A 56,226-nucleotide genomic window follows, 5' to 3' on the forward strand; every position below is an offset into this window, starting at 1 on the left:
CCTTCTCTTTGGTGACTTTCTCTTGGCGGCCCAAGAGAAAGTTACTGCGCCGCCGGGCGCACATCCCGGCTCCCGCCTTCAATCCAGGCACGCCGTAGCCATAAAGCCCCGCCCGTAGCAAGCACCGTACAAACACAGGCCAATACCATGCTCACCGTCCAAAACATCAACCAGTACTACGGCGGCTCCCACATCCTGCGCGACGTGAGCCTCACCGCCGAACCCGGCAAGGTCACCGTCCTCCTCGGCCGCAACGGCGTAGGCAAGACCACCCTGCTCAAAAGCCTCATGGGCCTGGTCCCCATCAAGAGCGGCTCCATCCAGTTCGATGGCAAGGCCATCGACAAGACCGCCCCCTACGACCGCGCCCGCGCCGGCATAGGCTTCGTGCCCCAGGGCCGCGAGATCTTCGGCCGCCTCACGGTGGAAGAGAACCTGCGCATGGGCCTGGCCTACAAGAGCGGTGCCACCCCCGTGCCGCCGCACCTGTACGAGCTGTTCCCCGTGCTCAAGCAGATGCTGCGCCGCCGCGGGGGCGACCTCTCGGGCGGGCAGCAGCAGCAGCTGGCCATTGCGCGGGCGCTCGCGCCCGGACCGCGGCTGTTGATCCTGGACGAGCCCACCGAGGGCATACAGCCCAGCATCATCAAGGACATCGGCCGCGTCATCCGCATGCTGGCCGACAAGGGCGAGATGGCCATCCTGCTGTGCGAGCAGTACTACGACTTCGCGCAGGAACTGGCCGACCAGTACCTCGTCATGGAGCGTGGCGAAGTCATTGCGCGGGGGCCTGGCAGCGAGATGGAAGCCAAAGGAATCCGCAACCTGGTCGCGATCTGATCGGGCGCCGGTTCAACCCGCCTTGGCGGGCCGCTCGCCTGCAAGCTCGGGCAGCACCATCGCCTCCACCAGCAACTGCGTGAACGTGTCGTGCAGGGGCGAGGCCGGCGCATGGCTCAGCGTGGCGATGGCCAGTTGGTAGGCGATGTGCGGCTTGAATGGTCGCGAGGTGATGCCGTCCATCGGGCAATGCCGCGCCAGCAGCGCGTTGACGATGGACACGCCCAGGCCCCGGGCCACATGGGCACAGGCCTCGCTCACCGAGTGCACCTCCAGCGCCACGCGCGGCTGCACGCGTTTCTGGCGGAAGGCCATGTCGATCTCGTGGCGTATCTGGCGCTGGCGGCCCAGCAGCACCAGGCTGCAGTCGATCAGGTCGTCGGGGCTCACCTCGGCCAGTTGCTCCAGCGCATGGCCCTTGGGCATGATGCACACGGCCTCGGATTCCAGCGTGGCGCGGGTGCTCAGCCCCTGCATCTCCATGGGCAGGCGCACCAGGCCGATATCGGCTTCGCGGCCCAGCAGGGCCTGCTCCGCATCGCTGTACGAGCCCGAGAGCACCTCCACCACCACGTCCGGGTGCGCCTGCATGAAGCGCTGGGCCAGCGTGGGCATCAGCGTGGTGGCCAGCGTGTTGGGCACCGCCACCTTGAGCAGCCGGCGCCGGAACCCGCCCAGGCGCAGTTGCTCGGCATGCCGGCGAAAGCACTGGGCCGAGTCCATCAGCCCCTGGGCGTCGTTGCGCAGCGCCTGGGCTTCGGCCGTCGGCGTCAGGCGCCCCTTCTCGCGCACGAACAGGCGCAGCGCCAGGCTATCCTCCAACTGGGCCAGCAGCCGGCTGACGGCGGGCTGCGACAGGCCCAGGCGCTCGGCCGCCGCGGTGGTCGAGCCACTGAGCATGATGGCGTGAAAGGCCTCGAGCTGCTTGAAATTCATGGAGGGCGAATGAGCCGTGTGGATTGCCGAGTGCGTGCATCTTTGCATCGCCACTGCGCAGGTGCAAACGCGCAGCAATCCGCATAGGGTAATACGGCTTTGTCATAGCGTTGTGAGGACCTGCCTCGCTCCACAGAATTCGTGGCGTCTGAACCCACACCCTGCTTTAGGAGCGAGATTCATGAGGCCTATTTCCCCCGCCGCGCTGGCTGCCAGCGGCCTGGCATTCCTGTCTGCCGGCACCCCCGCCGCAGCGCAAACGCAAGACCTGCAGGTCTACGGCCAGGTGCGGCTCACCGTCAACAACGCCAAGACCGGCAACGCCGGCTCCGTGATGGAGATGCGCGACAACGCCTCCCGCCTCGGCTTTCGCGGCAAGGAGGACCTGGGCGACGGCATGGCCGCGCTGTTCGGCCTGGAGATGGGGCTCGAAGCCGACTCGGGCGCAGCCACCACGCCCGCATTCCGCAACAGCTATGTGGCGCTGCGCGGCGGCATGGGCACGCTGGCGCTGGGGCGGCTCGATTCGGCCAACCCCACGGGCTCGCCGCTGTACTCGCAGGTCACGCGCATCACCTCGTTCGCGGCCAACGACGCCGGGGCCACGGCCATCGGCACCTCCATCCTCAATGCGCGCAACCGCACCTCCAACTCCCTGGGCTACCAAAGCCCGACCTGGGGCGGCGTGAACCTGCGTGCGCGCTACTACCTGCGCGGCGACGCCAAGACGCCCGAGCAGGAGAACGGCGCCAGGTCGCTCGACCTGGGCTTGAACTACGTGGACGGCCCATGGTCCGCCGGCATCGGCTACGGCAAGGACACACGCCCCGGCGGCCTGCTGGCCAACGAGTTCGCGAGCAAATGGCAGGTCGGCATGCGCTACGACTTCGGCGCCATCGAGCCCTATGTGCTGCTGGGCCGCGACCGGTATGCGGCGGCCTCCGCCGCCGTGCGTGCCAACGTGGACTACTGGCTGGTGGGCAGCCGTTTCTCCACGGGCCCGCACGCCCTGGTGGTCAACCTGATGCAGCGCGACGTGCAGGCCTCGCGCCTGGGGCTGCGCAGGCGCCAGCAGGTCGCGTACACCTATGCCTTGTCCAAGCGCACCGAGCTGCAGGCCTTCCTCGACCGCGATGGCATCGATTCCAGCCGCAGCAACGTGGCCGTGCGCGTGGTGGGCGCGGGAGTGCGCCATGATTTCTGAACCCCGGCAACCCCAGCCCCATTCCTCTTTGCCATCGACCCCGAGTTCCCCCATGTCCCGAATCCAGAAAGCCCTCGCGCTGATAAGCGTCTCATTCGCCCTGTGCCACCCCCTGGCCGTGGCGGCGGCCGATTTTCCTGAAAAGCCCGTGCGCATCGTGGTCCCGTTCCCGGCAGGGGCAGCTGCCGATGCGGCCATGCGTGTGGTGGCGCGCAAGATGTCGGAGCAATGGCGGCAGCCCGTCGTCATCGACAACCGGCCCGGTGCGCACGGCTTCCAGGCGGTCACTTCCTCGGCGGCCGATGGCTACACCCTGCTGATGGGCGCGGGCTCGGGCATGGTCACGGCACCGCTGCTGTCGAGCAAGCTCTCCTACAACCCCTCGCGCGACTTCGTGCCCGTGGGGCGGGTGGTGATCAACGTGCCCATCCTCACCACGCACCCCAGCCTGCAGACCCGCACCGTGCGCGAGCTGGTCGACCTGGCGCGCAAGAGCCCGGGCACGCTGAACTACAGCACCAGCGGCAATGGCAGCCCAGGCCACCTGTCGATGGAGATGTTCCAGGCGACCACGGGCACCAAGATGGTCCAGATCCCCTACAAGGGCGGCGGCCCGGCCGTGAACGAGCTGGTAGGCGGCCATGTGCAGCTGGGCATGAACGCCGTGCCCAGCGTGTTCGCGCACATCAAGGCCGGCCGGCTGGTGCCCCTGGCGGTGGCCAGCGCCAAGCGCTCGCGCGCCTTCCCCCAGGTGCCCACCATGGCAGAAGCCGGCGTGAAGGGCTTCGAGTACGACATCTGGTATGCCCTGTTTGCCCCCACGGGCACGCCGGCCGAGGCGGTCACCAAGGTCAGCAAGGCGCTCAACACCGCACTCGCCGATGCGCAGGTGAGCGAGCTGCTCGTGGCCCAGGGCGCAGAGCCGGCGCCCACCACGCCGCAGGAACTGGCGCGTTTCATCCAGGACGACACGGCGCGCTGGGCCCGGCTGGTCAAGGAACGCAACCTCAAGCTCGACTGACCGGGGCCATTGCAAGATGACAACGAATCCCATGGTGGTTGCCGATGGCAATGTGACCCGGCGCACCCACCGCGTTCCCATGCGCGATGGCGTACACCTCGCCACCGATTTGTACCTGCCTGCCGACATGGCGGGACCATTGCCCGTGCTGCTGGAGCGCACGCCTTATGGCAAGGACGCCGAGACCCGGCGCGAGCGCACCGCCGCCAACCCGTCGCCCATGCGCCGCGGCGAAGTGGCCGCGCGTTTTGCCCAGGCCGGCTACGCCGTGGTGGTGCAGGACTGCCGCGGCCGCTTCGACTCCGAAGGCCAGTTCACCAAGTACCTGGGCGAGGCGCACGACGGTGCCGACACCCTGCAGTGGATCACGACCCAGCCCTGGTGCAACGGCGCCGTGGGCACCTACGGCCTGTCGTACGCGGCCCATACCCAGACGGCGCTGGCCAGCCAGCGGCCCGCGGGGCTCAAGGCCATGTTCCTCGAATGCGGGGGCTTTGCCAATGCCTACCGCGGCGGCATACGCCACGGCGGTGCGTTCGAGCTCAAGCAGGCCGTCTGGGCGCTGCGCAACGCCTGCAGCGGCAGCACCCAGCTCGGTGAAGCCGCGCGCCAGGCACTGGCGCAAGCCGACATCGGCGAGTGGTTCCTGCGCCTGCCCTGGTCGCGCGGCGACTCGCCGCTGCAGTGGGCGCCTGAGTACGAGGACTATCTCTTCAGCCAGTGGGAACGCGGCACCTTCGACGACTACTGGCGCCAGCCCGAGCTGTATGCCGCAGGCCACTACGGCGCGCTGGACGGCGTGGCCGTGATGCTCATGTGTGGCTGGTGGGACCCCTACGCGCAGACCACCACCGACAACTACCTGGGCCTGGCCGGGCGCGGCAACACGGATGTGCGCATGGTGCTTGGCCCCTGGACGCATGGCGAGCGCAGCGTGCCGTATGCGGGCGACGTGGACTTCGGTCCGGCCGCCGTGCTCGATGGCTCGCTGGCCCCCGACTACGTGGCCATGCGACTGGCGTGGTTCGACCACTGGCTCAAGGGGGCGCCCCTGCCGCCGGGCATGGACGAGGGGGTGCGCTACTTCCGCATGGGCGGCGGCTCGGGGCGGCGCACCCCCGAGGGCCGGCTGGACCATGGTGGATCCTGGCGCAGCGCCAGCCACTGGCCCGTGCCCGGCACCGATTTCGTTCCCTGGTACCTGGGGGCCGATGGCGCGCTGTCGTCCCAAGCGCCGGGGCGTGACGAAGCGCTGGCTTTTGACTTCAACCCCGCATGCCCGGTGCCCACGCTGGGCGGTTCCATCACCTCGGGCGAACCCCTGATGGTGGCCGGCGCCTACGACCAGCGCACCAGCGCGCAGACCTTTGGCGCCCAGGCGCCTTACGGCCCGCTGGCGCAGCGGCCCGACGTGCTGGTCTTTCAGACACCGGTGCTGCAGGAAGATGTGGAGGTCTCCGGGCCCATCACCATTGAACTCTGGGTGTCTTCCACCGCGCCCGACACGGATTTCACCGCCAAGCTGATCGACCTGTACCCGCCCAGCGCCGACTACCCCGAGGGCTATGCCATGAACCTCACCGACGGCATCCTGCGCTGCCGCTACCGGCGTTCGTGGGAGTCGCCCGCCATGATGCAGCCCGGCGAGGTGGTGCAGATCACCATCGAGCCCATGCCCACCTCCAACCTGTTCCGCAGGGGGCACCGCATCCGGCTGGACATCTCCAGCAGCAATTTCCCCCGCTTCGATGTGAACCCCAATACCGGCGCGCCGGAGGGGAGTGCCGGGCCGCGCGTGGTGGCGCGCAACAGTGTGCACATGGGGGTGAGCCGGCCTTCCCGGGTGGTGCTGCCGGTCCCGCGCTGACCCCGGCGGGCCGCCATGCTCAGCCGCGCACGGGCGCAGCGGCTGGCAGCGCGCGGCGCCAGCGCGCCACGCTCTCGATCACCAGCACCGTGCAGACCATCCAGGTACCGCCCAGCAGCCAGCCCGCGAGCACGTCGCTGGCGTAGTGCACCTGCAGCACCATGCGGCTCCAGCCGGTGGTGAAGACCAGCATGCCCGCCAGCACCGCGCAGGGTATGTGCCAGCGCGGCGGCAGCAGGCGCGTGGCCAGGTAGGCCAGCAGGGTGTAGGCCACCATCGAGGCACTGCTGTGCCCGCTGGGAAAGCTGTAGCCATCGGCCTGGGCCACGCCGTGGTGCAGGTGCTCGGGTCGGGCGCGCTCGAAAATGGCCTTGAGGATGCGCGTCAGTACCCCGTTGCCCGCCATCGCCGCCAGCCAGCCCGTGGCCAGCAGCCGGTGGCCATGCCACCAAAGCGCTGCACCCACCGCGGCGGTCAAGGCGGTGAGAACGGCGGTGTCGCCCAGGTGGGTCAGGGTGGCAAAAAAGCGCAGCACCTCGGCGGGCGCCTGCAGGCGCAGGCCGGCTGCGATGGCGTCGTCCAGCGCGCCCCAGTCGTCGGCGCCGCGTTCGCTGCCGCTCTCGGCCAGTTCGGCAATCACGCTTCCGGCCAGCACCATGGCGCAGGCCGCTGCCGCCATGCCGGCCAGCAGCACCCAGCGTGCATCGGTGGGCGTCCAGGAGGGCAGGGCCCGGTGCAACCAGGGGCCGCCGTGCCGGCGCAGCGTGCGCAGGCCCCACAGCGATGCAGGCCCCACCAGGCTGGCCAGCGCCAGCCCCAGCAGCCACCAGCCCAGCGGGTGGGCTGCAACCAGGGTGCCGATGGCATGGGCATCCGCCATCATCATCGCCATCGTGGAATCGGCGCTTTCGCCGTGTACGGTGTCAAGGGCATGGTGAACAAGACAGGAACAGACAAGGATGCCGTTTTTACCCCAGTGCCCAACAGCCCTTCGCGGCCGGTGTGAATGTAGGACGAGGCGCCGACAAGCGCACAGCGCCGTGGCTGACAGGCTCCGGACCGCAGTCCGGGCACCATTGCCGGTAGCGGCGCAGGCATCCTTCCTGTACTGTCACTCCCAGCCCGTCCGCCCCCATCCATGACCATCGCCGAACGCCCCCCTGCCGTCCACCCCCACGGGCGCATCCACCTCGTGGTGCCCAAGCGCCCCGGCGCCGACTTCGATCTGGTGCGCGCCAAGCTCGAGGGCGCTTTCGCGGCGCACGCACACGACGTGGTGTGGCACGTGCCGGACCAGCGTGGCGACATCGTCGACCTGGCGGTCACCGCAGTGCGTGCCGCCCAGGCCGATGCCGGGCTGGTCGTGGCTGCAGGCGGCGACGGCACCATCAACGCCGTGGCCGCTGCTGCGCTCCAGGCCGGCGTGCCCATGGGCGTGATTCCGATGGGCACCTTCAACTACTTCAGCCGCGAGCACGGCCTGGCGCTCGACCCCGAGGTCGCCGTGCAGGACATGCTGCGCGCCATGGAGCTGGGCGACATGCGGCCCGTGCAGGTCGGCTTCGTCAACGAGCGCATGTTCGTGGTGAACGCTGCCGTGGGCCTGTACCCGCGCCTGCTGGCCGAGCGCGAAAAGGCCTCCAAACGATTTGGGCGCTCGCGCATGGTGGCCATCCTGTCGGCCGTGTGGAGCATGTTCCGGCCCGCGGGCGGACGCCGCTGGCGCGTGATCCTGCGCACGCACGAGGGCGCCCAGGCCCGGCAGGAAGAGCATCTGGTCACCACGCTGTTCGTGGGCAACAACCCGCTGCAGCTGGATCGCATGGGGCTTGCGCAGGCCCAATCGGTCGCCGATGGCGGGCAACTGGGGCTCGTCCTGCTGCAGCCCCAGGACCGCTGGGCCGTGGCGCGCACCGTGTGGAACGCGGCCACCGGCCAGTTGGCGCGCGATCCCGCCGTGGTCAGCATGGCCTGCGCTGAAATGAGCGTGGCGCCCGCGAGCTGGCGCCCTGCGCAGGTGAAAGTGGCTTTCGACGGCGAGCGCGAATGGATGGCGCCGCCGCTGCGCTTTCGCGTGCACGACAAGCCGCTGTGGCTGGTCACGCGCACCACGCTTGATCGCGACCCCACGTCCGCACCAGCGGCTGGCGACGTGGCTGCAAGCCCCCTTGCGCAAGAGGTGCCGGCGCCCGAGCCCACGGCCCCACCGGCCATCAGCCCCTTGCCAGCGCTGGGCTGACTGTTTTTCGCTTCTCTTTCACACTCGGCTCCACGTCCCACCGCAGCGCCACCCATGTCCGTACTGATGCACCTGTCCGACCTGCACTTCGGCGCCCACGAACCCGTGGTCTGCCGGGCGGTGCAGGCACTGGCGCGCCAGCTCGGGGTGTCGGTGGTGGTGGTCTCGGGCGACGTCACGCAGCGCGCCACGCCGGAGCAATTTGCGCAGGGCGCCAGCTTTATCCGCGGGCTCGACGCTGGCGCCACCGTCGTGCTGCCCGGCAACCACGACCTGCCCCTGTTCGCCTGGTGGCTGCGCTGGGGCCGGGCCTACCAGCGCTTCCAGCACGAGTTCGGGCAGGACCTGGAGCCCGTGCGCCAGCTCGGCCGCTTCTTCATCGTGGGCGTCAACACCACCCGCCCCTGGACGCACGAGCGCGGCAGCCTCTCCAGTGCGCAGATCGCCCGTGTCGAAAAGCAGCTGGCGCAAGCCTACGAGGAGCCCTGGCGCATCGTCGTCGCCCACCACCCGCTCACGGCCCGCAACGCGCACGACAAGGAGCACCGCCCTGCCCGCGCCGAAGAAGCCCTGCTGCGCTGGCGCGACGCCGGCGCGCAGATGCTGCTCTCGGGCCACGCCCATGCCGCCGGCCTGCTGCAGCCGCTGCCCGGCCTGTGGGTCAGCCAGGCCGGCACGGCCGTGTCGCACCGGCTGCGCCACGGCTACCCCAACAGCCTCGTCATCCTGAGCCACGAAGTCGACCCCCAGGACCCCGACAAGGCGCAGCGCTGGGCCTCGCGCTGGGACTACGACCCCGAGCGTGCGGCCTTCCACTGTGTGCAGCGCCAGTGGGTGGATGACCCCAAGGGCGCCCTGGCCATCTGATCCTCAGAAGCGGTGCCGCACGCCCAGCGCGAAGCTGGTGCCCTGCGCGTCCAGCGCACGCGGCGGCGCTGGCAGGGTCTGCGTGCGTGTGCTGTCGCGCATGGCCACCAGGTACAGGTCGGTGCGTTCGACAGGAAGTGGACTGGAGCCTGCGCAGCTTCGGCCCGCGCGAAGCGAAAAGCGGCTTCGGCTTTCTGCAGGCCAAGCCCCTCCACGGCCTTTGCGCCCATTGCCGTCACGCCCGACGAACTGGGCCCTGCCTGGCGCGACGGCCGGGTGCACCTGCAGATGCAGGGGCACCGCAACGACGCCTGGTGCGGCCACCCGCATGGCGGGGCCATGCATTTTCACTTTGGCGAACTCATCGCCCATGCGGCGCGCACGCGCCGGTTGTCGGCCGGCACCCTCATCGGCTCGGGCACGGTCTCCAATGCCGACGCGGCCATGGGCTCGTGCTGCATCGCCGAGCGGCGCATGATCGAAACCCTGGCCCAGGGGGCGTCGCGCACGCCCTTTCTGCGCTTTGGCGAGCGGGTGCGCATGGTCGCGCTGGACGGGCAGGGCCGCCCGGGGCCTTTCGGAATGATCGACCAAGTGGTGCTTCAGGCCGCAGCCCAGGCTGGTTGAAAGGGGGTTGGGGCAGGCTGCCATGGATGGGGGCACGCCCTAGCTTGACCGCCCCCGGGGGCGCGCCTATTCTGGCCGGACCGGGTTGCCGTGCCCTTTGCGCGGCCAGGGGTGCGCACCGCCACCGCCTGTGGAATCCGTTAGCCTGCTGCCCATGCACAAAGAATTCAACCAAGACGTCCTGCGCCGCCTGCAGGCATTGATCGCCCGCGAGACCGGTGCCCCTCTGGGCGAGTCCGCCGCCGCCGAGATGGCCGCCATCCTGCGCGGTGCCGATGGCCCTGAGGGTGCGCCGCAGAACGACGACGTGATCGCCGCGCCGCGCGAGGTCACCATCTTGCTGGCCGACCTGCGCGGCTTCACTGCGCTGTCGGGCGCGCACCCGGCCAGCGTGGTCATCACCGCGCTCAACCGCTGCCTGTCCAAGCTCAGCGAGGTCGTCTTCAAGCACGGCGGCACCATCGACAAGTTCATGGGCGACTCCATCATGGTGCTCTTCGGCGCCCCCGTGGCGCGCGAAGACGACGTGGACCGCGCGCTCATGTGCGCCATCGAGATGCAGATGGTCATGCGCGACCTGAACCTGGCCCATATCCGCGAGCGCCTGCCCGAGGTCTTCCTGGGCGTCGGCGTGAACACCGGCACCGTGATGGCCGGGCGCTTCGGCTCCAATGTGTACTCCGAATACACCGTCATCGGCGAAGAGGTGAACCTCGCCTCGCGCATCGAGGCCTTCAGCCTGCGCGGGCAGGTGCTCATCAGCGAAGGCACCTACCAGCGCTGCTGGGGGCTGGTGTCGGCATCCGCCCCCATGCAGGTCTACGTCAAGGGCCGCCAGCAGCCTGTGGCCCTGCGCGAGCTGGTGGCCATTCCCTCGCGCAAGCTCAAGGTGCCACGCCAGGAGTTCCGCCGCAGCCACCGCGTGGACACGCGCCTGCCCTGCCTGTGCCAGCGCATCCAGGACAAGATCATCGTGCCGCAGATCGTGCACACCGCCGTGCGCGACATCGGCTACCACGGACTGCTGCTCGAAGTGGCCGAGAAGATCGAGCTGCACAGCGAGGTCAAGCTCGAATTCGACCTGAGCCTGGTCGAGTACCGCGCCACCGAGGTCTACGCCCGCGTCGTCACCCTCAAGTCCGAGGGTGGCCAGTGGCTGGCCGGCGTGGAGTTCACCTCCATCAGTGCCGAATGCCTGGAAAAGGTGCGCATGTTCGTGCAGCTGTTGGTGGCTGCGCGGTAAACCCGCATTAGGAAGCCGCGGGTGAGGCCCGCATCGGACCGGCTGGACAGAATGTCCAGCGGCCGCGTGGGGAGGCTGTCTATCATGGGCCACGGGACACAGTTGGCCTGTCGGGCGGTTGGTTGCCGCCTCACTGGGGCGCGGCCTGGTGTTCCTTGTCGTACCTCGCCCATCCCCTCCATGGCTTACTGAATGTCTTCGAACACCCTGACCTTTACCTGCATTGGCACCGACACGCCGGCCCTGACCCATCTGCACCAGCTGCTGCAGGCTTGCATCGGTGTGAAGTCCGAACAATGGCCAAAGCTCCTTCAGGAGTGCTTTGAAGACTGGGAGTCGCCCTATGTCATGAGCGCCTCCCTGCGCGGGCAGACGCTGCGCTTCGTCGTCGACAGCTCGGCGGGCGACGAGCTGGAGAAGTCGCACATCCTGGCCCTGCATGCCGCAGGGGCCGAGCACATCCGCCTGCGCACCTGGTATGGCCAGGTGGGCGAGACGCGCACCCTGTACCTGCACAGCGGCAAGCGCGTGTCGGCCAAGTCTTTCCCCGCGCCCACGCTGTCCGAGGAGGAGCGGATGTACGAGCTGGTGCTGGAGGGCAAGGACGCGGCGCTGGCCAAGGAGGTCAAGGCCGGTGCACCGCCCGATGCCGTGGTGGACGGCAAACCGCTCTTCGTGCACGTGGCCCGCGCGGACATGGGCAAGTCGATGGAGGCGCTGTTCGACGCCAAGGCCGACCTGGGCCGCTGCCTGCCGTGGGCGCCCGAGGTGGTGCGCGCCGTGGCCTACCGCGACAGCAAGAAGACCGAGCCCATGCTGCGCGCACTGCTGGGCGCGCCGAAGCAGGGAACCAATGCACCGGCCGGTGCGCCCGTTGCCGACGCCGCCGCGCTGTGGAACGCGACGGTGCTGCGCGGCCTGGGCAAGGTGCCTGCGCTGCTGGCGTGGCTCGTGGCGCAAGAGGGGGTGGACGTGAACGCCATGCTGCTGTTCGCCCAAGAGGACGGGCAGCCGCTGCAGGAGATCGGCAGTCTGCTGTTCAACAGCGTGGAGTTCTTCAAGGACGACCCGGGGGTGCTGGCCGCGCTGGCGGCCCGGGGCGCACGCTCCGTTGCACCGCCCGGCATGTCCGACGCGCGCCGCATCCAGCGCATGTACTGGGGTTACCGCGATGCCGAGACCATTCCCCAACTGGCCGCCGCGGGCGTGAACCTGGACACGCCGCCCATGGATGGGGATTCGCGCTCCCTGCTGCGCCTGCTGCTGCGCACGCCCTGCATCGGCAACCGCGACCTGACCCTGGCCACGGCCCTGCTGGACGCCGGCGCCACCGCCCGCTGCTGGATGGACCCGGTCGATTTCCAGGCCGGGGTGCTGGCGCCGGTGTTCTGTGCGCGGGACCGGGTGATGCTGGGCCCCATCGTCGCGCCGGGGGAGGACGAACGCTTCGACATCGAGCGCGACGGCAGGCTCATCGTGCACCTGTTGCGTGGGCTGCTCGCGCAGGGGCTGGACGCCAATGTGCAGGTTTCACTGTGCCTGATGGCGCTGGGCCGGGACTACGGACAGGATGTCCGCTACCCGCGCCTGCGCTACCGCGGCCCGCTGCTGGGCGCCATTGCGTGCCTGCTGTGCGGCCCCGGCAGCGACATGCGATCGCTGTGCCTGCCCCTGGTCACGCTGCTGCTGCAGCACGGCGCATCGCCCCATGCCGAAGCCGTGGTGGTGGCAGATCTTCCGCGGGACGAGCACTTCAGCGACCTCTACATCCACGGCGACTGGCCACGCAACACCCGGGACTTTACACCCACAGGGTCTGTGCTGGAGCGTGTGCGCCAGCGGCATGCAGCGCACGCGGACGACACCGATGCTGCAGTCCTCAAGGCGCTGGAGCAGCCGAGGGGGTAACTGCGGTCGCGGTGTCCAGGTTGTTGCGGAGCGTTGCCTTCAAGCTGCTGCAGGCCTGGTTCCAATCGCCTCAACACGGCACCGGCAGAAGCTGCGCCGGGCCCAACCCGGCACTTGCACTTCCAAAGTGGGGTCTGCCAGCCTTTCCATTCAACACCCCAGCTGCGTCGCCAGGTCCGTCAGCCGCGTGCTGTGCAGGTCGTTCCCGGCCTGCGCCGATATGTCCTTGGGGTGCGCTGCACCAAACTCCAGCGGCCGCTCCACATAGATGGTGCGCAGCCCGCAGCCGCGTGCCGCCGCCAGGTCGTCGTGGTGGGCCGCTACCAGCGCCACCTGGGCGGGCTCCAGGTCGAAAGTGCGTGCCACGCCCAGGTAGGTGTCTGGGTGGGGCTTGTAGGCCTTGAAGACCTCGGCGCTCAGGATGCAATCCCAGGGCAGGCCGGCGCGCTTGGCCATGTTGGTGAGCAGGCCGATGTTGCCGTTGGACAGCGTGGTGATGGTGAACCGGGTCTTCAGCCGCGTGAGCCCGGCCACGCTGTCGGGCCAGGGGTCCAGCCGGTGCCACACGCGGTTCAGGTGCCAGCGCTCGGCCTCGGTGAGGTGGGCCAGGCCGAAGCGCGGCAGGATCTCGTCGAGGATGCTGCGGTGCAGCTCGTCGATGCGCGTCCAGCCCAGCTCGCCGCGCATCACCCGCGCCATGGCCGGCTGGTAGCCGGCGCGCCAGGCCAGGGCGAAGGCATCGGCATCCACGGCCGGGTACAGCGCCTGCACCTCGCGCACGATGCTGCCGTGCCAGTCCACCACGGTGCCAAAGATGTCGAAGGCCAGCACCTGCACGGTGCTGGCAAGCTCGTCTGCAATGCTCGGTGGGGTCATGCGCTGGCCTTGCTAGGGTGAAGAAGACACCCCAGCGTAGCAGGCCCGGCCGGCAAGCCGCCGCCAGCACGTTTTGCCGGGCCGTGCTATGGTTACAGGATTCGGGTTTACCCCCGTAACTCCGTTTCTTCTCCAGCCCCTGTTCCCTCTGCGCTGCACCATCGCGTGCGGCGCAGTGCTGTCTTTTTCTGCCATCATGACCGCGCCCCTGTCGCCTTCCACGTCGCCCATCGCCCACACCCCCACCGACGACCGCACCCTGGTGCGTGCCGTGCTGGCCCTCGGGGTGGGCGGCTTTTCCATTGGCACGGGCGAATTCGTCATCATGGGCCTGCTGCCCGAGGTGGCGCGCGACATCAACGTCAGCATTCCGCAGGCCGGCCACGTCATCAGCGCCTATGCGCTGGGCGTGGTGGTGGGCGCGCCGGTGCTGGCCGTGCTGTGCGCCAACTGGGGGCGGCGCGCGCTGCTCATGGTGCTGATGGTGGTGTATGCGCTGGGCAATTTCGCATCGGCGGTGGCGCCGGGCTACCTGTCGCTCAGCGCCATGCGGTTGTTCACCGGCTTGCCGCACGGCACTTACTTCGGCGTGGCCGCCCTCGTGGCCGCAGCCCTGGCGCCGCCCGGGCGCCGCGCGCGTGCCGTGGGCTGGGTCATGCTGGGGCTGACCACGGCCACGCTGGTGGGCGTGCCGATTGCCGCCGCCCTGGGCGAGTACTTCGGCTGGCGCGCGGCCTTCGTCTTCGTGGGCCTCATCGCCGTGGCCGCCGTGGTCATGGTGCGCCTGTGGGTGCCCGACATGCCGGCATCGCACGGCGCCAGCCCGCTGCGCGAACTGGGCGCCCTGGCGCGCAAGCAGGTGTGGTTCACCCTGGGCATCGGCGCCATCGGCTTTGGCGGCATGTTCGCGGTGTTCAGCTACATCAAGCCCACGCTGCTGGAGGTGGCCGGCATGCCCCCCGCGCTCATGCCCTTCGTGCTCTCGCTCTTCGGCCTGGGCATGGTGGCGGGCAACATCGTCGGTTCGCGCATGGCCGACAAGGCCCTCATGCCCACCATCGGCAAGGTGCTGCTGTGGTCCATCGTAGTGCTCGCGCTCTTCATGCCCGCCGCGCACCACCCCGTCAGCGCGGCCCTGGCCACCTTCTTCCTGGGCACGCTGGTCGCCATCGGCCCCGCGCTGCAGATCCGCCTGATGGACGTGGCGGGCGACGCCCAGACCCTGGCCGCCGCGCTCAACCACTCGGCCTTCAACGCCGCCAATGCGCTGGGTGCCTGGCTCGGCGGCGTCTCCATCGCGGCCGGCCTGGGCTGGACGTCCACCGGCTGGGTCGGCGTGGTGCTGGGCATCTGCGGCGTGGGCATCTTTGCGTGGTCCCTGTCCAGCGAACGGAACACCCGGCACGCCACAGCGTGAACGTGGCGGCGGTGCGACACCGCTGCAAGGCAGGCAATAGCCACCGCGTTCTGCGTTACAGTGAACACGGGCCAACCCCATTGTTGGCCACGTCGCTCGGACGGTTCCGGGCGCTTACGTGAAAGTTCACCAGCATGTCTGCTTCTCCAGGCAAGCGCCGCTTTGCGCGCATTGATCGCCTTCCCCCCTACGTCTTCAACATCACGGCCGAGCTCAAGCTGGCTGCCCGCCGCCGTGGCGAGGACATCATCGACATGAGCATGGGCAACCCCGATGGCGCGACCCCGCCGCACATCGTGGCCAAGCTCACCGAGGTGGCCCAGCGGCCCGACACCCACGGCTACTCCGCCAGCAAAGGCATCCCGCGCCTGCGCCGCGCCATCAGCCACTGGTACAAGGACCGCTATGCGGTGGACATCGACCCCGACACCGAGGCCATCGTCACCATCGGCTCCAAGGAAGGGCTGGCCCACCTGATGCTGGCCACATTGGACCGGGGCGACACCGTGCTCGTGCCTGACCCGAGCTACCCCATCCACATCTACGGCGCCGTCATCGCCGGGGCCGATATCCGCAGTGTGCCCGTGGCGCCCGATGTCGACTTTTTTGCCGAGCTCGAAAAGGCCATCCGCGGCAGCTACCCCAAGCCCAAGATGATGATCTTCGGCTTCCCCAGCAACCCCACGGCGCAGTGCGTGGAGCTGTCTTTCTTCGAGCGCGTGATCGCCCTTGCCAAGAAGCACGACATCCTGGTGGTGCACGACCTGGCCTACGCCGACATCGTCTACGACGGCTACCGCGCCCCCAGCATCATGGAAGTGCCCGGCGCCAAGGACGTGGCGGTGGAGTTCTTCACCCTGTCCAAAAGCTACAACATGGCCGGCTGGCGCGTGGGCTTCATGGTCGGCAACCCCGACCTGGTGGCCGCGCTCGCGCGCATCAAGAGCTATCACGACTACGGCACCTTCACCCCCCTGCAGGTCGCGGCCATCGCCGCGCTCGAGGGCGACCAGCAGTGCGTGAAGGACATCGCCGCCCAGTACCAGCGCCGCCGCGACGTGCTCTACAAGGGCCTCACAGAAGCCGGTTGGGCCGTGGACTGCCCCCGGGCCAGCATGTACATCTGGGCCCGCATCCCCGAGCCCTACCGCGCCCTGGGCTCGCTCGAATTTGCACGCCAACTGCTCGACAAGGCCAAGGTCTGTGTCTCGCCCGGCATCGGCTTCGGCGACCAGGGCGACGAGTACGTGCGCTTCGCCCTCATCGAGAACGAAGCACGCATTCGCCAGGCCGTGCGCGGCATCCGCGCCATGTTCAAGGCCGATGGGTTGTTGAAGGTGCCTGGGGCGGTGGCGACAACGGCGTGATGCCGCAGTGATGACGGCCTGCCCGGTATGGGCAGGCTCGCGGACGAGGAGCGGTGGGCGGGCAACCAAGCCGCTTTCTCCCGGTGCGCAGGGCCATCATCGGGCCGCGTGTGATTCGATACGCAACAGACGTTCGCTTACGAAAGTCTGCCCAGTCGCAGTTTAGACTGATGGGTATGCACATGTTCGACTACCACCCCGACGACCTGGACGTCACCATTTCCGAAATGCTGGTCGCCACCAGCGACTCTGCCGACCACGAACTTCCCGAGGTGGTGCCGGCGGTGTTGAAGCTGCTGCGCAAGCGTCTGGGCATGGACGTGGCTTTCGTCTCCCAGATCGCAGATGGCCGCCGCACCTTCAAGGCGGTGGACAGCTCGCCAGACTTTGCGCCCGTCGTGGAGGGCATGTCCGACCCCGCCGAAGAAAGCTGGTGCCAGTACGTGGTCGAAGGCCGCCTGCCAGAAAAGATCGACAACGCGGTGCCCCTCGTCAAGGCAGGCCAGGCGCCCGACCCTGGGTTCGACATCGGCACCCATCTGAGCACCCCTGTGCGCTTGGCAGATGGCCAGGTCTACGGCACGCTGTGCTGCTTCAGCCGGGGCGTGCAGAAGGATGCAGATATTGATCGGCTGCGGTATACGGCGAATTTGCTGGGCGAGAAGCTGTCGGAGGGGGCAGGAGAGACTTCTCGCTGAACTCGCGGTGATGGGGTGGCGACCACGGCGCGCTTGTTGTGGCCCCGCAGCCCCTCAGGCCTTGCGCAGCCCCTGCAACGTCTGCAACAACACCACCCGCGTCTGCCCCAGCACCATGCCTTTCCATTCCTCGTTGTCGCAGTAGAACGCGTCGCGCAACTGGGTGCGTATCTCGCGCTGCTGCGACGCCGGTGCCTCGGGGTGGCGGCGCAGCCAGGTGTCCGCGCGCAGGCGGTACAGCATGTCCGGCTCGGGCACCGTGCCGAACTCCAGGCCCATGGGCGCGATGCGGGCGTTGGGGCATTCGTCGAACGCGGTCGATACCACCGGGCCCGACACATCGGCCGAGGCCGAGTCGCCGGAGAACGGCGAGAACACGTCGGCGCCCCACCAGGATTGGGCCAGCGCCAGGTCCTCGGGCGTATTGCGGCCGGGGTAGATCTTCTCGCCGTGGCCGTAGGGGCCCAGGCCGGTGTGCACGTCGATCCAGCCCAGGTGCGTGGCCGCTGCCGCGTACTTGCGCAGGATGGCGCGGATGGTCTGGTTGCTCCACGACGGGGCGGTGCCGCCGTAGAACAAACCGTCGGGCGAGGTGTACTGGCCCTTGAACACGGCATTGCGAAAGGCGGCCATGCCGTGCTGGGCAATGTAGGCGGCCACGGCCGCGTCGTCGGCGGGCGTCGGCGGCCACGTGGCGGGCAGCACCAGCGGCTCCACTTCGGCGTAGGCCGTGTTCACCGGCAGCGGCGCGCTGAAGTCGATGTGGTTGCGGTTCAGGTCGATGTTGTCTTCGTTCGTGCGGTGCAGGTGCGAGAACCCGTGCGGGTTGACCGCATGCACCAGCAGCAGCGCCACGCCGGCCTGTTCGAGGCGCGCGAGCAGATCGGCATCGTGCAGCGCGGCGACCTGCGTGCCCGATCCGCTGAAGCCTTCGGGCCCGTGCGTGCCCGAAGTGACGAGCAGGATCTTCTTCGCACCGATGGCGCCGACCAGCGCCACGTCGGTCGCCAGCTCTTCACCCAGCGCGCCGCGGTGCTGCGGGAGCACAAAGGATTCGATGGAGGCACCGCTGTGCGCTGCCGCGTCGAGGAACTTGGCGCGGGCTTCGGCGTAGGTGCCCGAGAAGTAGCGCGTGGCGGCGCTGCGGTGTGGGGTTTGCATGGCGAAGGTCTCCTGTAGGGGTGCGTTGGGTTTGACTACATCGCCCAGATCCGCGGCGCCTCGCCTTGGAGCGCCCACATCTGCTCACGCCACGCCACGCGCACGGCCTTGAGCAGCTTCATCGCGGGTTCCACCTGCGGGGCCAGCACGCGCAGCACCACCATGCGGTCATTGGGGCTGGTGACGCCGGCGGTGGCGGCCACGGCGGGGTGCGCGTCCACCACAGCGCGGGCCACGTCCAGCGCGGTATCGCGGCGGTTGCGCTCCAGCGCGCTGCCGGCGGCAAAGAACATGCTGGCCATGCAGCGCTGGCCGGCCAGGCCCAGGGGGCTTTGCAGCAAACGTTCGTCGGCCGCGTCGATCACGCCGCGCTCCAGCCACAGACCGGGCACGGTGAGGTGCTGCACGAAGCGGCCCTGCACAAAGGGCTGCTCGGCATGGGGCAGGCCCAGGGCGGTCACGTCCCAGCCCATGCATTCGGCGCCAGGCGCCAGGTTCAGGGTGAGGTGGTTCTCGGCATTGCAGGCGCTGTAGCACAGCGCCTCCAGCGGCAGCCATTCCAGGCGCGCGCCTTCGGCCAGCGTGAGGTGGCTGCGCTGCAGCGCCAGCGGGCCGGTGGATCGGTAAAAGCGCGTGGCGCCCGGTGTGGTGACCAGGCCGTGCGCGCCCGGGCCCACGGTGGCGGCGATGTCCAGCGTGTCGCCGCCCACCAGGCCACCGGGCGGGTGCACCAGCACGTTGTGGCAGATGGCGTCGCCCTCGGGGTACAGGCTTTGCAGGATGCGCAGCGGGCCGTTGTGCTCGTACCGCGCCACGGTGCGGGTGGCGTTGGGGGTGGGGCCTTCAACGGTGTAGTCGAGCTGCAGGCGCGCGTGCCAGGACATGGATGGAAGCTGCTATTAAATGAATAGCTGATTATGCCCTCGCACCTGCCTGCGGCCGGTGCAGCGGGTGCTACGCAGCCTTGGCCACCGGCGGCACCCAGCTGCGCAGCTTGCCGGGGTTGAGCAGGCCCTGCGGGTCAAAGCGCTGCTTGATGCCCACTACCGCAGGGTCAAGGTTGTTCTGCTTGCCGTCTTCCACGATGTACACGTGCGGGTTATTGATCTGCACGCCATGGTCGCGGTAGATCTGCATGATCTGGTTCAGGCGCTCTTCGGTGCTGTAGCGGATCAGCTGCAGCCCGCTGCAGTTGAAGGCGCCTTCCTTGGTGCGCAGGAACTCCAGGTGCATCATCACCTCGCCACCCAGCGCCTTTTCCAGTGCCTTGACCTGCTCGATGCGCGTGGCGGGGGTGAAGCCGCTTTGGATGTAGGTAAGCGATTTGTCCACCTTCAGCGCGTGCAGGGTGGTGTGGTTCCAGGTGTATTCGAGCAGGGTCTTGTGGCTCTTTTCCACCTCGTCGGCGGTCTTGCGGTAGCTCACGCTGCCGCCATATTTCGCGGCCATGTCGCGCATGCCGTCTTCGGAGTGCGGGGCCACCAGCAGCATCACCGCGTGGCAACCCTTGGGCAGGTGCTCGGCCAGGCTGGTGAAGTAGTCGGGGATGGGGGCGGCCAGAAAGCACACCTCTTTTTTCTCCAGCCCGGGTGCGGCGCCAAAGCGGTCGGCAAACTCCAGCGCAGCGTCGAACTCGGTGAAGGTGACGATGCATTCCGTCCACGCCACGGTGGGGGTCAGCGCTACCTCCAGCTCCAGCACGATGCCGTTGGTGCCGTAGGTGTGGTGCAGCAACATGGCCTCGGGGCCGCGCAGCTCGATGACCTGGGGCTGGGGCTCCACCGTCATGGCGCGCACGGCCAGCACATTGCCAGGGGCCGCCAGCGGCCCGTGGTTGATCGACCCGGCCCCGCCAAAGCCGCCGCCGAACAAACCGCCCAGCGTGGCGCTGCGGTAGGTGGAGGGCAGCCAGCGCAGCTCCTGCCCCTGGGGCTTGGCCTGCGCGTCGAAGTCCGACAGGCGGATGCCCGCCTGCGCCCGGCCCACGCCGCCCCGCACCCAGCCAAAACCGTTGTAGCCCGACAGGTCCAGGATCACCCCACCATGCAGCGGCGTGCTCTGTCCGTAGTTGCCGGTGCCGCTGCCGCGCACGGTCAGGGGGATCTGCGCGCTGGCACAGGCGGCCACCACCTGGCGGATCTCGTCCTCGGTGCGCGGGCGCACGGCCACGTCGCCGCGCTTGCCGGCCAGGTCGCGCTTGAGCACGGGGCTGAACCAGGCAAAGTCCTGCGACAGGCGGCCCACGCGCAGCGGGTCGGCAATCCAGTCCAGGCCAGGCAGTTGTTCGGGCAGTTGGTGGGCGGTTAGGGTGGTCATGTCTGTCTCTCCTGTCGGTGCGGCGGGTGGTGTGTGGCAGGCACAGCGCGGCCCCCACCACGCGTGCGCGGTGTCGAAAATGAGTGTGGTGCTAATTGCGGATCAGTCGTGCGAGTTTTCGCTGGCGTGCCAGCTGCCCAGGGCCAGGCGGGTGCCCCAGGCCATCAGCGCGAACAGCGCCACGCCGGTCAGCGATATCAGCAGCAGCGCAGCGAACATGCGCGGTATGTTGAGCTGAAAGCCCGCCTGCAAAATCTGGTACGCCAGGCCCGCGCCCTGGCCGCCCGTACCGGCCACGAACTCGGCCACCACGGCGCCGATCAGCGCCAGCCCGCTCGATATGCGCAGCCCGCCAAAGAAGTAGGGCAGCGCGCTCGGTATGCGCAGGCGCAGCAGGGTCTGCATGCGCGTGGCGCGGTTGAGCTTGAAGTAGCTCTGCAGGTCCGGCTCCACGCTGCGCAGGCCCAGCGTAGTGTTGCTGATGATGGGGAACAGCGCCACCAGCGCGGCGCAGATCACCATCGACGCGGTCGGGTCCTTCACCCAGATGATGATCAGCGGCGCCACTGCCACGATGGGCGTGACCTGAAGCAGCACGGCGTACGGGAACAGCGCCGTCTCGATGCGCTTGCTCTGCACGAACAGAAACGAGATCAGCACCCCCGCCACTGTGGCCACGGCAAAGGCCAGCACGGTGATCTTGACGGTGACCCAGAGCGAGCCGCCCAGGGCCGCCCAGTCGGTGAACAGCGTCTTGAGCATCAGCAGGGGCGAGGGCACCAGGTAGGGCGGCAGCTCCATGGCGGTGACCAGGCCCTGCCACAGCGCAATGAGCACCAGACCCACCAGAACGGGATAGACCACGCGCTGCACGCGCGGCTGGGCCATCAGCGGCACGCGCGCTGCTGCAGGCTTGGCGTGGGCGCGGGCGGGCGTGCTGCGCTCGGCAGGCGCTGCAGCGGATGCGGCTGGAAACGGGGTGCTCATGCTGTGGTCTCCTCGGTGTCGGCGCTGGCGCGCAGCAGGCTGTCCTGCAGCTGCTTGGCATAGCGGCTGAATTCGGGCGAGACCATGAAGTCCGCCGTGCGCGGGTAGGGTGCGTCGATGCGGAACTCCTCCACCACGCGGCCGGGGCGCGCGGCCATCATCACCACGCGGCTCGACAGGAACACCGCCTCGTGGATCGAGTGCGTCACGAAGATCACGGTGAGCTTTTTCTTGCGCCACAGGTCCAGCAGGTCCGCGTCAAGCTTGTGGCGCGTGATCTCGTCGAGCGCGCCAAAGGGCTCGTCCATCAGCAACAGGTCAGGCTGGGTCACCAGGCCGCGCGCAATGGACACGCGCATCTGCATGCCGCCCGACAGGGCGCGCGGCAGCGCGTTGGCAAACTTCGACAGGCCCACCAGGGCCAGGGCCTCGGCCACCCGGCCATCGGCCTCCTGGCGCGGCACGCCGGCCAGGTCCAGCGGCAGGCGCACATTGGTCTGCACGCTGGCCCAGGGCATGAGCGTGGGCGACTGGAAGACAAAGGCCATCTTCTTGCCGCTTTCGTCGAGCTGGGTCACGGGCTTGTGCCACAGCTGAAGCCGGCCATCGGTGGGCTCCAGCAGGCCGGCCACCATCTTGAGCAGCGTGCTCTTGCCGCAGCCCGAGGGGCCCAGCAGGGTGACGAACTCGCCTTCTTCGATGGTCAGGTCCACCGGCAGCAGGGCCTGCGTGCCGTTGGGGTAGGTCTTCTCGGCCGACAGTACCTGCACGGCGGGCGTGGGGCGGTGGGTCGTCGCCGGGGCGGCGGGGGTGGGCTCAGCGGACTGCATGGGGTCGCCTTTCGATGGATGCGGCCCGCCCCGCTGCGCGCGGGGCCGGGGCCGCTGTTTCAGGGCAGGTCGGGCTTACGGAAGAACCTTGAGGTCCTTGACGAAGGCGGTGCTGTACGTATCGGCCAGCTTCACCTTGGCAGGGTCGATCAGCTTGGCCTCCACCAGGAAGTCGTAGCTCGCCTTGGCGCGCGCATCGGTCATCACGCCGATGCCCATGCTGGCCGCATCGCCACCCGTCACCATGCCCATCTCCTTGAGCTTGGCCACGCTGTAGGCCAGCTGCTCGTCGGTCATGTTGGGGTTGTCCTTCTTGATCAGGGCATTGGCGGGGGCCGGGTCGGCCAGGTAGCTCTTCCAGCCTTCCATGGAGGCCTTCACGAACGAGGCGACGGCGGTGCCGCGCTCCTTGACGGTCTTGTCCATGCAGCTCACCGTGGTGGCGTAGGCGGGGTAACCCTGGTCGCTGAACATCAGGGTGTTGGCCTTCACACCGGCCTTGGCGATGGCAAACGGCTCCGACGTCAGGTAGCCCTGCTGGGCGGTGTTCTTGTCCGCCACGAAGGGCTGGATGTTGAAGGTGTAGGGCCGCGTCTGCGCATCGTTGAAGCCGTACTTGGCCTTGAGCCACGGCCAGTAGCCGCGCTGGGCCGACGAGGCGATGAGGATGGTCTTGCCCTTGAGGTCCTCGAATTTCTTCACGTCCTCATGCGCGATCAGCACCTGCGGGTCTTTCTGGAACACGGCCGCCACCGTGGTCACGGGCACGCCGCCTTCGCGCATCTGGATCATCTGCAGGTCGCTCGACCCCATCACGCACTCGGCCTGGCCGGCCGCCATCATCTGCACGATGTTGACCTGCGGGCCACCCATCTTGATGGTCACGTCCAGGCCGTACTTCTTGTACAGGCCGGTGGCCACCGCCTGGTAGAAGCCGCCGTGCTCGGCCTGCGCGTACCAGTTGGTCATGTAGGTGAACTTTTCCTGCGCCTGGGCCTGCATGGTGCCGGCGGCACCAACAGCGAGCAGCGCGGCTGCACCAAGTTTGGAAAGGCGGGAGGCGGTCTTCTTCATCATGGCAGTGCTCCGGTAGGTGGTGGAGGGGAACAGGGACGAAAACGGGGGAGGGATGCGGCTGCGTTCGCGGGTTTCAAGCCAGGGCGGTGGAGTGCTCCACATGCCCCGTGTGGTTGGCGCGGCCCCAGGTGGCTTCGGGGCGGGCGGCCCAGCGCAGTTGGTGCAGCTCGGTGATGGCGGCGGCCCAGCTCACGGCCAGCGAATCGAGGATGGCGTGGCCCTGGTCCGCCGTGGCCGGCAGAGGGTCGCCGATGATGCCGCTGGGCCCGAAGTCGCGCGCGCTCCAGGCGCAGGCGGGGCGGCCGTCGGGCGACAGCAGGGGCGACTCGAACACGGGCGGGTAGTTCACCACCGCGCGTTCCATGTGCACGGTGTCGGGCGCCAGGGCCAGCATCAGCGCCGTCTCGGCATGGCCGGCGTGCATGGCCAGCTTCTTCTCCTGCTCCGACAGGTACTTGCCCGCCACGTGCGGCACGCGCCAGGTGAAGCTGGGCACCACGATGAAGTCGCCATGGCGCAGGCGCAGCTCGCGCGCGCACATCTCCATCACCTGCGGCTGGCCGCCGTGGCCGTTGACGAACAGCAGCTTGCGAAAGCCCGCGCGGTAGACCGACTCACCCACCTCGTTCATGGTGGCCAGCAGGGTCTCGCCGCTCAAGGTGACCGTGCCGGGAAAATGCAGGTGCTCCTCCGACTTGCCGTAGGTGATGGGCGCCATGGCAAAGGCCGGCACCTCGGCCGGCAGGCGCGCCAGGGCATGGCCCACCACGCCGGCGCTGATCACCGTGTCCACCGCGCAGGGCAGGTGCGGGCCGTGCTGCTCGGTGGCGCCCGTGGGCAGCACGATGACGGTGTTCTCCTTGTCCGGCAGGTCGGCGATCTCGGTCCAGCTCAGGTAGGGCAGGTAGCGGTGGGGCGGGGTGTAGCCGTGCAGCATGGGGCGGGTCTTTCGTGAAGGGGATGTAGAGGTCAGCGCAAGGGGAGGTAGGCGGTTGCTTCGACCTCGATCAGGATGTCGGCCGTGGGCAGCATGCCGGTGACCTCCACCACGGTGGAGGCCGGCGGCTCGCCCGGGAAGAACAGCTTGCGCACGCGGCTGTACTGGGGAAAGTGGTCCAGGTGCTTGAAGTACTGCACCAGCTTGAACACGTCGGACATCTGGCCGCCCGCGGCCTCGATGGTCTGGCGGATGCGGTCCAGCACATACCAGCTCTGCGCCAGGATGGGCCCTTCCTTGATGTCGCTGCTGAACTCGCCCGTGCGGCCGATCAGCGTGGCCGCCTCGTCGGGGATGTCGGCATAGCCGCGCACGATGCGGCTGGCGGCGGGGTCCACGGCGATGATCCCGGACAGGAACACCATGTCGCCCGCGCGGCGCCACGCGGCGTAGCGGGCCAGGGGCTGGGCGATGCCCGGGGTGGCGGGTGCGGTCATGCAAGGCTCCGTACAGGGATGGGGGAAGGAGAAGGCGTAGCGCCCGCCACATGCCAGGCAGCGCTGGCGTGCCCGCCGGCCACGCGGCCATTGCGCAGCACCACGCGCTGCTGCGTGCGCGACGGAAAGCCCCAGCCATCGGCCTGCTGGAAGACGATCAGGTCGGCCGGCATGCCGGGCTGCAGCGGCAGCGCATCGGGCCCGCGGCGCAGCCAGTCGCTGCGGCACAGGGCTTCGGACCAGCGGTCGAACGGCGCGTCAAGCTGCGCCGCCAGCACGCCGGTGGCCAGGGCCTCCAGCGGGTCCAGGCTGCCCACGGGGCAGAACGGGTCCTGGATGTTGTCGCTGGCCACCAGCACCGGTATGCCGCGCGCATGCGCCTCCTTGATGAGGGTGATGCCGCGCTGGCGCGGTGTGCGGCCCGTGGTGGCGTCCTGCAGCAGCAGGTTGGTGATGGGCAGGGTGACCAGGGTGATGGGGCAGCGCGCCACGGCATCCAGCGTGGCCAGGGCGGTGGCCTCGTCCTGCGCGGCCAGCGCGCAGGTGTGGCCGCAGACCACGTGGCCCTCGAAGCGCAGCTCCTGCAGCAGCGCGGCCGTCGTGGCCAGGCCCTGGGCGCCTGGGTGCAGCTCTTCGTCCACATGCAGGTCCACGTTCAGGCCATGGTGCTGCGCGGCCTCGAACAGGTGGCGCAGGGCCTGCGCATCCCAGTTGGTGGAATGCACGAAGCCGCCCAGCAGCGCGCCCGGGCCGCTGTCGGCCACGGTGGCGGCCAGCCGCATGGCGGTGGCACGCTCGGTGTACAGGTGCAGGGGGATCAGGGCCACGCGCTCCAGCAGCAGCCGGCCGGTCCACTCGTGCGCCAGCGCGCGCAGCACGTTCCAGGCAAGCGGCTGTGCATCGGGCTCCCACCAGTCGCAGTGGGTGCGCACATGCACCGTGCCGGCCTCGTACGCCCATTGCAGGGCGCGGCTGGCACGCTGGCGTATGTCGGCCTCGGTCCAACCCTGGCGGTCCACCATCATGGCCTCGATGGCGCCCAGCAGCCCGGGTTTCACCATGCCCATGCGGGGCAACGTAAAGGCCTTGTCCAGGTGGGTGTGCGCATCCACCAGGCCGGGCAGCACCAGGGCGCCGGCCAGGTCCCAGGTGGCACCTGCGGGGGCAGGCTGCGCGGCTTGGTGTGGCGCGATGGATTCGATGCGGCCCTGCACCAGGTGCACGTCGGCCAGCGCGGGCTGGCTGCCCTGGGCGGGCCACTGGCGCGGCAGCAGCCAGCGCGGCAGCCGTGCACGCAGGATATGGTCGGGGGAGTTGGATGCGTGCATGCGATGGGTGCCCTTATGCGAAGCGCGCCATGGCCTGGCCCACGCGGGCCTTGAAGGCCGCCAGCCGCGGCGGTGTGGCCACGTTCATGTGGTAGTAGGCGTGGTAGTCCACGCGCGCCTTGCCGCCGGTCAGCAGGCGCATGTAGCGCGTGACGGACTTGCGCGGCGGATCGCCCATAAGCAGCGCCGTCCAGCGCGGGCGGCCATAGGTCACCACGGCCGAGATGCGCTTGATGTGCGTGAGCGAAGGCTTGACGTTCTGCGGGTCGCTGATGTCGAAGGCCACGCCAGGCATCAGCACCCGGTCGAAAAAGCCCTTGAGCATGGCCGGCATGCCAAAGCACCAGGTGGGAAAGCAGAACACCACCGCCTCGGCCCGCAGCAGCCGGTCCACATAGCCCTGCACGGGAAGGCGGTTGCTGGGCACCTCGTGGTAGCCCAGGCGCTCCTCGCGGCTGAGCACGGGGTTGAAGCCCTCGGCATACAGGTCGCAGTCGTCCACCTCGTGGCCGGCCGCGCGCAGGTTGCGCACCACCTCGTCGTGCAGGGCCGCGTTGTAGCTGGTCTCCACCGGGTGGCAATAGATCACGAGGATGCGCATGGCGGGGGCTCCTTCTTCACAGGTCAAGCGTGAGCGTGGGCCCGTGGCTGCGCGCGCAGCACACGGCCACATGGGTGGCCTGCTCCTCCGCGCTCAGGCAGCTGTCGCGGTGGTCGGGCGCACCGGCCAACCAGCGCGTAGCGCAGGTACCGCACACGCCCTGCTCGCACAGGGTGTCGATGGCGATGCCGGCAAGCTGCAGCACGTCGGCCATGCTCTCGCCGGGCTCCACCGGCAACCGCATCTGGCTGCGCGCAAGCACCAGTTCAAAAGTCTGTTCCGTGGCGGGCAGCAGCGCTGCCGTGGCTGGGGTTTGCATGTTTGACCACTTGATTTGATCGATTGGTCAAACTATTGCAAATGCTGTGCCAGCTGGCTTTCGGGCCGTTGCTTGCTTTGCCCTGGGTCAAGGCGCCGTACAGGGGCTCTGCCACGCCCGCAAGCGTGCAGGCCTGTTCACTCTGGTGCGAAATCAGGGGCCAGGCCGCAGCCCAGCAGCACAAAGTTGGTGAGCTCGCGCACGATGGGCTCGCGGTCGATGGCCTCTTCGGGCGCCAGGCCCAGCATGATGTGCACCTGCACGCCATAGTCTGCGTAGTGCTGCGTCATGCCCCAGATCTGCATGAGCAAGAGGCGCGCGTCCAGCGGGCGCATGCGGCCCTCGGCAATCCAGCGGTCGATCAGGTCCACCTTCTGCTGGGTGGACTTCACGGCCACGGGCCAGTACCGGCCCAGGTTGCGCCCGCCGCCCAGCACCTCGGTGGTGAAGATGCGCGACAGGCCCGGGTTGTCCAGCGCGTAGTCGAGCTTCTTGCGCACATAGGTGCTCAGCACCTTCTTGGGGTCGTCGCTCTGGCTGTCGAACTGGAAGGCGCCCGACCAGCCGTTGAGCACCGAGTACAGCAACTCCTCGTACAACTCTTCCTTGCTGGCGATGTAGTAGTGCAGCTGCGGCTTGGTCAGGCCCGCGCGCTCGGCAATCGCCTTGGTCGATGCACCCTTGAAGCCATGGCGGCTGAACTCGGCAATCGCCGCCTCGCGGATGGCACCCAGGATGCGCTCGCGCCCCTGCTTGGAGCGGCTGAGCAGGGCGCCGGAGACATTGCTGCTGCCATCGGCTTCGGGTTCGGTCACGGAGGGGGCTTTGGGCGGCATGGCGGGGATTGTCGCTGGTCGCTCACGATTTCCAGAAGCCGACATGGGGGGCACTCGCCTCTTCGAGCAGGGCCGGGCCAATGCACTCGATGGCGTGCGGCGATGCGGCGAACACGTCGCGGCACGAGAGCTCGGCATCGCGCTGCTCCGCGCGCTCGCCGCGAAACTCGCGCAGCCGCACCGCGTCGATGCCGAACACCACCCGCCCGATGCCCGACCAGAAGATCGCGCCCGCACACATCACGCAGGGCTCGGCCGACGAGTACAGCGTGGCCTGGGCCAGCGCATCGCGGCCCACGCGCGGGCTCAGCTGGCGCACCGCATTGGTCTCGGCGTGGCCGGTGCAATCGCCCGTTTCGGTGGCATTGCAGTAGGCTTCGGCCAGCAGCTCCCCATCGGCCCCCACGATGATCGCCCCGAAGGGCCGGTTGCCGCGCGCCCGCGCCGTGCACGACCAGGCGATGGCCTTGCGCAGGTAGGTGCCATCGGTGTCGTCGATGTCGGCAGGGTCGTCGAACTGGTGGTGCGGCACGGCGGCCATCAGGGCATGCATGGGTGTCTCCGTCAGGATGATCGGTTGCTGTTGCCACCGCTATGCATTTGGCATGCCACGAACAATGTGTGACATGTATGCATGCCTTTCCGGGCCCGGCCTCAGGTTTTCCACGCGCCCTGGTGCGAGGTCGAGCATTCCTCGATCAGCGCCGGCCCTATGCAATCGATGGGATGGGGCGAGCTGTTGAACACATCGCGGCAGAACAGCTCGGCATCGCGCTGGTCCAGCCGCTCGCCGCGGAACACGCGCAGGCGCACCGCGTCGATGCCATACACCACGCGCCCGATGTTGGCCCAGTAGATGGCGCCCGCGCACATCACGCAGGGCTCGGCCGACGAATACAGCGTGGCGCCGGCCAAAGCCTCGCGGCTGTGCACCGGGCTGGCCAGGCGCACGGCCGAGGTCTCGGCATGCGCGGTGCAGTCGCCGTTCTCGCCCGTGGAGTTCCAGGCCTCGGCCAGCACCTGGCCGTCGGCCGCCACGATCAGGGCGCCAAACGGCCGGTTGCCGCGCGCGCGGGCCTTGTCGGCCAGTGCGATGGCCTGGCGCAGGTATTTGCCGTCGCGCTCGTCGATGCTTGCCTCCTGCGGCAGCAGCTCTACCGGGGCGGCGCCGTTCATGCCACCACCTTGCGGTCGGCCAGCGCGGGCAGGAAGGCGGCGTTGAACACCCGCTCGGGCGCAGGCTTGCGCGCCAGGTTGAACACGGCCGCCACCTCCTCGATCTGGTGCGCCAGCACGGTGCCCTGCACGCCGCCCAGGCCCACGGCCTGCGATTCGGCCGTCTGCAGGTACTGGCGCGTGATGGACCAGCGCTCGCGCTCCACGTCCATGTTCAATATGGCTTCGCGCGCCTTGATGGCGGCAAACGCCGCCTCGGGGTTGGCCAGCGTCTCGCGCAGCGCGCGGTTGCTGGCGCGCAGAAACGCCTTGGCCACCTCGGGCTTCTCCTGCAGCAGCTTGCCGGCCAGCACGGCGTTGCCATACAGGTTCAGGCCCGCCTTGTTGTATTCGAGCACCGACAGGTCCTTGGCCGGCACGCGCGCGAACAGCGACACGGCCGAGTCATGGAAATAGGTGGCCGCATCGACATCGCCGCGCACCACCACGTTGTCGCGCGCGCTGAAGTCGGTGGTCACCCAGCTGAACAGCTCGGGTGGGGTCTTGAGCGCACGGGCCACCATGGGCCAGCTGCGGCGCGTGGACTCCACGGCGGCTGCGGCCACCTTCTTGCCCTTGAGCGACTGGAAGTCGGTGGTGATGCCCCGGTCCTTGCGGCCGATGATGACGAACGGCGCGCGGTTGTAGTACTGGTAGATGGCCTGCACCGGCGTGTCTGCGTTCTGCGCATGGAACTCGGCCAGCGAGCTGATATCGCCCAGGCCGATGTCGTAGGCGCCGCTGGCCACGCGCGTGATCGAGGCGACCGAGCCCGAACCCACATCGATGCTCACGTCCAGCCCCTCGTCCTTGAAGTAGCCCTTGGCCTGGGCCAGGAAGAAGGGCGAGGTCTGGCTCGTCACGCGGAAGTCCAGCGTGAACTTGAGCGGGGTGAGCGTGCCCTGCGCATGCACGGCAGGGGCGCCCAGCGTGGCAGCGAGCGAAGAGGCGAGGGTGGTCGAGAGAAAGCGGCGGCGTTGCATCAACATGGCGGTGGCCCAGGTTCGGTGGAGTGTCCCGCACCCACAGGCGTGTGCCGCCGTGGGACCGGGTCGAACTGAGCAATTTCCGGGCGCCACCACAAGCAAGGGGTGGCAGCGCTGAACGCTTCTACTCGGCAGAGGCTGAAGCAGAAAGCGTGCCCGGGCCGCAAAAGCGCTGCGCCGCGCTGCGCGCCAAGCAGGTTTCGCCAGGGGCTTGCCTTGGCGCAAGCCGCTGCACGGCCTCTTGTGCGATAGGGCTGGCAAGCGCTGGGCACGCACCTGCGGTGCGCGGGCTTGGTGCATTGGCGCCCTGGTTTGGTGAGCGCTGGCGCACGGAGTCGAACGCTGCCGTGGGGCGCCCCTGTGGAATGCGCGACGGCATGGCTGGCCTGCCGTTTGCTAGCATCAGGGGTAAGAGTAGAAGCGTTCAGTCCAGCCCATCCGCATTGCGTGGACCGGCTGGCGGGTCATTGCTCTTGAAGCCGGTGGCGGCTTGCGTGCGGTGCGTGTGCCTGTTGAGGGCCTGCGCAGCCTGCGGGCCGTTGCCATTGTTCCCTTCAAGAGCCACATGGCGCCGCGCCGCTTCATCCTCTTCTGCGGCCTGCCGTGTGCCTTGTTTGCCATTGATCCAACGAGGAAATCACGCCATGCAAAGCACTGCCACCCCCGTCTACGAACCCACCGTCGCCCCCGACGTGCTGGGCGAGCTCGAAAAAGAATCGCGCATGGGCGGCGCGATGGACGGCGAGACCTCCACGCGCGAAGTGCGCCGCATCGACATCTCCAATTTCGATGAGCGCAAGGAAGAAATCGCCGAACAGCTGTGGGCCGCATCGGTCGACATCGGCTTCTTCCAGGTGACCAACCACGGCATTCCCATCGAGGACATCCGCGCCGCCTTCACGCGCGCAGAGGCCTTCTTCAACCAGCCCAAGGACACCAAGGCCCAGTGGCCCCTGTCGCGCAACTCCGGCTGGGAGCACAAGGCGCAGATCCGCCCCTCCACGCGCACGCCCGACCAGAAGGAGTCCTACCAGGTCACGCGCCCCCGCATGGCCGGCCTGTGGCCCACCGAGGCCGAACTGCCCGGCTTCCAGGCCGCCACGCTGGCCTTCGAGCGCCAGTGCTGGGAGGTGGGCATGCGCCTGCTCTCATGCTTTGCCTACAAGCTGGGCTTTGACGCCGACTTCTTCACCCGCGCCCACAACCCCAATGTGCCCACCTACCAGAGCACGCTGCGCATGCTGCATTATTTTGCGGTGGACCCGGCCCTCAAGGACGAACTGGGCCTGTGGCGCGCCGGCGCCCACACCGACTTCGACTGCCTCACCCTGCTGTTCCAGCGCCCCGGCCAGGGCGGCCTGCAGGTGCTGCCCGGCAAGGAGGCCGAGGGCCGCCAGTGGACCAGCGTGGAGCCGGCCGAGGGCGTGATCACCTGCAACATCGGCGACATGCTCACGCGCTGGAGCGACGACCAGCTGCCCAGCAATTTTCACCGCGTGCGCAACCCCCTGCCGCACGAGTACCAGGGCGCCCGCTACAGCCTGGCCTTCTTCTGCCAGGCCAATGAAGACGCCGTCATCGAAGGCCCGGCGAAGAAGTACCCGCCCATCACAGGCGCGGAATACCTGCGCCAGCGCATCAGCGCGAACTTCTCCAACAAGTACTGAGCGAGGGAGTGGGCGTGCGGGGCTCGCTCAGGCCCCACCGCGCATCCACAGGTAGGCGACCACAGTCGCCACCAGCACCACGGCGACCACGATCCAGTTGCCCGCGCTGCCGCTGGGCTGCTGGCCGGGCGAAAGGCCCGTGGCGCCCGCACCCATGCCAATGGATGCCGGCTCGGCCATGGACTGCTCGATCGCCTCGGCCCGCTCCTTGGCCTCCTTCAGGCCCAGGCCCTCATGGTCGCGCAGCAGGCGAATGGCCTCGATCTTGTTGCCCTCGGCCAGGGCCTGGCGCACCGCGTCGGGCACGTGGAAGCTGTCGTCCAGCGGCTGTGCCGCACGGGCCGCCACCGACACCGCCTCGCCACGCTGGTGCGCGTCGATCAGGTCCTTGGCCTCCTTGAGGCCCAGGCCCGTGGCGGCGCGCAGGCGTTTGATGGCTTCGATGAGTTGGCCTGCATCGAGTGCGGCCAGCACGTCGGGTGGTAGAGAAGGGCCGGCATGGCGCATGGCAGTCTTGTTCGGCTGTGGCGACGAGGGGTTCTATCACGCCCGGGTGCGAATGGACAGGGGCCTGGCCCGTCCTTGCATTCCGTTGCAAGGATGGGCCGTTTGAGACCCGAACCGCCCGAAAGCGGCCAGCTCACCGGCCGCACGCGGCCAAAGACATTGCCGCTTTTTACCTGGGCGCGGCGCCAAGCAGGTCGTCGTCAAGCTCGGGTCTGAGGGGGCTGAGAGCGGATGGCAAAACTCAGCGAAGCGGTTCTGGCTAGGCGCTGCGTTGCAGGTAGTACGAGCAGTACGACAAGATGTGGCAACGACGCCAGAAGAGCTTTGCTAGCCGCTCTTACTACGCGCAACGCGACGGCGCATCCGATGTCTCGCCCGGCCTGCGCGTGGAGCGTGTGGTCGATACCGTGGGCGCTGGTAACGGGTTTGGCGGTGGGCGTGGTCAGTGGCTTGCTCGAAGGCTTCAACCTGGCCCAGGCGGCCGCCCGTGGCAATGCCATTGGCGCGCGCGTGGTGCAGTTTCCGGGAGATGCGGACGGAGTTGGGGTGAGATTGCGTTGCAAAAGCGATGTTGTAAACGAGCGCTGCTGACAGCGCTTTTGCCTTCAAGCGGTCCAAGAAAAGCTTGAGTTTTTCCAGATCGTCGGTAAGCGCCAACGCCGCGCGCTTAGTTTTGCAGTGCTGGCAATCACACAAAGTTGGAGTGCTATTCCTGTTGTTGAGACGCCGACCTTGGTCCGCCACAGCGATCGGAAAGTCGAAAAATCTGAAATGGGGCTAAATACTTCCCATTTTTCGCCAGGCTCAGTTTTGAGAGATGGGCACTGATTTGCTAAGTGGTTGGTCGCTGTAATTGTAAGATGGTGTTGCTACTATCCCCGAGGGAGCAACATGGCCAAATCAACGGGCAGAAGTACATCTTCAAAGAATCGCAAGACTGAAGTGCCGGGGCAGGCACTGGGAATTGGGCTCCAGTACACCCGACTTTTGCAGTTGCTGTTGCAAGCTCCCCCTGGAAGCGCTTGCAGCATGGAGTATCTGGATGACGTCGCACTCGAAGACTCGCACAGCGTCAAGCTCGGTCAGAGCAAGAGCGCGCTTACGGCCAATCCAGTGGCAGATCGAGCCAAATCGCTGTGGAAGACCTTGTCGAATTGGGTCAGTTTGGCAGAGGATGGTGGGTGCGATCCGGATCGAACGGTCTTCGAGATGTATGTGTCGCGTCCCGTCTCGGGTCAGGTCGTCGATGCATTTTCTTCCTCCAAAACTTTAGACGCTGCGCATGCTGCCATCCAGGCTGCGCGCAGTACGCTTTGGGGTGAAGCCCCGAAGTACCTCGCGCGTAGCGGGGTCGCAAAAGAGATCGCGACCTATGTCGACAAGGTGCTTGAAGCCGATCCAAATTTGGTGGCGCGGGTCATCAAGAACTTTACGTTAACTTGTGGTTCGGGCAGCCCTCAATCGGATGTGGAAGCTATCCTTAAAACTCACCCAATTACACAGAGCAGAATCCGCGATATCGCCGATCACATGAGCGGAATCGTCAAGCGTCGTGTCGACGAGCTCTTGGAGAAGGGCAAGCCAGCCATCATCACAAGTGACGACTTTCATACTTGGTACACGGCTTACGTACAAAAAGTCGACCGGGACATGGTGTTGCGAACTCACGCCAAGCGCCCTAGCGATAAAGAGGTGCGGAGCTACCTGCCCAGAGTGTTCGTGCAGCAGCTTGATCTGATCGGCTTACCGTTCGAAGACAAGCTTGGGGCGGTGAACGACTACCTGATGGCCGCTGCGGATCGCACGGCATGGGCGGTCAGCGGAGATGTAGACCCCACCTCGTTTGATGAACTCGATACTAGCCTCAAGCGTACTTGGAGAAATAAACAACTGGCATGCAAGGTGGCGCATAGCGGAAAGGCATTTGGTGAGCAAGGCACAGCGCTTTATGCCGATTGCATGACTGTGAGTATGGCAGTTCAACAGAAGGAAGCACCTGACCACTTTATTCCGGGCTGCCTGCATCGCCTAGCCGATGACCTATCTATCGGTTGGCATCCTGACTTTGCCGCTCAACTCAAGCCTAAGAAGGCGGCTTGACGATGCTGGCAATAGAGGCTCAAAACGTACAGAACCCGGCACTAGGAGCGGCCATACTTTGGCGCTTTTGCTGCGCCTATGTCACAGCACATCCGACGAGTGGTGCACCTTCGCTGCCTACGTTGTTCGTGGTATTACCTATCGTGCTACATCAAGCCACTGCCGAGTTGCTGCGTCGCACTCGGCAAAGTTCTGGGCTGCGGGCGTTCGCGACCAAGTTTGGCGATAGCACTATCGCAAAGCAGGACCTGTTGCTGCAGATCCATGAAAGGTCGCTGCGTTGGCGAATCCTGACTATGCAGTCTATCGAGCTCGCCGCCGCAGGGCGTTTAGTTCATCTAACAGAGTCGGGTGACGTTGTGCCCCTGTCTAAGACAAAAGCTCGCGGCCTGTCTGATGAGGTAAAACAGTTGATCCATGATGCGGAGAAGCTCGGCGTTTGGTGTGGTCCGCTAACCCTGCACGAAATAACGACAACACTGAAGGTGAGACTCTGATGTTTTTCCAGATTCGTGCGATCCTACTTTGGCCCCGCAATCCCGTTTTCAAGCCTCGCCGATTGCGGTTTGACCTTGGCAAGGTGAATGTGATTAGCGGTGCCTCGCGAACAGGAAAGTCGGCGGTCATTCCAATCATTGACTATTGTCTAGGCTCCAGTACCTGCTCCATTCCCGTAAATACCATCCGCAAGCACTGCGAGTGGTTTGGAGTGATTGTTGCAACTGCTCAGGGGGATAAGCTCCTTGCACGGCGCGAACCCGGTGCCCAGCGCAATACAGATGACATGTTCTTGATGGAGGCTGACTCTATCGATGATGTTCCTCATCGCATCGTAAAAAATACCAATGCTGACGCGGTGAAGCGATTGCTCGACGATCTTGCTGCACTATCCAAATTGGACTTCACAGGCGGTGAAGAATCGACGGGCTTCGATGGTCGTCCCAGCTTTCGAGATATGGCAGCATTTACGTTTCAGCCGCAGAACATTGTGGCCAACCCAGACGTGTTGTTTTTCAAAACCAACACCTACGAGCATCGGGAAAAGCTGCGCAAAATTTTTCCCTATGTGCTGGGCGCTGTGACGCCAGCACTTATGGCTAAGCAGTTCGAATTGCAACGCACGAAGTCGGAATTGAGACGCAAAGAACGGGAGCTCAAAGAAGCTCAGGAAGTCTCGGCTCGTTGGTTGGCTGACCTTACTGCCAAGTTCAGCGAGGCGCAGGAACTCGGCTTAACACCTAAACCAGAAGAGTCGCTCACGCGTGGGCAGATGATCGAGTTGTTGGAAGAGGTTGTTGCTCGTACGGATTTGACGATGTCTGTCAGTACAGCGACGATCTCCGAGGCATTAAGTGAACTTGCTGATTTGGAACGCGAAGAGCGCGAGGTATCGCGTGATCTGACCACACTACGGCACAGGTTAGAAGAGATGAACCGTATGCGCACCGGTGGCGATCAATACGAAGCGGCCATTGGCCTGCAGCGTGGCCGTCTTCAGCTATCTACCTGGCTGATGGGGCAAGCCGACGGCGAAGCTGACTGCCCTATGTGCGGTAGTCACACGGAATCAGCTCGAAAGAAACTCGACGGGCTGTCCGCCCGTTTACGGGAGGTCGAAGCCGAGGCAGGAGTGGACAAAGAAGTTCCGGCAGCCTTTGATCGTGAACTTCAGCGCGTGACTACCGAGGTTGAAGTGACGACTGAGCGACTTCGTTCGGTCCAGCTTCGTAAGCGCGCGCTGTCGGGCCGCTCCAAGCAAGCCAGCGAACGGCAGTTTGCTGCAAAAAAAGCTGAGCGCTTCGTTGGAAATCTTGAGGCCGCTCTGGATCTCCATCGCCGATTGGGCGGCGACAGTGGATTGGTTGATGAAGTGGGGAAGTTGCGCGAAAAAGTGAAAGGCCTCGATGCTGAATTGGGCGAGCAGGATGTAGATTCGCGCAAGCGTCGCGCACTCAGTGCTGTCAACAGCTATGCCGGACGTTTACTGCCGTTTCTTGATGTGGAAAATCCCAACGATCCCATCTCACTGGAGATCAGTGACCTCACGATCAAGGTTCGCGGGACAGAGCGCGACGATTACTTGTCAGAAATTGGCAGTGGATCAAACTGGCTCTCCTATCACTTGGCCATGCTTTTGGCGCTCCATCAGTTTTATCTTTCCCAGCCAAACAGCCCAGTGCCGGGATTTTTAGTGTTAGATCAGCCTAGCCAAGTTTACTTTCCTAAGAACGTGGCGCGACGTCCTGACGAAGAAGAGCAGGAGGTGCAGTTGCGTGATGAGGACGTCGATGCCGTGCACAAAGCATTTGAGGTTTTGGCCAAGGTAGTGTCAAAGGCCAAAGGCAAGCTTCAGGTGATCGTACTGGATCATGCGTCCCGCGATCTGTGGGGCGACATACCTGGAGTCGTTGGACTGAAGGAGTGGCGTGATGGCATCAAGCTCGTGCCTATAAAGTGGCTCAAGGGTGACGCTGACGACATAGCTACCTAGCGCCACATCGAATTTGCTCGCGGGTTGAATCCAGCCAGCCTTACCTACCTGACCCTGGTGCCCCCAAACACCCTTCCCCCATCCCCGCCATCCCCGCCAACTTCTGCAAGCTTGACCGCTTCTCCAGACACGCCTTGTACTCCGCCTCCCGCACCTTCTCCTGCGCCAGTTGCGCGGCACGCGCGCGCTCGGCCTGCAGTTGGGCAATTCGTTCGCGGATCTGGGGCATGGCGGCCAGTGCGGCTTTTTCGCCTTCGAGGATGGCGCTGGCGCGCTGGGCGAAATCGGCGGGGCCGATGTCCAGCACCTGGGGGCGGATCACCACGTCGGCGCGGGCCAGTTCGGCCTCGCCCAGCTTCTGGCCCATGATGGCGATGGACTGGCCCAGGGTGCCCAGCATGTCGCCGGGCGTCTTGCCGCGGGCCTTGTTCGAGATGTCCACGGCCACCACGATGTCGGCGCCCAGCTGGCGCGCGGCGTCCACGGGCACGGGGCTCACGATGCCGCCGTCCACAAAATGGTACTTGCCGATGGTCACAGGCTGGAACACGCCGGGCACGCTGCTCGAGGCGCGCACGGCCTGGCCGGTGTTGCCACGTGCGAACACGGTGCGCTCGCCGTCCTCCAGGCGCGTGGCCACGGCCACGAAGGGCTTGGCCATCTGCTCCAGGCTTTTGCGGCCCACCTGTTCGTTGACGTAGTCCTCGAGCTTCTTGCCCACCACCAGGCCGCCGGATGACAGCTGCAGGTCGCGGATCTTGGCTTCGTCCAGCGCGACGGCTTTTTCCTGCATGTCAAAGGCGTTCATGCCACTGGCGTACAGCGCACCCACCACGGCGCCCGCGCTGGTGCCCGAGACGACGGCGGGCGCATAGCCATTGGCCTCCAGCATCTTGATCACGCCGATGTGGGCAAAGCCCTTGGCCGCACCGCCGCCCAGGGCAATGCCGACCTTGATGGGGGCGGGCGCCGATCCCGTTGCCGCAGTGGCAGGGGCGGCTGTTAATGCCGGGGGCTGGCTGGGGGCGGTGCCGCCGCCGCATGCGGACAGGCCGGCCACTGCCAGTGCAAGCGCCAGGGGGCGCAGAAAAGTGTCCAGGCGCATGCCGAAAGATCCTGTATCAACCACAGGGCGGCGAGTATATCGGTGGCACCTTTCCGCAGTCGCGGCCAGGGTCAGCGCCAGAAGTCTTTATGCAGCGCGGTGATTTCGTCTTCCAAGGCCGGCACCGGGCCCAACACCTCGGTGGCGCGCTGGCCCGCCGCAAACACCGTGCGGCAGGGCAGGTCCAGCGTGGGGTTCTCAGGGTGGTCGCCGGTCAGCGCCTTCAACGCCGACTCTTCGGCGCCGTAGAGCACGCGGCCGATGCCGGCCCAGTAGATGGTGCCCGCGCACATGGCGCAGGGCTCGAAGGTGGTCACCAGCGTGCACTGCGCGAGATAGGAACCCGGGTAGTTGGCCGCCGCAGTGCGCGCCAGGGTGCTCTCGGCATGGTTCACGGTGTCGATGTTGCCCTGCTCGGCCAGCACGGTTTCGCCATCGGGCGCCACCAGCAGGGCGCCAAAGGGGTGGCGGCCCATGCCCATGGCGCGCTGCGCCACGGCATTGGCGCGGCGCAGCAGTGTGGCCGCCTGCGCTTCGCTCAACGCCGTCGTGTTATTCACCTTGCGAACCACGGTGCGCCCAGCCGGTGGTGCGCTTCTCGACCCAGCTGAACAGCTCGTACATCACCATGGCCATGGCGCCCACCACCATCAGGCCGGCAAAGGCCAGGCCCATCTGCATGGACGATCCGGCGCTGATCAGCAGGTAGCCGATGCCCTCGTTGGCGGCGGTCATCTCCGACACGGTGGTGCCCACAAAGGCCAGGGTGATGGCCACCTTGAGCGAGCCGTAGAAGTACGGCATGGAGCGCGGCAGGCCCACCTTGGTGAGCACGTCCCAGCGTTTGGCGCCCAGCACGCGCAGCACGTCTTCCAGCTCGGGCTCCAGCGTGGCCAGGCCGGTGGCGATGTTCACCATGATCGGGAAGAAGCTGATCAAGAAGGCCGTGAGGATGGCCGGCCCCACGCCAATGCCGAACCACACCACCAGAATGGGCACGAAGGCCGCCTTGGGCAGCGCGTTGAAGGCCGTCATCAGCGGGTACACGGCGGCATACGCCAGGCGCGATGATCCGATCAAAAAGCCCAGCAGCACGCCGACCACGATGGCCAAACCAAAGCCCGCCATGGTGACCCAGAAGGTGCGCCAGGCATGGGCGGCGATGACGCCGCCAAACTCCACCAGCTGCGTGCCGATGGCCCAGGGGCTGGGGAAGATGAATTCCGAGACATTGAACGCCGAGCAGATGATCTGCCATAGCAAAACAATGGCAACGAGCAGGATCCAGGGGGACCAGCGTTCCGCGGTTTTCTTGTGCATGGTGTGTCTGGATGCTTATCTATTGCTGGATGGGCGCGCCGCTCTTGCGCATCGCGCCAATGTGGCCGCGCAGCTCGTGCACGATGTCGGTGAACTCCTTGGTGTAGGTGATCTCCAGGTCGCGCGGGCGGGGCAGCTCGATGTCGCGGCGCACCACGAAGCGGCCGGGGCTCTTGCTCATCACGTACACCGTGTCGGCCAAAAAGACCGACTCGCGCAGATCGTGCGTCACCAGGATCACGTTGAATTTCTGCTCGGCCTGCAGGTCGCGCAGAATGCACCACAGCTCTTCGCGCGTGAAGGCGTCGAGCGCGCCGAAGGGCTCGTCCAGCAGCAGCATCTTGGGCTCGTGGATCAGCGCGCGGCAGATGCTGGCGCGCTGCTGCATGCCGCCCGACAGCTGCCAGGGGAACTTGTCCTCATACCCACCCAGGCCCACCTTCTGCAGCAGGGCGCGGGCGCGGGCTTCGTACTCCTTGCGCTTTTGCTTGAAGTTGCTGCGATGGGGCTCCACGATCTCCAGCGGCAGCAGCACGTTGTCGACCGTGGTGCGCCAGGGCAGCAGCGAGGGCGCCTGGAAGGCCATGCCCGATATCTTGAGCGGCCCGGTCACGGGCTTGCCATCGATCAGGATCTTGCCCATCGAGGGCATCTTCAGCCCCGTGGCAAGCTTCATGAAGGTGGACTTGCCGCAGCCCGACGGGCCCACGATGGCGATGAACTCGCCCTGGCGGACCTGCAGGTCGATGGCCTCGACGGCAAAGTGGTTCTTGGCGAGCAGCTCTTCGTTGTACGCGAGCCAGACATCGCGGAAGTCCACGAAATAGGAATCGGCAGCCTGCATCAGGGGTCCGTAGGTAAAGGTTGCGCACCGGGCCGGGTGGCCGGCCCGGTGCGTTTCAGGGAAGGCGGCGACTACTTCTTCGGCAGGATGTTGAGTTCGGCCGTGCTGGGCAGGTACGCGTCGGTCCACACATCCTCGGCCTTCACGCGGGTCTTGGTGTTGAAGGCGTCGGACACCTGCGATGCCATCAGCGACAGGCGGCCGGGCACGGCCTTGCCGAAGCCTTCGGCGCGCGCGTCGGGGCTGTTGATCACGGTGTCGATGGCCAGTTGCAGGCGGCGCGTTTCCAGCGGCACGTTGACGATGCCGTCGCGCGCCTTCACATGCTCGATGGAGGCAGCGGGGTTGGCCATGACTTCCTTGGCGCCCTTGGTGAAGGCCTTCAGGAAGGACTTGATCGCCTCGGGGTTCTCCTTGATGAGCTTGGGCGAGGCGATGATCACGTTGCCGTACAGCTTCACGCCGAAGTCGGCATAGGGCAGCACCACCACGTCAGATGCCTTGGCGCCGCGCGCCTCCAGGTTCAGCAGCGAGGTGAAGGTGAAGCCGGTGATGGCGTCCACATCGCCGCGCACCAGCATGGTTTCGCGCAGCGGCGGGTCCATGGCGGTCCATTGCACGCTGCCCACGCTGTTGGCCTTCTGGAAGATGGGGAAGGCGCGGCGGCCGGCGTCGAACACCGGGGCGCCCAGCTTCTTGCCGGCCAGGTCGGCCGGCTTGGCGATGCCGCTCTTCTTGAGCGCCATGACCGAGGCGGGCGTGTTGTTGTATACCATCATCACCGCCACCGGCTTGTTCTGCGCGTCGGGGTTGTTGGCGTGGAATTCCATCACCGCGGCCAGATCGGCAAAGCCCATGTCGTAGGTGCCCGAGGCCACGCGCTGCACGGCGCCGCCCGAGCCGTTGCCGGCGTCCACCGTCACGTCCAGGCCGGCGGCCTTGAAGTAGCCCTTGGCCACGGGCTGCAGGAACAGGGCGGCAGGGCCTTCGAAGCGCCAGTCCAGCTGGAACTTGATGGGCGTGGTGGCCTGGGCCTGGGCAGCCAGGGAGAAACCGCCAGCGGCGGCCAGCAGCACGGCGGCTTGCAGGAGGGTACGTTTGTTCATGCTTGGGTTCCTGTCGGTGGGTGGCAGAGGACGGCGGGGCGGTGCGGTTGCACCGCGGCTGTGCCATGCAGGGGAATCAGCAAAAACGATGCCTGCTTTCCTGTATGCAAGGCCGTTTTGCGGACTATTGTTCGCCACATTGGTGCATGCCGGACTGCAGGTTTTCCCGAAATGGTGCACCAGGCGTGTATGCCACGGTGGTACATCGTTGATTCACCACAGCTGTGCGGGATTGGGAAAAAACCTGCCCCTGCAAAACCGTGCCGGTGGTACAACGAAAGTCCATTCATACCCCATGGTCAAGGGAGGATCGCATGGCAAATATCCAGGAATTCTTCGAGAACGTGCAGTTGCCCACCATCCCCGACGTGGCGCGCGAGCTGATCGCCACCATGAAGGAGGACGACATCCCCTTCGAGAAGGTGCGGGCAGCCATCTCCAAGGACCCGGCCCTCACGGCCAAGCTGATCCGCCTGGCCAACAGCGCGCGCTTCGGCCTGCCGCGCCAGGTGGCCTCGCTCGATGACGCCATCACCATGGTGGGCCTGAACCAGGTGCGCACGCTGGCCCTGGCGTCGTGCATGTCCGGCGTGTTCAAGGATGCGCAGGGCGTGGACGCCGACGCCTTCTGGAAGGAGAGCATGGCCATTGCCGGCTACTCGCAGTGGCTGGCGCGCACCCTGGGCTCGGACGTGCAGGAGTCCTGGCTCGCGGGCTTCCTGGTGCGGTTGGGCGAACTCATCATTGCGCAGAAGATGCCCGAGCAGATCCCCGCCATCGAGCAGCTGCCCCACCACGCGGGTGGCCGCTGGGAGCGTGAGCGATCCCTGCTGGGCTTTACCGAGGCGCAGGTGACCGGCGAGCTGGCGCGGCGCTGGCGCTTCCCGGACACCATCGTGCGCGCGCTGGAGACGGCCGAGGATCCCGTGGCCTCGAACCCCTTCTGCCGCCTGGGCGGCATCCTGCACGTGGCCACGCTGCTGGCCGAGATCGGGCTCGAAGAGCCCAAGTCGCCCGCCGACACCATTGCCAGCCTGCCCGCCGAAGTGACCAAGGCGCTGCAGCTCGATGCGGACTGGCTCATCGAGCACCTGCCGCCCGTGGCCAATTACGTGGACGTGTCAGTACGCTGACTGCCCCCAAAAAGCAAAAGAGGCCCGAGGGCCTCTTTTTTTGTGGGCACCGATGCAGATCAGCGCTTGCGCGTGGCCGCACTGGCAACGGCCAGCGCGGTCATGTTGAACACCCGGCGCACCGTGGCCGCAGGGGTCAGGATGTAGGCCGTGGCGGCACCGCCCATCAGGATGGGGCCCACGGTCACACCGCCGCTGGTCGTGGTCTTGAGCACGTTGTACAGGATGTTGGCTGCATCCAGGTTGGGGCAGATCAGCAGGTTGGCCGAGTCGGTGAGCGTGGAATCCGCCATGTAGGCATTGCGGATGTTGGGCTCCAGCGCGGCGTCGCCGTGCAGTTCGCCATCGCACTCGATCTCGGGGTGGGCGGCCACGAACAGGTCGCGCGCCTCGCGCATCTTGCGCGCCGAGGGGCGCTTGGACGAGCCGTAGCTCGAGTGCGACAGGAAGGCCACCTTGGCCGGCACGCCGAAGTGCTGCACCTCCTGCACCGACATCCAGGCGATGTCGGCCAGTTGCTGCGCCGTGGGGTTTTCGTTCACGTACGTGTCGGCGATGAACAGCGTGCCGCGGTTGGTCATCAGCGCGTTGAGCGCGGCGTAGTCGTTCACGCCCTCCTGGCGGCCCAGGATGCTGTGGATGCGCTCCAGATGGGTCTCATACGTACCCACCAGGCCGCAGATCATGGCGTCGGCATCGCCCAGCGCCACCATCAGCGAAGCGATGATGGTGTTGGAGCGGCGCACGGCCGCCTTGGCCACTTCGGGCGTGGCGCCGTCGCGCTTCATGAGGCCGTGGTAGTGCTCCCAGTACTGGCGGAAGCGCGGATCGTCCTCGGGGTTGCACACCTCCACGTCCTTGCCCAACTGCATGCGCAGGCCGGCCTTCTCGATGCGGGCAGCGATCACGGCGGGGCGGCCGATGAGGATGGGCTGGGCGATCTTGTCGTCGATGGCCATCTGCGCGGCACGCAGCGCGCGCTCGTCTTCGCCATCGGCGTAGGCCACGCGCTTGCTGCCTTCGGGCAGGGACTTGGCCGCGGTGATCACCGGGCGCATCAGCATGCCGGTCTGGTAGACGAAGCGCGACAGGGCCTCCTTGTAGGCCTCCATGTCGGTGATGGGGCGCGTGGCCACGCCCGATGCCTCGGCCGCCTTGGCCACGGCGGGCGCGATCTTCAGGATCAGGCGCGAGTCGAAGGGCGTGGGGATCAGGTAGTCGGGGCCGAAGGTCAGCTCCTTGCCGGCATAGGCGCTGGCCACTTCCTCGCTCACGTCGGCCTTGGCCAGGTCTGCGATCTCGCGCACGCAGGCCAGCTTCATGGCTTCGGTGATCTTGGTCGCGCCGCAGTCCAGCGCGCCGCGGAAGATGTAGGGGAAGCACAGGACGTTGTTGACCTGGTTCGGGTAGTCCGAGCGGCCCGTGGCGATGATGCAGTCCGGCCGCACGGCCTTGGCCAGCTCGGGGCGGATCTCGGGTTCGGGGTTGGCCAGCGCCAGGATGATGGGCTTGGTGCCCATGGTCTTGACCATCTCGGCCGTGAGCACGCCTGCTGCCGAGCAGCCCAGGAACACGTCGGCACCGTTGACCACGTCGGCCAGGGTGCGAGCCTCGGTCTTTTGCGCATAGCGCTGCTTGGAGGCATCGAGCCCGCCGGGGCGGCCGTCGTAGATCACGCCCTTGGAGTCGACCATGTAGACGTTCTCGCGCTTCACGCCCAGGCCCACCATCACGTCCACGCAGGCAATGGCCGCGGCGCCCGCGCCCGACACGGCGATCTTCACCGCGCCGATCTCCTTGCCCACCAGTTCCAGGCCGTTGAGCAGCGCGGCGCTGGAGATGATGGCCGTGCCGTGCTGGTCGTCGTGGAAGACCGGAATGTTCAGCCGCTCCGACAACTTCTTCTCGATGTAGAAGCATTCGGGCGCCTTGATGTCCTCAAGGTTGATGCCGCCCAGCGTGGGCTCCAGCGAGGCGATGATCTCGACCAGCTTGTCGGGGTCGCGCTCGGCCAGCTCGATGTCGAACACGTCCACGCCCGCGAACTTCTTGAACAGGCAGCCCTTGCCCTCCATCACCGGCTTGCTGGCCAGCGGGCCGATGTCGCCCAGGCCCAGCACGGCCGTGCCGTTGGTCACCACGCCGACCAGGTTGCCGCGCGAGGTGAAGTCGAAGGCCTTGGAGGGGTCGGCCTGGATGTCCAGGCAGGGGTAGGCCACGCCGGGCGAATAGGCCAGCGACAGATCGCGCTGGTTGGACAGCGGCTTGGTCGGGGTGACCGCAATCTTGCCCCGGCTGGGGTTGCGGTGGTATTCACGGGCGGCGTCGCGCAATGCCTCTTCGGCAGCGGAAAGGTTCTGTGTCATACGGAAATCCTGCAGGAGATTCTCAGCAAATGCCGAAAATGAGCTTACTCCATGGCGAAGGCGATGGGAGTGAGGGTTCGGGCTTGTTGACACTATTTTCGGGGATCGCGTTGCCCGGCCTGGGGGCAGGATGCAAGGCGCCCGTGCGCAGCAAGGTAGGCACCTTGCAAGCGCGGGCAACGCCGCAGACGGCCCCCAGGTCGGGCAACCCGAAGGGAAGGCCCTTGCCGGCGCGCCACTCGTCGTTGCGCTCCTTGCGTGTGCAAGAGCACACGCTGCGTCGCGCGCCTAGATTGGCACGCCGGCAAGGGCCTTCGCGACCCCGAAAATAGTGTCAACAAGCCCACGTTGATTGCATGGAGTCCAACCCTGATTCCATGGGTGGCATGGCGGCAGGGGAGGGGCCTGCCGCGCCCTGGTGGGGCTGGCGAGGCGGGAGGCCAGAAGCCTCGGTCGGCGGGGGAAGGATGGTACCCCCGGGGACTGCGATAGCCGGATTGTCTTCCTTTTCAGAAAGCCAGTACCGGCTTCCAGGTTGGGGCAGCCCTGCCTTTTTGTTCCGGGTGCTGGCCCTGTCCTTGCTGGGCTACAGCCGCAGCTGGGCGCGCACGCGCTTCATCTCGGCGTGCAGCTCGTCGGTGGTGCGGTGCTTGAACTTCTCGGGCAGCAGGCTGCGGCGCGATGCCTCGGAGATGGCGAGCAGCTCCATGTACTCGATCATCAGCGTGTCGCGCGTGGGCATGTAGTCCACGGCGGCCTGCAAAAACACCTCGCGCGTGAGCCGGCCATCGCCGCGCTCGGCCAGGTCGATGGACAGCAGCGTCAGCGCCTCCAGCTCGGCGTTGGAGAACTCGGTGTCTTCGAGCGCGGCCTCCATCCAGGCTTCATCGGCGCCATCGTCCTGCTCCTGCTGGGACAGCGGCTCCACGGCCTTGCCAAAGCGCTTGAGGATCACGCGCACGATGTTCGCGCGCTCGGCCCCGTTCTCGGGGAAGAACAGCGGTATCTTGGTGTCGAAGCGGCCGGGCCGCTTCATGTCGGCGTCGAGCTTGTCGGGCCGGTTGGTCATCATGATGAACAGCACCTGGCCGCGGTTGTCGGTGTCCGACATGAACTCCTTGAGCCGCGCCGTCACGCGCGACGACGTGCCGCCATCCTCGTCACCCTCACCGCCCAGGCTGCGGTCGCCCTCGTCGATGATGAGGGCGATGGGCCCCATGGCCTTGACCATGGCCAGCACCTTCTCCAGGTTGCTCTCGGTCGCGCCCACCCACTTGGAGCGGATGTTCTTGAGCATCACCGCCGGTATGCCGGCCTCGCGCACGAAGGCCTTGGTGACGAAGGTCTTGCCCGAGCCCATGGGCCCCACGACCAGAATGCCCATGGGGATGCGTGCCACGTTGCCCGAGCGCACGGCGGCGGCAATGGCAGCCAGCTCGGCCTTGACCATGGTCATGCCGCCCACGCCTTCGAGACCGAATTTCGGCTCGACGAACTCGATCAGGCCAAAGCACTCCTGAGTCACCAGTTCGCGCTTGCGCGTGCGCAGCAGCGCCGCGATCTCCTCGAAGGCATTGCCCTTGGCCGGCGCCTTGCTGCCCGGCTGCAGCAGGTGGCGTATCTGCTCGTTGGTCTGGCCGCTGGTCAGCTTGGTGAGCTGCTTGGCGCGCGCCTCGGCGTCCTCGGTGCCGGCGATCAGCTCCTTGATCAGGGCCTCGCGCTCGGCATCGTTGGGCGCCTGCGTGTTGCTGTCGTTGCCCAGCAGGCCAAACAGCTGCACCAGGCGCAGGCCCGAGGCCTGCTGCGCCAGCCGCGTCACCTGGTCGGCGTGCAGCGAGCTGTCGGCCATGCGGATCGTGGTCTCGCGCTCGGCCTGGCCGGGCATGGGGATCTCGACGGTGGCGATGCGCGGGTTCGACAGGATCTGCGCGTTGAGCTCGGTCAGCGATTCGACCAGCAGGAACACCACGTTGTCGCTGTCGCCGATCTGCGGGCTCAGCGACCAGCGGTGCAGCTTGGCGATCGCCTGGCGGTCGTGCATGGTCATCATGCCCGGGTCGCCCGCGGGGAACAGCGAGCCCGCGTAGTGGATCACCACCGCCGTGCCGCTCTCGTGCATCAGTGCTTGCTCGATCCCGTCGAGCGGCTCCACCTCGGCGTCGAAGGCCCGGCCCGCCAGCGCCTGCGTGCCCGAGGCGATGCTGTGCGAGAGCACGCGCTTCTTCTTGCCTTCCAGCAGCGAGCGGAACAGGTACTGCTCCAGCTCCACAAACTTGCCATCGAGCAGGATGCGGTCGTAGATGTTGCGGTACAGCACGAAGACCGAGGCATCGCCGCCCAGGTAGCGCCGGCGCACGGTGTCGACCCAGGCCGGCGTGGCGGGCACTGGGGAGGGGGTAGGTGTGCTCACGGGTTTCCTTGGGCGACGGCAGGCTGGTTACATCTGCTTGGCGCCAGCGCCCTGTGCGCGGGCCGCCTTGAGCTGCGCCAATTGCGCCTCGGCCGTGGCACGCGAGGCGCCCTTTTGCAGGCCTTTCATGCGCACGTCCAGGTCGGCGCCGCGCAGTTCGTCGCCCAGGTTGGCTTCGGAGATCACGTTGGCGATGTGGCCACGCACGTTGTCCAGCGCGCGGATCTCGGCGTCCACCGACAGGCCTTCGAGCTGGCTGTGGATCTGGATCTTGGCCTTGGCACCGGCCAGCTTGGCCAGGTTGCGGTCGCGCTCGTCTTCCACGCGCTTGATCTCGCTCTTCATTTCCAGCAGCGCATCCTTGATCTTCTCGGCCTCGGCCATGGCCGTTTCGGCCTCGGCCGTGAGCTCGGTCACCGCCTGGTCGTTGTCGTTCTTCATCTGCAGGATGCTCACGGCCAGGTCGTCCTGGTTGGTGTCCATGGCCTGCTGCAGGTTGGCTTCGAGCTGGGCCTGCTTTTGCTTGGCGTTGTGCAGGCGTGTGGTCACGTCGTCGCGCTGGCGGATGATGGCGCCCGCCGCCTTCTTCAGGCGGTCGTAGTTGGCCTTCATGCTGTTGATCGAGTTCTCGTACGCGATCTCGGGATTGTTCTTCTCGATGCCCGAGACGAACAGCGAGAGAAAGCCGGTGAACAGGTTGCTCAGGCGGCCGAGGAAGTTGGAAGAAGCCATGGTGCAGGTTCCTTGCTTAGCTGATGTTGACGTTGTCGAAGAAGGTGCGGTGGTCCTGGGCAAAGGCGACAAAGCCCTGCTCCACCTGGGCCAGCATGGCGGCGTGCTGGACGGGGGGGATGTACGCAAAGGCGGCGTTCACGCCCTGGGTGGCCCACTCGAAATGGTCGGCCTCCACGGCACCGCCTTCGCCCGAGTGGATGCCCACCCACGACAAGGCCTTGTGCTTCGTGCCGCCGATGTCCACCTCGGTGTGGAACAGGCGCTCGGCCAGGTTGCCGCCGGCCTCGCGCAGCGTGGCGCCGATCACGGTGAACTCGCGGTCGGCCAGCAGCTCGCTGCCCAGGTGGTAGCCCATGGCGTGAAAGATGGCGTCCAGCGTGTCCGGCTGCCCACCGCCGTAGCCGCTCAGCACGCCCTGGTTCAGCACCTTGAGCCAGGCCGGCTCGGCCGCCAGCGCGTTCACCGTGGCCATGTCGGCGCCGGGCATGGTGGTCTGCACGATGCCCTTGAGGAAGGCCTGCGCCAGGCTGCGGTGCGGGTCGCGGGCGCGGGTGGAGTGGTCGTCGAACTCGTCGCGCGCCGCGTCGAAGATGTAGCTGGCCACCAGCACGTTGCGGTCGGCCGCGGGCAGAAACGGTTCGGCCGGGTCGGTGAACAAATGGCGCGCGCAGCCGATCTTGCCAGCCAGCGAGGCCACGCTGCAGCCGAAGTAGCCGTTCCAGGCGATGTAGCGCGCGAAGAAGCGCACCAGCTTGCCCGGCTCGTCGGACACGATGGCGGCCTTGAGCGATGCCTCCATCAGGCGCGTGTACTCGTCGAAATCGACAAGGGTCTGCAAATGGGACTTCTGTACGGTGGTGGTCATCGGGGCCTCATTTCACGGATTGGGCAACGGGGCGGGGTGCCGCTGGTGCGGCGTTGGCCTTGGCTGCGGCAGGGCTGGGCACATGCACGCCGATGGTGTCCAGCTCCTCGCTGATATCGGCTTCCAGGTTCTCTTCGATGGCCAGGCGGTCCACGCTCTCGCGCAGCCGGGCCGAGGCATCGCTGGCCATGGGCATGGACACGGCCTGCTGGAACACCTCTTCGATGATGTCCGGCATGGACACCATGGCCGCCTCGATGGCGAACATGCGGCTGCTCAGGCGGCTGCTGCTTTCCAGCAGGCGCTGGTAGTCCTTGCGCGCCTGCAGCAACTGGCGGCGCTCACGCTCGCCGGTGGTCGCTTCCAGCTGTTCTTCCACGCTGCGCAGGCGGTCGGCGATCTCGCGCTTGCTCAGCTGGCTCTGGCGTTCGTTGGCGCTCACGATGGCCAGCCAGCGCGCCAGGTAGTCGCGCGTCACGTCTTTGAGGCGGTCGATGTCCTCCACGCTCAGCGCGCAGGTGCGGGCCTTGACCATGCGCTCCAGCGCGTCGATGCGGTCCAGCGTCTGCAGGTACACGCGCATGCGCTTGGAGCTGGGGTCGCACTCATTGCGGTCGCCCAGTTCCTTGAGCAGGCTGTCCACCTGCGCTTGGTAGCGCATCGCGGCGTACTTGCGGCGCACGCTGTAGCGGAAGGTGGACATGCCCGGCACATACAGCAGCGCCAGCCCCTCCACGGCCGCATACGCCGTGCCCACGAAGATGAAACCCGGCAGCCCGTAGGGGAAGGAGGCCAGCACCGCCAGCGCGGCCGCGCCCAGCGAGGCCGTCACATTCCACTTGCTGGTCAAGAACTCCTGGATGTACGGGGGCTCTTCCCGCTCGCCCGGGTCGAATTTCATACGCTCAGCGTGATCTGGCCATGGCCCTTGGCGTCGCGCAGCGACGTGAGGATGCGGTCCTGCATGCGCAGCGTCTCGGTCGAGCGCGCCCACGCCTCCGAGCGCGGGTGCTCGGCATGGATCATGAAGTCATCGGCAATCCTGGCCGGCTGGGGCGAGAGCACGATCACCCGGTCCCCCAGGGCCAGTGCTTCGCTCACGTCGTGCGTGACAAACACCACCAGGCAGGGGTTGGCCTTGCACAGCGCCAGCAGCAGGCGCTGCATCTCCTCGCGCGTCTGCGGGTCCAGTGCGCCGAAGGGTTCGTCCATCAGCAGAATGCGCGGTTGCAGCACCAGCGCGCGTGCCAGCGCCACGCGCTGGTTCTGCCCGCCCGAGAGCTGCGCCGGGCGCATGGCCTTCTTGTCGGCCAGGCCCACGGCGGCGAGGATGGTGTCCACGCGCTCCTTCACCTCGGCCTGGGTGATGCGCCCCTTCCAGAGCTTGAGCGTGAAGGGGAAGGCCACGTTGTCCCACACCGTCAGGTCGGGCCGGTTGGCGTACTGCTGGAACACGGTCACCGCATCGTCGTGCTGGTCCAGGCACTCCTTGCCATCGATCTCCACCCGGCCCTGGGTGGGCGTCTTCACATTGAACGGGCGCACCCCGCCCATCATGCGCATCAGCGTGGACTTTCCGCAGCCCGAGGGGCCCAGCAGCATGTTGATGCTGGGGTTCTCCAGGTGCAGGTCGATGCCGTCGATCACGCGCAGCACGCCCCGGCCGTTGGCGGCAGGGTACTCCTGCACGATGCCGGTCATCTGGATGGAAATGCTCACAGTGCTCGATGTCATGCTTGGCTTGTTGTTGTAAGGGTTCTCCGGGCGCTCACACCGTGCTTTCCCACGGGAACATCTTGCGCTTGGCCCAGGTCATCAGCCGGTGCGTGATCAGCGCCAGCGCGATGATGGTGATGATGCCCGCGAACACCTGGTCCATGGCCGAGAAGCGGCGCGCGTTCTGGATCAGCTGGCCCAGGCCCTCCTTGGCGTTCACGTACTCGGCCACGGTGATGTAGGTCCACATGACGGACACCGCGATGATGATGCCGTCCACGATGCGCGGCATGGCCATCGGGATCACCGCGCGGCGTATGCACTCCCACGGCGTGGCGCCCAGGTCGCGCGCGCTCACCCAGTACGACTGCGGCACCGAGCGGATCGCGTCGCGCACCAGCGGAATCAGGTAGACCACGGCGCCCGAGAACAGGAAGAAGATCTTCATCTCCTCGCCAATGCCGAACCACATCACCATGATGGGCAGCAGCGCCACGATGGGCGCCGAGCGGAACGGGTCGATCAGCGGCGACAGCGTGGCATTGATGCGCGGCGAGGCCCCCATCAGGATGCCGATGGGCAGCCCGATCAAGATGACCAAGATGCCGGCCACCACCAGGCGCCCGCCCGACCACAGCACCGAGGTCAAGAGCAGGCTCTCCTGGCGCACGGGGTCCCAGGCCAGGCGGTAAAAGGCCGTGGCCACCTCCCAGGGGGCGGGCAGGCGGTTGGAGCTGACCAGGCCCGACGCGCTCAGCAGCGCCCAGGCCACCAGCACCGCCACCACAGCCCCCACGCCCAGCATGCGCTGGGTCTGGGGCGCGATCGGATGGCTGGGGTTCCAGAAATGCGCCATCGCTGCCGCTCCCTCAGCGGGCCAGCACGGCGATGCGCGTGGCGCGGTTCATCTGGCGGCAGGTGTCCAGGTCCACTTCCAGCGCGGCGGGGTTGGCTTCGTTGCAGATCGGGTTGTTCGAGCCATTGCCCACCACCTTGAAGCGCGCGGCCGGAATCTCCCACTGGGTCACCACGTACTTGGTCACCGCATCGGCGCGCGCCTTGGACAGGCGCTGGTTGGCCTGCGCGCTGCCGGTCGAGTCGGTGTTGCCCGAGATCTCGAAATACGCCGAGCCATTGCTGTTGATGAAGGGCACCACCTGGGTGTCGATCACCTCCTGCGCCTTCTTGGTCAGTTCGGCCTGGCCCACGGGGAAGTTCACGCTCACCGGCTTGGTCAGCGCCGCGGGGCGTGCCTCGGCCTTTTGCATGCCGGCCGTGTCGAAGGTGAACTCGGGCTTGGCGGCGGCGGCGCGCGCGGCCTGGTTGTCCTTGAGCAGGGCGTTGATGAAGCGGTAGTCGAACGAGTTCTGCGGCGAGACCACGGGCGAGTTCGGGTTGGCCAGCGAGCCGGCGGCGCGGTAGATCGCGTCGAACTCGCGGTACACGCGCTCATAGTGGTTGGTGTCGCCCGCCAGGCCCAGAATGCGGGCGTTGTCGTCCAGGCCCGTCCACACCAGGTTGGAGAACAGGCTGCTGATGAAGGGCATGCCCTCCTTCTTGGCCAGCTGGTCGAAGAAGGGCTCGGTGCGCACCAGCGCCTCGGCGGCACCGGCCGGGTTGGCGCGGGCGGCGGTCACGCCGTCCATCCAGCCCTTGACGAAGCCCTGGAAGGCCTGCTGGTTGGCAGGGTCCTGCAGCAGCTTCTGGTTGCAGACCATCACGTCGTAGATCAGGTTGGTGGCCACCTTGGTGGAATACACCACACGCGCGCCGGGGGTGGACTTGACGGCCAGCGACAGGTCCGGGTCCCACAGCACGGCCGCGTCCACGCTGCCCGCAGCAAAGGCCGCGCGCACGCCGGGCGTGCCCTCGTCGGCATTGATGTAGACCACGCGGTCCAGCACATTGGCCTTTTGCTTGGCGCTCAGGCTGGAGTTGTTGATGGCGTTGATGAACAGGCCGTGCGAGGGCGTGTACTTGAGCAGCGCCACCTTCTTGCCCACCAGGTCCTCGATACGCTTGATCTCCGGGTCGCGCGCGATCACCGCGTCGGCGCCCTGGGTGTTGTCCACGATCATGATGGCGCGGCCATCGAGCTTGGTGCTGATCAGGTTGGGCTGCTCCTGCGCCCAGAAGTCCGAGGTGCGCCACGCGCACTGCGCCGTGTTGCTCTCGAAGATGGTGGTCAGCGTGGGGATGTCGTCCTGGATGATGAACTCAACGTTCACCCCGGCCTTCTGGAAGATCGAGCCCGGCTGCGTCTTCAGGCTGTTGCCGTTGGCCACCAGGGCCGGCGCATAGCCGTGAAAGCTCACGATGCTGACCTTGAGCGGGTTGCCGGGCGAACCCAGGGCGCCGCCCTTGGGCGCGGCGGCTGCCGGAGCCGAGGGCGCGCTGGTGTTGCCGGTGGCCACGGCAGGCGCCGAGCCGTTGCTTTGGCTGGCGACTTCGTGCGAGGCCTCGGTCTTGCCCAGCTTGTCCTGTACCCACATCTTGCCGCCCATGTTCCACAGAACGGAACCGGCAGCCCCCACGACGATGACCGCGATCAGCGCCTTGCCCAGACCAGTCAGTTGCATTGCTCTACTCCTGTTATTTATTTTTGAATCGGTGAACCACCGGAGAACGTGATGACGATCTGGCCGAGGCGGTTCATCTCCGCATCGAGCCGGGCCGACTCCCTGTCCCCCGCCTCCTGGTTCGTCCTGGCGGCCGCACGCACGTCGGCCATCTGCTGCGCGGCACGCGCCACGCCGCGGTCCAGCAGCGCCGTCAGCTCTGCGATCTGCTTGCGCACCTGTGTGCTCTTGTCCTGCTCCTCGGCCTGGATGGCCGCGATCTCCCGGTCCGCATTTTGCAGCGCGGAAGCCACTTGCTGGGCGATTTTCTGCTTGGCAATGGCCAGCGCCTTCACCTTGCGTTGCGCGTCCAGCACGGAATCATCCACCGTCCATGTGTCGTCGGCCTCGTCCATGGCGCGCACGGCCTGCTTGCGCACTTCCATGGGCATGCTTTCCAGCCCGGCCATCAGCTTGAGCAGCTTTTCTGCCGTGTAGGCCACCACGGGCACATTGGCCTCGCGGTACAGGTCGGCAAAGTCCTTCTGCTCGGCCACCACGCTTTGCTCGGGCGCGAGCATGGGCTGCGGGGCCGCAGCGGGCGCAGGCGCGGGTTCCGGCTCCCGTTCGGGCTCGGGTTCGGAATAGGCCTCCGGTGGCGTGTCGTCCTGGGCGCGGTCTTCCGGATCGAGGGTCACGAGTCCGGTCGCCGCCAACATCTTGCTGAGTTTGGTACGCATGGAAATCCTTGCAAAGCAGCAATCAATGTAACGTACTGCACGGCACGCCAGCGTGCACGGATGCAAGTTACGCGCCTGCAAAGCGTGCCTTATGGCACGCTCCAGAGGGGGAATAGCCCGCCCGGGAGGTACCTGCTTTTCCATCGATGTTGCATGGGTTTTTGTGCGACCGCTGCCCGTCCAAGCAAAAAAGGCCCCCGGCGGTCAGCCGGGGGCCTTTTGGAAGAGGGCGGGGCAGGTCAGTGCGCGTCGGCCTGGCGGGCGGCGTTGATGACGGCCGAGGTATCGCCCCGGGCACCGTTGAAAAACACATTGAGCGCCACGGCGGTGATGGAGGCCAGCAAAATGCCCGACTCGATCAGCGGGTGGATGGCATGCGGCATCCACTGACGGAAGTTGGGCGCGATCAGCGGGATCATGCCCACGCCGATGGAAACCGCCACGATCATCGCGTTGAAGCGGTTGTTGCGGAAATCCACCCCGCCCAGGATGCGGATGCCCGTGGCCGCCACCATGCCGAACATCACCAGCCCCGCGCCGCCCAGCACCATGGTGGGCAGCGACTCCACCAGCGCCGCCATCTTGGGCAGCACGCCCAGGATGATGAGGATCACGCCGCCGGCCACGCAGACAAAGCGGCTCTTCACGCCCGTCACCGCAACCAGGCCCACGTTCTGCGAGAAGCTGGTGTACGGGAAGGTGTTGAACACACCGCCCAGCAGCGTGCCCAGGCCATCGGTGCGCAGGCCGCGGGTCAGGTCGTCCTGCTCGATCTTGCGGTCCGTCATGTCCCCGAGCGCCAGGAACATGCCGGTCGACTCGATCATCACCACGATCATCACCAGCGTCATCGTCAAGATCAGGATGGGGTCGAACACCGGCAGTGCGATCTCGAACGGCAGCACCAGGTCGAACCAGTCGGCCTTGCCCACCTTGTCGAACGTCATCAGCCCCATGGCCGCCGCCACCACGCCGCCGATCACAATGCCCAGCAGCACCGAGATATTGGCGATGAAGCCCTTGGCGAACTTGGCGATGAGCAAAATGGACACCAGCACCAGGGCCGAGATGCCCACGCCCGTCAAGTCCGCATAGCGCGGGTTGGGCACCGTGGGCACCACCGCAAAGCCCTTGGGCACCGGCGGCAGCGAGGAGCCGGGGGCTCCCGCGGCCGACTGCGCCTCGGTCAGCCACTTGATGTGCTCGGGGTTCACCACATTCGGTGCCGTGGGGCCCACCGGGTTGCCAAAGATCCAGTTGATGCCCACCCGCATCAGGCTGATGCCGATGACCGCAATGATGGTGCCCGTGACCACCGGCGGAAAAAAGCGCAGCATGCGGCTGACCATGGGCGCGATCAGGATCGAGATCACCCCCGCCCCGATCACCGAGCCGAAGATCAGCCCCGCCCCGGCCGTGCCACCCGTGCTCTGCGCCATGGACACCATGGGCGCCACCGAGGCGAACGTCACCCCCATCATCACCGGCAGCTGGATGCCGAACCAGCGCGTGGCCCCCAGCGCCTGGATCAGCGTGACCAGCCCGCAGACGAACAGGTCGGCCGAGATCAGCTTGGCCACCTGGTCGGGCGTGAGGTTCAGCGCCCGGCCCACGATCAGCGGCACCGCCACCGCCCCGGCATACATCACCAGCACATGCTGCAGCCCCAGCGCCCCCAGGCGCCCTATGGGCAGTTGTTCATCCACGGGGTGCACGGAGGTGGACATGGGAGGGCTCCTTCAGGGGTTCATTGTTGGGGATAGGGGGACGGTATCCATCTTCCGTGTACAACCATCCATACAAAAAGTGTATACACGTTATGGTGACGGTCTTATCCCGGTAAACCCTAGGGCAAGCTCTGTTGTCGTTGGGGGAGATCAGGCGAGCAATGCCTTGACCAGGTCCAGTTGCCTATCCGGCCGCCCGGTATCCAGCGCCAGGTTCGCCTCGATGCGCTCCAGGTGCTCCGTCATGCTGGCCACGGCGGCGGCCACGTCGCCGGTCTTGCACAGCGCCAGGAAGTCCGCATGCTCCTCCGACGAGCAGTGCGGGTCGTTCGACGAGTCGTACAGCATGGCGATCAGCGAGCTGCGTGCCACCAGGTCGCGCACCAGCTGGGCCAGGGTCTGGTTGCCGGCCGCCTCGGCCAGCACCACGTGGAAGTCGCCCAAGAGCTTTTCGCGCACCCGGCCAGTAGTGGTGCTCTCGCGCAGCGCCGCCCGCTCGAAGCGGATGTGCTGCTCCAGCATCTGGTAGTCGGCCGGCGTGGCGTTGGCGATGAACAGGCGCACCACCTCGGCCTCCAGCACGCGGCGCACGCTGAACACCTCGCGCGCCTCCTGCACACTGGGCCGGCTCACGAA

The 56,226-nt window shown here is 66.8% G+C and carries 51 protein-coding genes and 1 pseudogene (1 of these 52 only partly in view); 17 read left to right on the top strand and 35 right to left on the bottom strand.

Features of this window, described 5'->3' with window-relative positions:
• Positions 1 to 147 precede the first annotated feature (147 nt).
• A complete protein-coding gene (gene urtE / locus AC07X5_RS29045) occupies positions 148 to 840 on the top strand; it encodes an urea ABC transporter ATP-binding subunit UrtE (RefSeq protein ID WP_494772958.1) in 693 nt (230 codons plus the stop codon).
• A gap of 12 nt (positions 841 to 852) precedes the next feature.
• On the opposite strand, the gene AC07X5_RS29050 is transcribed toward urtE, so the two are convergent.
• Positions 853 to 1,776, bottom strand: coding sequence for a LysR family transcriptional regulator (locus tag AC07X5_RS29050; RefSeq protein WP_494772959.1), 924 nt, complete (start codon positions 1,774 to 1,776; stop codon positions 853 to 855).
• A 181-nt stretch (positions 1,777 to 1,957) separates the two neighbouring features.
• Here AC07X5_RS29050 and AC07X5_RS29055 point away from each other — a divergent pair, with 181 nt between their 5' ends.
• The 3 genes from AC07X5_RS29055 to AC07X5_RS29065 are packed head-to-tail and all read left to right on the top strand — an operon-like array spanning position 1,958 to position 5,868.
• Entirely contained in the window at positions 1,958 to 2,980 is a 1,023-nt protein-coding gene (locus tag AC07X5_RS29055; protein WP_494772960.1) for a porin, read from the top strand.
• Between the two features lie 52 nt (positions 2,981 to 3,032).
• A complete protein-coding gene (locus AC07X5_RS29060; protein WP_494772961.1) occupies positions 3,033 to 4,001 on the top strand; it encodes a Bug family tripartite tricarboxylate transporter substrate binding protein in 969 nt (322 codons plus the stop codon).
• A gap of 16 nt (positions 4,002 to 4,017) precedes the next feature.
• Positions 4,018 to 5,868 (top strand): CocE/NonD family hydrolase, encoded by a 1,851-nt coding sequence (locus AC07X5_RS29065; protein WP_494772962.1) that lies wholly within the window; start codon positions 4,018 to 4,020, stop codon positions 5,866 to 5,868.
• Between the two features lie 19 nt (positions 5,869 to 5,887).
• Here AC07X5_RS29065 and AC07X5_RS29070 read toward each other — a convergent pair whose 3' ends face one another.
• Positions 5,888 to 6,760, bottom strand: a complete 873-nt coding sequence (locus AC07X5_RS29070) for a phosphatase PAP2 family protein (protein WP_494772963.1) — start codon at positions 6,758 to 6,760, stop codon at positions 5,888 to 5,890.
• A gap of 246 nt (positions 6,761 to 7,006) precedes the next feature.
• Between AC07X5_RS29070 and AC07X5_RS29075 the strand changes: the two genes are divergently transcribed.
• The 5 genes and pseudogenes from AC07X5_RS29075 to AC07X5_RS29095 all read left to right on the top strand — a co-directional run bounded on the left by AC07X5_RS29075 (position 7,007) and on the right by AC07X5_RS29095 (position 12,752).
• Positions 7,007 to 8,107, top strand: a complete 1,101-nt coding sequence (locus AC07X5_RS29075) for a diacylglycerol/lipid kinase family protein (protein ID WP_494772964.1) — start codon at positions 7,007 to 7,009, stop codon at positions 8,105 to 8,107.
• 54 nt (positions 8,108 to 8,161) lie between these two features.
• Complete coding sequence (locus AC07X5_RS29080) at positions 8,162 to 8,974, top strand: metallophosphoesterase family protein (RefSeq protein ID WP_494772965.1); 813 nt, start codon at positions 8,162 to 8,164, stop codon at positions 8,972 to 8,974.
• Between the two features lie 119 nt (positions 8,975 to 9,093).
• A pseudogene (locus tag AC07X5_RS29085) lies at positions 9,094 to 9,601 on the top strand (fumarylacetoacetate hydrolase family protein); the annotation flags it as partial.
• 154 nt (positions 9,602 to 9,755) lie between these two features.
• On the top strand, positions 9,756 to 10,844 hold the full coding sequence (locus AC07X5_RS29090) for an adenylate/guanylate cyclase domain-containing protein (protein ID WP_494772966.1): 1,089 nt from the start codon (positions 9,756 to 9,758) through the stop codon (positions 10,842 to 10,844).
• Between the two features lie 192 nt (positions 10,845 to 11,036).
• Entirely contained in the window at positions 11,037 to 12,752 is a 1,716-nt protein-coding gene (locus AC07X5_RS29095) for a hypothetical protein (protein WP_494772967.1), read from the top strand.
• Between the two features lie 150 nt (positions 12,753 to 12,902).
• Here AC07X5_RS29095 and AC07X5_RS29100 read toward each other — a convergent pair whose 3' ends face one another.
• Positions 12,903 to 13,628, bottom strand: a complete 726-nt coding sequence (locus AC07X5_RS29100) for a haloacid dehalogenase type II (RefSeq protein WP_494772968.1) — start codon at positions 13,626 to 13,628, stop codon at positions 12,903 to 12,905.
• Positions 13,629 to 13,824: 196 nt separating this feature from the next.
• Between AC07X5_RS29100 and AC07X5_RS29105 the strand changes: the two genes are divergently transcribed.
• From AC07X5_RS29105 to AC07X5_RS29115, 3 genes are all read left to right on the top strand, one after another.
• Positions 13,825 to 15,045: an MFS transporter gene (locus tag AC07X5_RS29105; RefSeq protein ID WP_494772969.1), complete on the top strand. Its 1,221-nt coding sequence runs from the start codon at positions 13,825 to 13,827 to the stop codon at positions 15,043 to 15,045.
• Positions 15,046 to 15,179: 134 nt separating this feature from the next.
• The gene (gene alaC / locus AC07X5_RS29110; protein ID WP_494772970.1) at positions 15,180 to 16,412 is read left to right on the top strand and encodes an alanine transaminase; all 1,233 of its coding nucleotides are present in this window, start codon (positions 15,180 to 15,182) and stop codon (positions 16,410 to 16,412) included.
• Positions 16,413 to 16,594: 182 nt separating this feature from the next.
• Entirely contained in the window at positions 16,595 to 17,110 is a 516-nt protein-coding gene (locus AC07X5_RS29115; RefSeq protein ID WP_494772971.1) for a GAF domain-containing protein, read from the top strand.
• A gap of 54 nt (positions 17,111 to 17,164) precedes the next feature.
• Here AC07X5_RS29115 and AC07X5_RS29120 read toward each other — a convergent pair whose 3' ends face one another.
• The 15 genes from AC07X5_RS29120 to AC07X5_RS29190 form a co-directional block, all read right to left on the bottom strand.
• Complete coding sequence (locus AC07X5_RS29120; RefSeq protein ID WP_494772972.1) at positions 17,165 to 18,271, bottom strand: M14 family metallopeptidase; 1,107 nt, start codon at positions 18,269 to 18,271, stop codon at positions 17,165 to 17,167.
• A gap of 35 nt (positions 18,272 to 18,306) precedes the next feature.
• The gene (locus AC07X5_RS29125; protein ID WP_409961528.1) at positions 18,307 to 19,155 is read right to left on the bottom strand and encodes an urease accessory protein UreD; all 849 of its coding nucleotides are present in this window, start codon (positions 19,153 to 19,155) and stop codon (positions 18,307 to 18,309) included.
• A gap of 70 nt (positions 19,156 to 19,225) precedes the next feature.
• Positions 19,226 to 20,587, bottom strand: coding sequence for an FAD-binding oxidoreductase (locus tag AC07X5_RS29130; protein WP_494772973.1), 1,362 nt, complete (start codon positions 20,585 to 20,587; stop codon positions 19,226 to 19,228).
• 102 nt (positions 20,588 to 20,689) lie between these two features.
• The gene (locus tag AC07X5_RS29135; protein WP_494772974.1) at positions 20,690 to 21,574 is read right to left on the bottom strand and encodes an ABC transporter permease; all 885 of its coding nucleotides are present in this window, start codon (positions 21,572 to 21,574) and stop codon (positions 20,690 to 20,692) included.
• On the bottom strand, positions 21,571 to 22,404 hold the full coding sequence (locus AC07X5_RS29140) for an ABC transporter ATP-binding protein (protein WP_494772975.1): 834 nt from the start codon (positions 22,402 to 22,404) through the stop codon (positions 21,571 to 21,573). The genes AC07X5_RS29135 and AC07X5_RS29140 overlap by 4 nt, the downstream gene beginning before the upstream one ends.
• Before the next feature lie 75 nt (positions 22,405 to 22,479).
• The gene (locus AC07X5_RS29145; RefSeq protein ID WP_494773004.1) at positions 22,480 to 23,478 is read right to left on the bottom strand and encodes an ABC transporter substrate-binding protein; all 999 of its coding nucleotides are present in this window, start codon (positions 23,476 to 23,478) and stop codon (positions 22,480 to 22,482) included.
• 76 nt (positions 23,479 to 23,554) lie between these two features.
• Positions 23,555 to 24,418: a creatininase family protein gene (locus AC07X5_RS29150; protein ID WP_494772976.1), complete on the bottom strand. Its 864-nt coding sequence runs from the start codon at positions 24,416 to 24,418 to the stop codon at positions 23,555 to 23,557.
• A gap of 32 nt (positions 24,419 to 24,450) precedes the next feature.
• On the bottom strand, positions 24,451 to 24,915 hold the full coding sequence (locus AC07X5_RS29155; protein ID WP_494772977.1) for a RidA family protein: 465 nt from the start codon (positions 24,913 to 24,915) through the stop codon (positions 24,451 to 24,453).
• Positions 24,912 to 26,243: an amidohydrolase family protein gene (locus AC07X5_RS29160; protein WP_494772978.1), complete on the bottom strand. Its 1,332-nt coding sequence runs from the start codon at positions 26,241 to 26,243 to the stop codon at positions 24,912 to 24,914. Before AC07X5_RS29160 ends, AC07X5_RS29155 begins: the two co-directional genes overlap by 4 nt.
• Before the next feature lie 13 nt (positions 26,244 to 26,256).
• Positions 26,257 to 26,844: an NAD(P)H-dependent oxidoreductase gene (locus AC07X5_RS29165; RefSeq protein ID WP_494772979.1), complete on the bottom strand. Its 588-nt coding sequence runs from the start codon at positions 26,842 to 26,844 to the stop codon at positions 26,257 to 26,259.
• Positions 26,845 to 26,860: 16 nt separating this feature from the next.
• The gene (locus AC07X5_RS29170; protein ID WP_409961522.1) at positions 26,861 to 27,163 is read right to left on the bottom strand and encodes a 2Fe-2S iron-sulfur cluster-binding protein; all 303 of its coding nucleotides are present in this window, start codon (positions 27,161 to 27,163) and stop codon (positions 26,861 to 26,863) included.
• Between the two features lie 137 nt (positions 27,164 to 27,300).
• Positions 27,301 to 27,999, bottom strand: a complete 699-nt coding sequence (locus tag AC07X5_RS29175) for a TetR/AcrR family transcriptional regulator (RefSeq protein WP_494772980.1) — start codon at positions 27,997 to 27,999, stop codon at positions 27,301 to 27,303.
• 22 nt (positions 28,000 to 28,021) lie between these two features.
• Positions 28,022 to 28,552, bottom strand: a complete 531-nt coding sequence (locus AC07X5_RS29180) for a nucleoside deaminase (protein WP_409961520.1) — start codon at positions 28,550 to 28,552, stop codon at positions 28,022 to 28,024.
• A gap of 101 nt (positions 28,553 to 28,653) precedes the next feature.
• Positions 28,654 to 29,175 (bottom strand): nucleoside deaminase, encoded by a 522-nt coding sequence (locus AC07X5_RS29185; RefSeq protein WP_494772981.1) that lies wholly within the window; start codon positions 29,173 to 29,175, stop codon positions 28,654 to 28,656.
• Complete coding sequence (locus AC07X5_RS29190; RefSeq protein ID WP_494773005.1) at positions 29,172 to 30,197, bottom strand: ABC transporter substrate-binding protein; 1,026 nt, start codon at positions 30,195 to 30,197, stop codon at positions 29,172 to 29,174. The genes AC07X5_RS29185 and AC07X5_RS29190 overlap by 4 nt, the downstream gene beginning before the upstream one ends.
• Positions 30,198 to 30,844: 647 nt before the next feature.
• On the opposite strand from AC07X5_RS29190, the gene AC07X5_RS29195 reads away from it, so the two are divergent.
• A complete protein-coding gene (locus AC07X5_RS29195) occupies positions 30,845 to 31,867 on the top strand; it encodes an isopenicillin N synthase family dioxygenase (RefSeq protein WP_494772982.1) in 1,023 nt (340 codons plus the stop codon).
• 27 nt (positions 31,868 to 31,894) lie between these two features.
• On the opposite strand, the gene AC07X5_RS29200 is transcribed toward AC07X5_RS29195, so the two are convergent.
• Positions 31,895 to 32,374, bottom strand: a complete 480-nt coding sequence (locus tag AC07X5_RS29200; protein ID WP_494772983.1) for a ribosomal protein L7/L12 — start codon at positions 32,372 to 32,374, stop codon at positions 31,895 to 31,897.
• A gap of 891 nt (positions 32,375 to 33,265) precedes the next feature.
• Between AC07X5_RS29200 and AC07X5_RS29205 the strand changes: the two genes are divergently transcribed.
• From AC07X5_RS29205 to AC07X5_RS29215, 3 genes are read left to right on the top strand one after another with little or no spacing between them, the layout of a single operon-like run.
• A complete protein-coding gene (locus AC07X5_RS29205) occupies positions 33,266 to 34,474 on the top strand; it encodes an ABC-three component system protein (RefSeq protein WP_494772984.1) in 1,209 nt (402 codons plus the stop codon).
• A gap of 2 nt (positions 34,475 to 34,476) precedes the next feature.
• On the top strand, positions 34,477 to 34,971 hold the full coding sequence (locus AC07X5_RS29210; protein ID WP_494773006.1) for a three component ABC system middle component: 495 nt from the start codon (positions 34,477 to 34,479) through the stop codon (positions 34,969 to 34,971).
• Positions 34,971 to 36,965: a DUF3732 domain-containing protein gene (locus AC07X5_RS29215; protein WP_494772985.1), complete on the top strand. Its 1,995-nt coding sequence runs from the start codon at positions 34,971 to 34,973 to the stop codon at positions 36,963 to 36,965. Before AC07X5_RS29210 ends, AC07X5_RS29215 begins: the two co-directional genes overlap by 1 nt.
• 40 nt (positions 36,966 to 37,005) lie before the next feature.
• Here the strand turns inward: AC07X5_RS29215 and AC07X5_RS29220 are convergent, their stop codons facing one another.
• The 5 genes from AC07X5_RS29220 to AC07X5_RS29240 all read right to left on the bottom strand — a co-directional run bounded on the left by AC07X5_RS29220 (position 37,006) and on the right by AC07X5_RS29240 (position 41,340).
• A complete protein-coding gene (locus tag AC07X5_RS29220; protein WP_494772986.1) occupies positions 37,006 to 38,070 on the bottom strand; it encodes a patatin-like phospholipase family protein in 1,065 nt (354 codons plus the stop codon).
• Between the two features lie 71 nt (positions 38,071 to 38,141).
• Positions 38,142 to 38,612: a nucleoside deaminase gene (locus AC07X5_RS29225; protein WP_494773007.1), complete on the bottom strand. Its 471-nt coding sequence runs from the start codon at positions 38,610 to 38,612 to the stop codon at positions 38,142 to 38,144.
• Between the two features lie 10 nt (positions 38,613 to 38,622).
• Positions 38,623 to 39,390: an ABC transporter permease gene (locus tag AC07X5_RS29230; RefSeq protein ID WP_409961509.1), complete on the bottom strand. Its 768-nt coding sequence runs from the start codon at positions 39,388 to 39,390 to the stop codon at positions 38,623 to 38,625.
• Positions 39,391 to 39,409: 19 nt separating this feature from the next.
• Positions 39,410 to 40,234 (bottom strand): ABC transporter ATP-binding protein, encoded by an 825-nt coding sequence (locus AC07X5_RS29235; RefSeq protein ID WP_494772987.1) that lies wholly within the window; start codon positions 40,232 to 40,234, stop codon positions 39,410 to 39,412.
• A 71-nt stretch (positions 40,235 to 40,305) separates the two neighbouring features.
• Positions 40,306 to 41,340 carry an ABC transporter substrate-binding protein gene (locus tag AC07X5_RS29240; protein WP_494772988.1) on the bottom strand — a complete coding sequence of 345 codons (1,035 nt, stop codon included), beginning with the start codon at positions 41,338 to 41,340 and terminating at the stop codon, positions 40,306 to 40,308.
• 314 nt (positions 41,341 to 41,654) lie between these two features.
• Here AC07X5_RS29240 and AC07X5_RS29245 point away from each other — a divergent pair, with 314 nt between their 5' ends.
• Positions 41,655 to 42,473 (top strand): HDOD domain-containing protein, encoded by an 819-nt coding sequence (locus tag AC07X5_RS29245; protein WP_494772989.1) that lies wholly within the window; start codon positions 41,655 to 41,657, stop codon positions 42,471 to 42,473.
• Positions 42,474 to 42,532: 59 nt separating this feature from the next.
• On the opposite strand, the gene AC07X5_RS29250 is transcribed toward AC07X5_RS29245, so the two are convergent.
• The 11 genes from AC07X5_RS29250 to AC07X5_RS29300 all read right to left on the bottom strand — a co-directional run.
• Positions 42,533 to 44,839 carry an NADP-dependent malic enzyme gene (locus AC07X5_RS29250; RefSeq protein WP_494772990.1) on the bottom strand — a complete coding sequence of 769 codons (2,307 nt, stop codon included), beginning with the start codon at positions 44,837 to 44,839 and terminating at the stop codon, positions 42,533 to 42,535.
• A 586-nt stretch (positions 44,840 to 45,425) separates the two neighbouring features.
• Positions 45,426 to 47,249, bottom strand: coding sequence for an ATP-binding protein (locus tag AC07X5_RS29255; RefSeq protein ID WP_494772991.1), 1,824 nt, complete (start codon positions 47,247 to 47,249; stop codon positions 45,426 to 45,428).
• 27 nt (positions 47,250 to 47,276) lie between these two features.
• Positions 47,277 to 47,981, bottom strand: coding sequence for a PspA/IM30 family protein (locus tag AC07X5_RS29260; protein ID WP_494772992.1), 705 nt, complete (start codon positions 47,979 to 47,981; stop codon positions 47,277 to 47,279).
• Between the two features lie 16 nt (positions 47,982 to 47,997).
• On the bottom strand, positions 47,998 to 48,849 hold the full coding sequence (locus AC07X5_RS29265) for a hypothetical protein (protein WP_494772993.1): 852 nt from the start codon (positions 48,847 to 48,849) through the stop codon (positions 47,998 to 48,000).
• A 7-nt stretch (positions 48,850 to 48,856) separates the two neighbouring features.
• On the bottom strand, positions 48,857 to 49,750 hold the full coding sequence (locus AC07X5_RS29270; RefSeq protein WP_494772994.1) for a hypothetical protein: 894 nt from the start codon (positions 49,748 to 49,750) through the stop codon (positions 48,857 to 48,859).
• Complete coding sequence (locus AC07X5_RS29275; protein WP_494772995.1) at positions 49,747 to 50,583, bottom strand: ABC transporter ATP-binding protein; 837 nt, start codon at positions 50,581 to 50,583, stop codon at positions 49,747 to 49,749. Before AC07X5_RS29275 ends, AC07X5_RS29270 begins: the two co-directional genes overlap by 4 nt.
• A 34-nt stretch (positions 50,584 to 50,617) precedes the next feature.
• Positions 50,618 to 51,421 (bottom strand): ABC transporter permease, encoded by an 804-nt coding sequence (locus AC07X5_RS29280; RefSeq protein ID WP_494772996.1) that lies wholly within the window; start codon positions 51,419 to 51,421, stop codon positions 50,618 to 50,620.
• 13 nt (positions 51,422 to 51,434) lie between these two features.
• Positions 51,435 to 53,144 (bottom strand): phosphate ABC transporter substrate-binding/OmpA family protein, encoded by a 1,710-nt coding sequence (locus tag AC07X5_RS29285; protein ID WP_494772997.1) that lies wholly within the window; start codon positions 53,142 to 53,144, stop codon positions 51,435 to 51,437.
• A gap of 17 nt (positions 53,145 to 53,161) precedes the next feature.
• Positions 53,162 to 53,863: a hypothetical protein gene (locus AC07X5_RS29290; protein ID WP_494772998.1), complete on the bottom strand. Its 702-nt coding sequence runs from the start codon at positions 53,861 to 53,863 to the stop codon at positions 53,162 to 53,164.
• Positions 53,864 to 54,102: 239 nt separating this feature from the next.
• Positions 54,103 to 55,590: a nucleobase:cation symporter-2 family protein gene (locus AC07X5_RS29295; protein WP_494772999.1), complete on the bottom strand. Its 1,488-nt coding sequence runs from the start codon at positions 55,588 to 55,590 to the stop codon at positions 54,103 to 54,105.
• A 150-nt stretch (positions 55,591 to 55,740) separates the two neighbouring features.
• Positions 55,741 to 56,226, bottom strand: partial view of a GntR family transcriptional regulator gene (locus AC07X5_RS29300; RefSeq protein ID WP_409961487.1) — the 3' portion only. Its footprint extends 279 nt past the window's final position; 486 of the gene's 765 nt are visible here — the last part of the coding sequence; the start codon falls outside the window, past its right edge; it ends in the stop codon at positions 55,741 to 55,743.

The sequence above is a fragment of the Acidovorax sp. GW458-11-26-14-TSB4 genome (assembly GCF_059423865.1).

Coding starts and splice junctions, on each gene's coding strand:
- AC07X5_RS29295 (WP_494772999.1), bottom strand. CDS start 55,590: ATGTCCACCTCCGTGCACCCCGTGGATGAACAACTGCCCATAGGGCGC.
- AC07X5_RS29220 (WP_494772986.1), bottom strand. CDS start 38,070: ATGCGCCTGGACACTTTTCTGCGCCCCCTGGCGCTTGCACTGGCAGTG.
- alaC (WP_494772970.1), top strand. CDS start 15,180: ATGTCTGCTTCTCCAGGCAAGCGCCGCTTTGCGCGCATTGATCGCCTT.
- AC07X5_RS29100 (WP_494772968.1), bottom strand. CDS start 13,628: ATGACCCCACCGAGCATTGCAGACGAGCTTGCCAGCACCGTGCAGGTG.
- AC07X5_RS29270 (WP_494772994.1), bottom strand. CDS start 49,750: ATGAAATTCGACCCGGGCGAGCGGGAAGAGCCCCCGTACATCCAGGAG.
- AC07X5_RS29065 (WP_494772962.1), top strand. CDS start 4,018: ATGACAACGAATCCCATGGTGGTTGCCGATGGCAATGTGACCCGGCGC.
- AC07X5_RS29195 (WP_494772982.1), top strand. CDS start 30,845: ATGCAAAGCACTGCCACCCCCGTCTACGAACCCACCGTCGCCCCCGAC.
- AC07X5_RS29285 (WP_494772997.1), bottom strand. CDS start 53,144: ATGCAACTGACTGGTCTGGGCAAGGCGCTGATCGCGGTCATCGTCGTG.
- AC07X5_RS29160 (WP_494772978.1), bottom strand. CDS start 26,243: ATGCACGCATCCAACTCCCCCGACCATATCCTGCGTGCACGGCTGCCG.
- AC07X5_RS29265 (WP_494772993.1), bottom strand. CDS start 48,849: ATGACCACCACCGTACAGAAGTCCCATTTGCAGACCCTTGTCGATTTC.
- AC07X5_RS29140 (WP_494772975.1), bottom strand. CDS start 22,404: ATGCAGTCCGCTGAGCCCACCCCCGCCGCCCCGGCGACGACCCACCGC.
- AC07X5_RS29070 (WP_494772963.1), bottom strand. CDS start 6,760: ATGGCGATGATGATGGCGGATGCCCATGCCATCGGCACCCTGGTTGCA.
- AC07X5_RS29170 (WP_409961522.1), bottom strand. CDS start 27,163: ATGCAAACCCCAGCCACGGCAGCGCTGCTGCCCGCCACGGAACAGACT.
- AC07X5_RS29150 (WP_494772976.1), bottom strand. CDS start 24,418: ATGCTGCACGGCTACACCCCGCCCCACCGCTACCTGCCCTACCTGAGC.
- AC07X5_RS29090 (WP_494772966.1), top strand. CDS start 9,756: ATGCACAAAGAATTCAACCAAGACGTCCTGCGCCGCCTGCAGGCATTG.
- AC07X5_RS29235 (WP_494772987.1), bottom strand. CDS start 40,234: ATGCAGGCTGCCGATTCCTATTTCGTGGACTTCCGCGATGTCTGGCTC.
- AC07X5_RS29180 (WP_409961520.1), bottom strand. CDS start 28,552: ATGCATGCCCTGATGGCCGCCGTGCCGCACCACCAGTTCGACGACCCT.
- AC07X5_RS29080 (WP_494772965.1), top strand. CDS start 8,162: ATGTCCGTACTGATGCACCTGTCCGACCTGCACTTCGGCGCCCACGAA.
- AC07X5_RS29250 (WP_494772990.1), bottom strand. CDS start 44,839: ATGACACAGAACCTTTCCGCTGCCGAAGAGGCATTGCGCGACGCCGCC.
- AC07X5_RS29175 (WP_494772980.1), bottom strand. CDS start 27,999: ATGCCGCCCAAAGCCCCCTCCGTGACCGAACCCGAAGCCGATGGCAGC.
- AC07X5_RS29060 (WP_494772961.1), top strand. CDS start 3,033: ATGTCCCGAATCCAGAAAGCCCTCGCGCTGATAAGCGTCTCATTCGCC.
- AC07X5_RS29215 (WP_494772985.1), top strand. CDS start 34,971: ATGTTTTTCCAGATTCGTGCGATCCTACTTTGGCCCCGCAATCCCGTT.
- AC07X5_RS29260 (WP_494772992.1), bottom strand. CDS start 47,981: ATGGCTTCTTCCAACTTCCTCGGCCGCCTGAGCAACCTGTTCACCGGC.
- AC07X5_RS29135 (WP_494772974.1), bottom strand. CDS start 21,574: ATGAGCACCCCGTTTCCAGCCGCATCCGCTGCAGCGCCTGCCGAGCGC.
- AC07X5_RS29290 (WP_494772998.1), bottom strand. CDS start 53,863: ATGCGTACCAAACTCAGCAAGATGTTGGCGGCGACCGGACTCGTGACC.
- AC07X5_RS29200 (WP_494772983.1), bottom strand. CDS start 32,374: ATGCGCCATGCCGGCCCTTCTCTACCACCCGACGTGCTGGCCGCACTC.
- AC07X5_RS29125 (WP_409961528.1), bottom strand. CDS start 19,155: ATGTCCTGGCACGCGCGCCTGCAGCTCGACTACACCGTTGAAGGCCCC.
- AC07X5_RS29050 (WP_494772959.1), bottom strand. CDS start 1,776: ATGAATTTCAAGCAGCTCGAGGCCTTTCACGCCATCATGCTCAGTGGC.
- AC07X5_RS29205 (WP_494772984.1), top strand. CDS start 33,266: ATGGCCAAATCAACGGGCAGAAGTACATCTTCAAAGAATCGCAAGACT.
- AC07X5_RS29280 (WP_494772996.1), bottom strand. CDS start 51,421: ATGGCGCATTTCTGGAACCCCAGCCATCCGATCGCGCCCCAGACCCAG.
- AC07X5_RS29145 (WP_494773004.1), bottom strand. CDS start 23,478: ATGAAGAAGACCGCCTCCCGCCTTTCCAAACTTGGTGCAGCCGCGCTG.
- AC07X5_RS29155 (WP_494772977.1), bottom strand. CDS start 24,915: ATGACCGCACCCGCCACCCCGGGCATCGCCCAGCCCCTGGCCCGCTAC.
- AC07X5_RS29130 (WP_494772973.1), bottom strand. CDS start 20,587: ATGACCACCCTAACCGCCCACCAACTGCCCGAACAACTGCCTGGCCTG.
- AC07X5_RS29240 (WP_494772988.1), bottom strand. CDS start 41,340: ATGAACAAACGTACCCTCCTGCAAGCCGCCGTGCTGCTGGCCGCCGCT.
- AC07X5_RS29230 (WP_409961509.1), bottom strand. CDS start 39,390: ATGCACAAGAAAACCGCGGAACGCTGGTCCCCCTGGATCCTGCTCGTT.
- AC07X5_RS29115 (WP_494772971.1), top strand. CDS start 16,595: ATGTTCGACTACCACCCCGACGACCTGGACGTCACCATTTCCGAAATG.
- AC07X5_RS29165 (WP_494772979.1), bottom strand. CDS start 26,844: ATGCGCATCCTCGTGATCTATTGCCACCCGGTGGAGACCAGCTACAAC.
- AC07X5_RS29210 (WP_494773006.1), top strand. CDS start 34,477: ATGCTGGCAATAGAGGCTCAAAACGTACAGAACCCGGCACTAGGAGCG.
- AC07X5_RS29190 (WP_494773005.1), bottom strand. CDS start 30,197: ATGCAACGCCGCCGCTTTCTCTCGACCACCCTCGCCTCTTCGCTCGCT.
- AC07X5_RS29075 (WP_494772964.1), top strand. CDS start 7,007: ATGACCATCGCCGAACGCCCCCCTGCCGTCCACCCCCACGGGCGCATC.
- AC07X5_RS29120 (WP_494772972.1), bottom strand. CDS start 18,271: ATGCAAACCCCACACCGCAGCGCCGCCACGCGCTACTTCTCGGGCACC.
- urtE (WP_494772958.1), top strand. CDS start 148: ATGCTCACCGTCCAAAACATCAACCAGTACTACGGCGGCTCCCACATC.
- AC07X5_RS29055 (WP_494772960.1), top strand. CDS start 1,958: ATGAGGCCTATTTCCCCCGCCGCGCTGGCTGCCAGCGGCCTGGCATTC.
- AC07X5_RS29105 (WP_494772969.1), top strand. CDS start 13,825: ATGACCGCGCCCCTGTCGCCTTCCACGTCGCCCATCGCCCACACCCCC.
- AC07X5_RS29275 (WP_494772995.1), bottom strand. CDS start 50,583: ATGACATCGAGCACTGTGAGCATTTCCATCCAGATGACCGGCATCGTG.
- AC07X5_RS29185 (WP_494772981.1), bottom strand. CDS start 29,175: ATGAACGGCGCCGCCCCGGTAGAGCTGCTGCCGCAGGAGGCAAGCATC.
- AC07X5_RS29095 (WP_494772967.1), top strand. CDS start 11,037: ATGTCTTCGAACACCCTGACCTTTACCTGCATTGGCACCGACACGCCG.
- AC07X5_RS29245 (WP_494772989.1), top strand. CDS start 41,655: ATGGCAAATATCCAGGAATTCTTCGAGAACGTGCAGTTGCCCACCATC.